Annotated in this window: 51 protein-coding genes (1 of these 51 running past the window's edge); 11 read left to right on the plus strand and 40 right to left on the minus strand. The window is 71.5% G+C overall.

The annotated features are described in order from the left end of the window. Window positions 1-7: 7 nt before the first annotated feature. A complete protein-coding gene (gene rpsB / locus ACWD5D_RS21160; RefSeq protein WP_451374271.1) occupies window positions 8-922 on the minus strand; it encodes a 30S ribosomal protein S2 in 915 nt (304 codons plus the stop codon). 296 nt (window positions 923-1,218) lie between these two features. On the opposite strand from rpsB, the gene ACWD5D_RS21165 reads away from it, so the two are divergent. Further along, complete coding sequence (locus ACWD5D_RS21165) at window positions 1,219-1,812, plus strand: peptidoglycan DD-metalloendopeptidase family protein (protein ID WP_451374345.1); 594 nt, start codon at window positions 1,219-1,221, stop codon at window positions 1,810-1,812. Window positions 1,813-1,834: 22 nt separating this feature from the next. On the opposite strand, the gene ACWD5D_RS21170 is transcribed toward ACWD5D_RS21165, so the two are convergent. The 17 genes from ACWD5D_RS21170 to ACWD5D_RS21250 form a co-directional block, all read right to left on the minus strand. Beyond that, on the minus strand, window positions 1,835-2,392 hold the full coding sequence (locus ACWD5D_RS21170; protein ID WP_451374346.1) for a TetR/AcrR family transcriptional regulator: 558 nt from the start codon (window positions 2,390-2,392) through the stop codon (window positions 1,835-1,837). A gap of 73 nt (window positions 2,393-2,465) precedes the next feature. Further along, complete coding sequence (gene whiG / locus ACWD5D_RS21175; RefSeq protein ID WP_451374272.1) at window positions 2,466-3,308, minus strand: RNA polymerase sigma factor WhiG; 843 nt, start codon at window positions 3,306-3,308, stop codon at window positions 2,466-2,468. Between the two features lie 343 nt (window positions 3,309-3,651). Then, window positions 3,652-4,752, minus strand: a complete 1,101-nt coding sequence (gene dprA / locus ACWD5D_RS21180; protein ID WP_451374347.1) for a DNA-processing protein DprA — start codon at window positions 4,750-4,752, stop codon at window positions 3,652-3,654. 56 nt (window positions 4,753-4,808) lie between these two features. Then, on the minus strand, window positions 4,809-6,434 hold the full coding sequence (locus ACWD5D_RS21185) for a YifB family Mg chelatase-like AAA ATPase (protein ID WP_451374273.1): 1,626 nt from the start codon (window positions 6,432-6,434) through the stop codon (window positions 4,809-4,811). Between the two features lies 1 nt (window position 6,435). Continuing rightward, window positions 6,436-6,801: a YraN family protein gene (locus tag ACWD5D_RS21190; RefSeq protein ID WP_451374274.1), complete on the minus strand. Its 366-nt coding sequence runs from the start codon at window positions 6,799-6,801 to the stop codon at window positions 6,436-6,438. A gap of 88 nt (window positions 6,802-6,889) precedes the next feature. Then, on the minus strand, window positions 6,890-7,198 hold the full coding sequence (locus tag ACWD5D_RS21195; protein WP_003965949.1) for a DUF2469 domain-containing protein: 309 nt from the start codon (window positions 7,196-7,198) through the stop codon (window positions 6,890-6,892). Window positions 7,199-7,254: 56 nt separating this feature from the next. Next, the gene (locus ACWD5D_RS21200) at window positions 7,255-7,791 is read right to left on the minus strand and encodes an NUDIX hydrolase (RefSeq protein WP_451374348.1); all 537 of its coding nucleotides are present in this window, start codon (window positions 7,789-7,791) and stop codon (window positions 7,255-7,257) included. Between the two features lies 1 nt (window position 7,792). Beyond that, on the minus strand, window positions 7,793-8,575 hold the full coding sequence (gene lepB / locus ACWD5D_RS21205; protein WP_451374275.1) for a signal peptidase I: 783 nt from the start codon (window positions 8,573-8,575) through the stop codon (window positions 7,793-7,795). A 66-nt stretch (window positions 8,576-8,641) separates the two neighbouring features. After that, complete coding sequence (gene lepB / locus ACWD5D_RS21210; RefSeq protein ID WP_451374276.1) at window positions 8,642-9,583, minus strand: signal peptidase I; 942 nt, start codon at window positions 9,581-9,583, stop codon at window positions 8,642-8,644. Continuing rightward, window positions 9,474-10,625, minus strand: a complete 1,152-nt coding sequence (gene lepB, locus ACWD5D_RS21215) for a signal peptidase I (RefSeq protein ID WP_451374277.1) — start codon at window positions 10,623-10,625, stop codon at window positions 9,474-9,476. The genes lepB (ACWD5D_RS21210) and lepB (ACWD5D_RS21215) overlap by 110 nt, the downstream gene beginning before the upstream one ends. After that, complete coding sequence (lepB, locus tag ACWD5D_RS21220) at window positions 10,618-11,334, minus strand: signal peptidase I (protein WP_451374278.1); 717 nt, start codon at window positions 11,332-11,334, stop codon at window positions 10,618-10,620. Before lepB (ACWD5D_RS21220) ends, lepB (ACWD5D_RS21215) begins: the two co-directional genes overlap by 8 nt. Before the next feature lie 65 nt (window positions 11,335-11,399). After that, window positions 11,400-11,750, minus strand: a complete 351-nt coding sequence (gene rplS / locus ACWD5D_RS21225; RefSeq protein WP_451374279.1) for a 50S ribosomal protein L19 — start codon at window positions 11,748-11,750, stop codon at window positions 11,400-11,402. A gap of 135 nt (window positions 11,751-11,885) precedes the next feature. Then, on the minus strand, window positions 11,886-12,719 hold the full coding sequence (gene trmD / locus ACWD5D_RS21230) for a tRNA (guanosine(37)-N1)-methyltransferase TrmD (RefSeq protein WP_451374280.1): 834 nt from the start codon (window positions 12,717-12,719) through the stop codon (window positions 11,886-11,888). Further along, window positions 12,719-13,273 carry a ribosome maturation factor RimM gene (gene rimM, locus ACWD5D_RS21235; RefSeq protein ID WP_451374281.1) on the minus strand — a complete coding sequence of 185 codons (555 nt, stop codon included), beginning with the start codon at window positions 13,271-13,273 and terminating at the stop codon, window positions 12,719-12,721. Before rimM ends, trmD begins: the two co-directional genes overlap by 1 nt. Before the next feature lie 82 nt (window positions 13,274-13,355). Next, window positions 13,356-13,595, minus strand: a complete 240-nt coding sequence (locus ACWD5D_RS21240) for an RNA-binding protein (protein WP_005479813.1) — start codon at window positions 13,593-13,595, stop codon at window positions 13,356-13,358. Between the two features lie 5 nt (window positions 13,596-13,600). Next, a complete protein-coding gene (rpsP, locus tag ACWD5D_RS21245; protein WP_451374282.1) occupies window positions 13,601-14,029 on the minus strand; it encodes a 30S ribosomal protein S16 in 429 nt (142 codons plus the stop codon). 293 nt (window positions 14,030-14,322) lie between these two features. Continuing rightward, window positions 14,323-14,925, minus strand: coding sequence for a hypothetical protein (locus tag ACWD5D_RS21250; RefSeq protein ID WP_094220509.1), 603 nt, complete (start codon window positions 14,923-14,925; stop codon window positions 14,323-14,325). A 511-nt stretch (window positions 14,926-15,436) separates the two neighbouring features. On the opposite strand from ACWD5D_RS21250, the gene ACWD5D_RS21255 reads away from it, so the two are divergent. Then, complete coding sequence (locus ACWD5D_RS21255; protein ID WP_451374283.1) at window positions 15,437-16,297, plus strand: SAM-dependent methyltransferase; 861 nt, start codon at window positions 15,437-15,439, stop codon at window positions 16,295-16,297. Between the two features lie 268 nt (window positions 16,298-16,565). Here ACWD5D_RS21255 and ftsH read toward each other — a convergent pair whose 3' ends face one another. From ftsH to nsdA, 6 genes are all read right to left on the minus strand, one after another. Next, a complete protein-coding gene (gene ftsH / locus ACWD5D_RS21260; RefSeq protein ID WP_451374284.1) occupies window positions 16,566-18,503 on the minus strand; it encodes an ATP-dependent zinc metalloprotease FtsH in 1,938 nt (645 codons plus the stop codon). A 110-nt stretch (window positions 18,504-18,613) separates the two neighbouring features. Further along, on the minus strand, window positions 18,614-20,164 hold the full coding sequence (ffh, locus tag ACWD5D_RS21265) for a signal recognition particle protein (RefSeq protein WP_451374285.1): 1,551 nt from the start codon (window positions 20,162-20,164) through the stop codon (window positions 18,614-18,616). Window positions 20,165-20,246: 82 nt separating this feature from the next. Next, window positions 20,247-22,703 (minus strand): [protein-PII] uridylyltransferase, encoded by a 2,457-nt coding sequence (locus ACWD5D_RS21270; protein ID WP_451374286.1) that lies wholly within the window; start codon window positions 22,701-22,703, stop codon window positions 20,247-20,249. A gap of 49 nt (window positions 22,704-22,752) precedes the next feature. Continuing rightward, window positions 22,753-23,091, minus strand: a complete 339-nt coding sequence (locus ACWD5D_RS21275) for a P-II family nitrogen regulator (protein WP_451374287.1) — start codon at window positions 23,089-23,091, stop codon at window positions 22,753-22,755. Further along, window positions 23,088-24,431: an ammonium transporter gene (locus ACWD5D_RS21280; protein ID WP_451374288.1), complete on the minus strand. Its 1,344-nt coding sequence runs from the start codon at window positions 24,429-24,431 to the stop codon at window positions 23,088-23,090. The genes ACWD5D_RS21275 and ACWD5D_RS21280 overlap by 4 nt, the downstream gene beginning before the upstream one ends. A gap of 446 nt (window positions 24,432-24,877) precedes the next feature. Further along, window positions 24,878-26,356 (minus strand): transcriptional repressor NsdA, encoded by a 1,479-nt coding sequence (nsdA, locus tag ACWD5D_RS21285; RefSeq protein WP_451374289.1) that lies wholly within the window; start codon window positions 26,354-26,356, stop codon window positions 24,878-24,880. 457 nt (window positions 26,357-26,813) lie between these two features. Here nsdA and ACWD5D_RS21290 point away from each other — a divergent pair, with 457 nt between their 5' ends. Beyond that, window positions 26,814-27,479 carry a bifunctional DNA primase/polymerase gene (locus ACWD5D_RS21290; RefSeq protein ID WP_451374290.1) on the plus strand — a complete coding sequence of 222 codons (666 nt, stop codon included), beginning with the start codon at window positions 26,814-26,816 and terminating at the stop codon, window positions 27,477-27,479. Between the two features lie 290 nt (window positions 27,480-27,769). On the opposite strand, the gene ftsY is transcribed toward ACWD5D_RS21290, so the two are convergent. Next, window positions 27,770-28,981, minus strand: a complete 1,212-nt coding sequence (ftsY, locus tag ACWD5D_RS21295) for a signal recognition particle-docking protein FtsY (RefSeq protein ID WP_451374291.1) — start codon at window positions 28,979-28,981, stop codon at window positions 27,770-27,772. Window positions 28,982-29,370: 389 nt separating this feature from the next. Between ftsY and ACWD5D_RS21300 the strand changes: the two genes are divergently transcribed. Then, window positions 29,371-30,831: a cytosine permease gene (locus ACWD5D_RS21300; RefSeq protein WP_451374292.1), complete on the plus strand. Its 1,461-nt coding sequence runs from the start codon at window positions 29,371-29,373 to the stop codon at window positions 30,829-30,831. A 112-nt stretch (window positions 30,832-30,943) separates the two neighbouring features. Then, on the plus strand, window positions 30,944-31,909 hold the full coding sequence (locus tag ACWD5D_RS21305) for an LLM class flavin-dependent oxidoreductase (RefSeq protein ID WP_451374293.1): 966 nt from the start codon (window positions 30,944-30,946) through the stop codon (window positions 31,907-31,909). A 148-nt stretch (window positions 31,910-32,057) separates the two neighbouring features. On the opposite strand, the gene ACWD5D_RS21310 is transcribed toward ACWD5D_RS21305, so the two are convergent. From ACWD5D_RS21310 to ACWD5D_RS21325, 4 genes are all read right to left on the minus strand, one after another. Continuing rightward, window positions 32,058-33,476: a sugar porter family MFS transporter gene (locus tag ACWD5D_RS21310; RefSeq protein WP_451374294.1), complete on the minus strand. Its 1,419-nt coding sequence runs from the start codon at window positions 33,474-33,476 to the stop codon at window positions 32,058-32,060. 227 nt (window positions 33,477-33,703) lie between these two features. Further along, complete coding sequence (locus ACWD5D_RS21315; protein ID WP_451374295.1) at window positions 33,704-37,444, minus strand: AAA family ATPase; 3,741 nt, start codon at window positions 37,442-37,444, stop codon at window positions 33,704-33,706. Window positions 37,445-37,688: 244 nt separating this feature from the next. Continuing rightward, the gene (locus ACWD5D_RS21320; protein WP_451374296.1) at window positions 37,689-37,892 is read right to left on the minus strand and encodes a hypothetical protein; all 204 of its coding nucleotides are present in this window, start codon (window positions 37,890-37,892) and stop codon (window positions 37,689-37,691) included. 381 nt (window positions 37,893-38,273) lie between these two features. Beyond that, window positions 38,274-38,555 (minus strand): acylphosphatase, encoded by a 282-nt coding sequence (locus ACWD5D_RS21325; protein ID WP_451374297.1) that lies wholly within the window; start codon window positions 38,553-38,555, stop codon window positions 38,274-38,276. A gap of 117 nt (window positions 38,556-38,672) precedes the next feature. Here ACWD5D_RS21325 and ACWD5D_RS21330 point away from each other — a divergent pair, with 117 nt between their 5' ends. Next, window positions 38,673-39,068 carry a winged helix-turn-helix transcriptional regulator gene (locus ACWD5D_RS21330; RefSeq protein ID WP_451374298.1) on the plus strand — a complete coding sequence of 132 codons (396 nt, stop codon included), beginning with the start codon at window positions 38,673-38,675 and terminating at the stop codon, window positions 39,066-39,068. On the opposite strand, the gene mutM is transcribed toward ACWD5D_RS21330, so the two are convergent. The 8 genes from mutM to recG form a co-directional block, all read right to left on the minus strand. Further along, window positions 39,041-39,925, minus strand: a complete 885-nt coding sequence (mutM, locus tag ACWD5D_RS21335; RefSeq protein WP_451374299.1) for a bifunctional DNA-formamidopyrimidine glycosylase/DNA-(apurinic or apyrimidinic site) lyase — start codon at window positions 39,923-39,925, stop codon at window positions 39,041-39,043. The genes ACWD5D_RS21330 and mutM overlap by 28 nt on opposite strands. 124 nt (window positions 39,926-40,049) lie before the next feature. Beyond that, window positions 40,050-40,838 carry a ribonuclease III gene (rnc, locus tag ACWD5D_RS21340; RefSeq protein WP_451374300.1) on the minus strand — a complete coding sequence of 263 codons (789 nt, stop codon included), beginning with the start codon at window positions 40,836-40,838 and terminating at the stop codon, window positions 40,050-40,052. An 8-nt stretch (window positions 40,839-40,846) separates the two neighbouring features. Then, on the minus strand, window positions 40,847-41,020 hold the full coding sequence (rpmF, locus tag ACWD5D_RS21345; RefSeq protein WP_003951102.1) for a 50S ribosomal protein L32: 174 nt from the start codon (window positions 41,018-41,020) through the stop codon (window positions 40,847-40,849). 2 nt (window positions 41,021-41,022) lie between these two features. Continuing rightward, window positions 41,023-41,676, minus strand: a complete 654-nt coding sequence (locus ACWD5D_RS21350) for a YceD family protein (protein WP_451374301.1) — start codon at window positions 41,674-41,676, stop codon at window positions 41,023-41,025. Window positions 41,677-41,808: 132 nt separating this feature from the next. After that, window positions 41,809-42,975, minus strand: a complete 1,167-nt coding sequence (locus ACWD5D_RS21355; RefSeq protein WP_451374302.1) for a cell division initiation protein — start codon at window positions 42,973-42,975, stop codon at window positions 41,809-41,811. 57 nt (window positions 42,976-43,032) lie between these two features. Next, window positions 43,033-43,542, minus strand: coding sequence for a pantetheine-phosphate adenylyltransferase (gene coaD / locus ACWD5D_RS21360; protein ID WP_451374303.1), 510 nt, complete (start codon window positions 43,540-43,542; stop codon window positions 43,033-43,035). Further along, a complete protein-coding gene (gene rsmD / locus ACWD5D_RS21365; RefSeq protein WP_451374304.1) occupies window positions 43,539-44,126 on the minus strand; it encodes a 16S rRNA (guanine(966)-N(2))-methyltransferase RsmD in 588 nt (195 codons plus the stop codon). The genes coaD and rsmD overlap by 4 nt, the downstream gene beginning before the upstream one ends. Before the next feature lie 159 nt (window positions 44,127-44,285). Further along, window positions 44,286-46,508: an ATP-dependent DNA helicase RecG gene (recG, locus tag ACWD5D_RS21370; RefSeq protein ID WP_451374305.1), complete on the minus strand. Its 2,223-nt coding sequence runs from the start codon at window positions 46,506-46,508 to the stop codon at window positions 44,286-44,288. Between the two features lie 268 nt (window positions 46,509-46,776). Between recG and ACWD5D_RS21375 the strand changes: the two genes are divergently transcribed. Together ACWD5D_RS21375 and ACWD5D_RS21380 are read left to right on the plus strand one after the other, a co-directional pair. Beyond that, window positions 46,777-48,612: an HSP90 family protein gene (locus tag ACWD5D_RS21375; RefSeq protein ID WP_451374306.1), complete on the plus strand. Its 1,836-nt coding sequence runs from the start codon at window positions 46,777-46,779 to the stop codon at window positions 48,610-48,612. Next, a complete protein-coding gene (locus ACWD5D_RS21380; RefSeq protein ID WP_451374307.1) occupies window positions 48,609-51,545 on the plus strand; it encodes a tetratricopeptide repeat protein in 2,937 nt (978 codons plus the stop codon). Before ACWD5D_RS21375 ends, ACWD5D_RS21380 begins: the two co-directional genes overlap by 4 nt. Window positions 51,546-51,579: 34 nt before the next feature. Here ACWD5D_RS21380 and ACWD5D_RS21385 read toward each other — a convergent pair whose 3' ends face one another. Beyond that, window positions 51,580-53,307, minus strand: a complete 1,728-nt coding sequence (locus ACWD5D_RS21385) for a DAK2 domain-containing protein (protein WP_451374308.1) — start codon at window positions 53,305-53,307, stop codon at window positions 51,580-51,582. 259 nt (window positions 53,308-53,566) lie between these two features. Here ACWD5D_RS21385 and rpmB point away from each other — a divergent pair, with 259 nt between their 5' ends. Beyond that, complete coding sequence (gene rpmB, locus ACWD5D_RS21390) at window positions 53,567-53,752, plus strand: 50S ribosomal protein L28 (protein ID WP_003993230.1); 186 nt, start codon at window positions 53,567-53,569, stop codon at window positions 53,750-53,752. A 113-nt stretch (window positions 53,753-53,865) separates the two neighbouring features. On the opposite strand, the gene thiD is transcribed toward rpmB, so the two are convergent. Continuing rightward, entirely contained in the window at window positions 53,866-54,651 is a 786-nt protein-coding gene (gene thiD, locus ACWD5D_RS21395) for a bifunctional hydroxymethylpyrimidine kinase/phosphomethylpyrimidine kinase (RefSeq protein ID WP_451374349.1), read from the minus strand. Window positions 54,652-54,662: 11 nt separating this feature from the next. Beyond that, window positions 54,663-55,628 carry a thiamine-phosphate kinase gene (locus ACWD5D_RS21400; RefSeq protein WP_451374309.1) on the minus strand — a complete coding sequence of 322 codons (966 nt, stop codon included), beginning with the start codon at window positions 55,626-55,628 and terminating at the stop codon, window positions 54,663-54,665. Window positions 55,629-55,832: 204 nt separating this feature from the next. Between ACWD5D_RS21400 and ACWD5D_RS21405 the strand changes: the two genes are divergently transcribed. Both ACWD5D_RS21405 and ACWD5D_RS21410 read left to right on the plus strand, forming a co-directional pair. Further along, window positions 55,833-56,066: an Lrp/AsnC family transcriptional regulator gene (locus ACWD5D_RS21405; protein WP_003997603.1), complete on the plus strand. Its 234-nt coding sequence runs from the start codon at window positions 55,833-55,835 to the stop codon at window positions 56,064-56,066. A 20-nt stretch (window positions 56,067-56,086) separates the two neighbouring features. Further along, window positions 56,087-56,598, plus strand: the 5' portion of a protein-coding gene (locus ACWD5D_RS21410) for a DUF3515 domain-containing protein (RefSeq protein ID WP_451374310.1). It continues 7 nt past the right edge of the window; only the first 512 of its 519 coding nucleotides appear in the window; its start codon is at window positions 56,087-56,089; the stop codon falls past the right edge of the window.

Here is a 56,598-nt window from a genome sequence, read left to right on the forward strand (position 1 = left end):
GCTGGCGTCAGGCCTGCTCGCCCTCGGCGGCCGGAGCCTCGGCAGCGGGGGCCTCAGCAGCCGGAACCTCGGCAGCCGGAACCTCGGCGGCCGGAGCCTCGGCGGCGGGGGCCTCGGCAACGGCCTCGGCGGCCGGAGCCTCGTCCTTCTTCTCACCCTCGAGCAGGTCGCGCTCCCACTCGGCGAGCGGCTCGCCCGCGGCCTTCTCGCCCTTGTCGCCGGTGGCGACGCGAGAGCGGGAGATGAGGCCCTCGGCGACGGCGTCGGCGATCACGCGGGTGAGCAGGGTGACGGAGCGGATCGCGTCGTCGTTGCCCGGGATCTTGTAGTCGACCTCGTCGGGGTCACAGTTGGTGTCGAGGATGGCGACGACCGGGATGTTGAGCTTCCGGGCCTCGCCGACCGCGATGTGCTCCTTCTTGGTGTCCACGATCCAGACGGCGCTGGGCACCTTCTGCATCTCGCGGATACCACCGAGGGTCTTCTCCAGCTTGGCCTTCTCGCGCGAGAGCACGAGAAGCTCCTTCTTGGTCAGACCGGACGCGGCGACGTCCTCGAAGTCGATCTGCTCGAGCTCCTTGAGGCGCTGCAGACGCTTGTAGACGGTGGAGAAGTTGGTGAGCATGCCGCCCAGCCAGCGCTGGTTGACGTAGGGCATGCCGACGCGGGTGGCCTGCTCGGCGATGGCCTCCTGCGCCTGCTTCTTCGTGCCGACGAACATGACCGTGCCGCCGTGGGCGACGGTCTCCTTGACGAACTCGTAGGCGCGGTCGATGTACGACAGCGACTGGAGCAGGTCGATGATGTAGATGCCGTTGCGCTCGGTGAAGATGAAGCGCTTCATCTTCGGGTTCCAGCGACGGGTCTGGTGACCGAAGTGGACGCCGCTCTCCAGCAGCTCCCGCATCGTGACGACGGCCATGGCCGTATCTCCTTGAATTTCTCGGTTGTGCCGCGGGTTCCGGACGGATCCCGCGCCTGACGCCCGCGATGCGCCGTGCCACGAAGGACCGAGGGGCGCTGATACGAACCGTCTCCGGATCTCGTATCGGGGCGTGCGAAGTCGACCCGGTGACCCGGATCGCCAGAAGAAGTGTACGGGACCGGCGGGGCACCGGGTGACGCGGCTGTCCACAACCGGTGAGTGGTCCACACTTCCCGGCCATGATCGGCGGGTTGCGGGACGGTTCTCGCATGGGACGAGCGATGCGATCGACGATGCGACGGGTGCCGCGGCGCGTGGGCGTGTGGGCGGGACTGCTTCTGGCCCTGGCCGCGCTCGTACTCATGCCGCCGGCCCGGGCGGACACCGCGCCCGCGTCACCCACACCGGCTCCGGCTCCGCACCCGACCGGGCGAACCCCGGTCCCGGCGGTCGCCCGCGTCTGGCCGGTGGGTGTCCGCCCCGTGGTGCTGCGGGGCTGGGAACCACCGGCGACGGTCTACGGCCCCGGGCACCGCGGCGTGGACCTGGCCGCACCGCCCGGCGCTGCGGTACGGGCGGTGGCGGCCGGCCGGGTGACCTTCGCCGGCCGGGTGGCGGGGCGGGGCGTGGTGTCCGTGGAGCTGGCCGGGACGGACCTCCGGACGACGTACGAACCGGTGAGTCCCTCGGTACGGAAGGGGGATCGGGTGGGGGTGGGCGAGGTGGTGGGCACCGTCGAGGCCACGGGATCGCACTGTCCCCGTACGTGCGTGCACTGGGGCCTGCTCAGAGGCGAGACCTATCTGGACCCGCTGTCCCTGCTCCCACCGTGGCTGCTGTGGAGGGGACCGTCGAGACTGCTGCCGGTGCTGGGAGTGCCCGGGTAGCCGTGGCCGATCCCGCCCGGCCTCAGCCCTTCACACCCCGCAGTGCCATGGCGACGGCCGCGTCCGTGATCGCCGAAGGCTCCTCCGCCGCCCCCAGCTCGATCCGCCGCACCGCCGCGTCCACGACACCCTGGAGAAGCATCGCCGCCAGCCGGGGCTGCCCGTGCCCCATGTCCGCCAGCGCCTCGACGATCATCGCGACGAGTCCTCCGTGCGCGGCCCGGATCTTCTCCCGGGCCCCCGCGTCCAGCTCGCTCGCGGAGATCGCCACGACGGCCCGGTGCCGCCGGTCCCCCACCAGGGCCAGTTGCTGCCGCACGTACGCCTCGATCTTGCCCTCGGCCGAGTCCGCGCCCTCCATCGCCGCCGCGACGTCCGCCGCCCAGAGCGGGAAGTCGACCTCGCACAGTTCCTCGACCACGGCGGCCCGCGACCGGAAGTACTCGTAGACGGAGGACCGCGCGAGCCCCGTGCGTTCGGCCAGCGCGGGGAAGGTCAGCGCCTCCGTCCCGCCCTCGGACAGCAATGACCGGGCCGCGTCCAACAGGGCGGCTCGCTGCATCGACCGGTGCTCGGCCACGGAGGCCGCTCGAATCCTTGGCACGCCGACCACTTTACGGACACCCCACCGCGGAAGGGAGGACTCGGCGCCCTCAGCGGCCGAAGGCGGCCAGCTTGGCCCGGAGCTGGAGCACCGACTTGGTGTGGATCTGGCTGACCCGGCTCTCGGTGACCCCGAGCACGTTGCCGATCTCGGCGAGCGTGAGCCCCTCGTAGTAGTACAGCGTGACCACGGTCTTCTCCCGGTCGGGCAGCGTGTTGATCGCCCGCGCCAGGAAGCGTCGCAGCTCGCGGTCCTCGGCCACCTCCACCGGGTTGTCGGCGGCGGTGTCCTCCAGGGTGTCCATGAGGCTGAGCCGGTCCCCGCCCTCGCCGCCGACGTGCAGCAGTTCCTCGAGGGCGACCACGTTGGCCAGCGACAGCTGGCTGAAGACGGCGTGGAGCTCGTCGACCTCCATGCCCAGTTCGCCGGCGACCTCTCCTTCCGTCGGCGTGCGCCGCAGCCGCGCCTCCAGCGTGGCGTAGGCACGCTCGACGTTGCGCGCCTTCTGCCGCACCGACCGGGGAATCCAGTCCAGCGCCCGCAGCTCGTCGATCATGGCGCCCCGGATCCGGGTGATCGCGTACGTCTCGAACTTGATCTCCCGGTCGATGTCGAACTTCTCGATCGCGTCGATCAGCCCGAACACCCCGGAGGACACGAAGTCGGCCTGCTCCACGTTGGGCGGCAGACCGACGCTCACCCGTCCGGCCACGTATTTGACCAGCGGCGAGTAGTGCAGGATCAGCTGCTCCCGCAGCCGGTCGTCCCCCGTGGCCTTGTACGACCGCCACAGTTCGTCGAGCGTCGAGGGAGCGGGCGGCCGCATGCTGCCACCGTCGCGGGCGGCTGGGGGGATCGCCGCCCGGTCGGACCCGGAGGTGTGCTGGGGCATTCGTCGCCTTGTGCCGTTCTGCCGTGAAGTGCCGTGAAGTGCTCTGAAGTGCTGCGGTGCGGTGCGAAGTGAAAGGAACTGAAAGGTCGTGGGGCGAAGTGGGCCACCTGGGGGAGCTGTCGGTCCGATGTCGAGTTGGAGCGGTCTGCGCCCGAACCTTCGTGAGCGTAGCGTGACTGAGGAGTCGCGGTGTGCGAACAACGAGGCTCCACCCGCGCGCGGGGCGCGTCCGCCGGTCGCGCCATCGCACTCCGCGTCTCGCTCTGTGTGACCGCGAAAGGGTGCCAACTCCGGGAAAACCCAAGGGCGTAGGGCGTTCCCCCGGACGGCCGAACACGCTCGGTCAGCAACGGCCGCGCCCCTGCCGGACCGACGTCAGGGCCTGGCGTGTCAACTTCCAGCCATCGCCGTGTCGTTCGACGTAACCAAGCGCTCGAAGCTCGTACAGCCTCGCGATCGCCTCGTCCCGGGTGGTCCGCGCGTCGGCGGCGATGTCCTCGGCGGGGGCCGCACGGTCGCCGGGCAGGGCGGCGAGGACGGTTCGGGCCGCCGGTTCCAGCAGATCCCGTGGGAGGACGGGGCCGCGCCGGGGCGGGGCCAGCTCACCGATGTCACCCACGAGCTCGACGACCTCCGCGGCGTCGGTGACGAGGACCGCCTCGCCGCGCAGCAGTTCGTGCACGCCGGTGGACAGGCCGCTGGTGACGGGGCCGGGCACGCCCATGGTGAACCTGCCCAGGCGCTGGGCGGCCCGCGCGGTGACCAGGGAACCGCTGCGGCACGCGGCCTCCACGACGACGGTGCCCACGGTGAGCGCCGCGATCACTCTGTTGCGCAGGATGAACCGGCTCGGAGTCGGATGGTCGCCCGGCGGCAACTCGCCCACCACCAGCCCCTGTTCCGCGATCCTGCTGATCAGCGCGGTGTGGCCGCGCGGGTAGGGGCGGTCGACGCCGCAGGCCAGGACGGCGACGGTGGCTCCGCCGACGGCGAGGGCGCCGCGGTGGGCGGCCCCGTCGATCCCGTACGCGCCCCCGGACACGACGACCCAGCCCCGCTCGGCCAGACCCGCGGAGAGGGAGGCGGCGGTATGGGCGCCGTACTCGGTGCAGGCGCGTGCTCCGACGACGGCCACGGACCTGAGCGCCCACATCCGCAGACTGGGCACCCCGCGGACCCACAGCCCGATGGGCCGCCCGTCCCCCAGGTCGTCGAGCTGTCCCGGCCACTCCGCGTCCCCCGGGCACACGAACCTCATCCCCGCGGCGCGCGCCACCTCCAGATCCCGCTCCGGCTCGGCCCGCCCGGCCCGCGCCACCAGCCCTCCCCACCGGGTCCCGCTCACGCCCGGCAGCACATCCCCTCCCTCGCGCAACCGCCGCACCACCTCCCGCACCCCGAACTCCCTCAACCACCGCCCCCCGACCTCGTCCCCGGGCTCCATCACCCGGGCGAGGAACACCCGCCCGAGCAGCTCGCCGTCCGGATCGGCTCCGGCGGTCACGTCATGGCCCCGATGGCCATGGGGACGCCTCGCGGCACTCCGGTGCGCAGTTGCAGAGCGAGGCAGACGTCGGTGGCGTCCGGACGGTCGTGGCCGACGAGGTCCGCCACCGTCCAGGCCACACGGAGCACCCGGTCGATGCCGCGAGCCGTGAGCACACCCCGTTCCAGATTCCGTTCGGCCTCGTCCATCGCGCCCGCGACGGCGTGGAAACGGCTGCGCAGTTCCCGGCCGGGCACCTCGCTGTTGGTACGCCACGGGGTTGTGGCCAGGCGGGCCGCCGACCGTTCCCTTGCTGCTCGCACCCGGTCGGCCACGGTCGCGGTGGACTCGCCCCCGGCGCCGGGGTCGGCGAGCTGGGCGCGGGTGACCGGGTCCACCTCGACGCGCAGGTCGACCCGGTCCAGCAGCGGACCGGACAGCCGGGCCTGGTAGCGGCGGATCGCCGACGGCGGACAGTCGCACAGGGAGTCGCGCAGCGAGAAGCGTCCGCAGGGGCAGGGGTTGGCCGCCAGCACCATCAGGAACCTCGCCGGGAACCTGACCACGCCCGCGCTGCGCGCGATCACGACGTGTCCCGACTCCAGGGGCTGGCGCAGGGCGTCAAGGGTCTGGCTGTGGAACTCGGGAGCCTCGTCGAGGAAGAGCACCCCGCGGTGGGCCAGCGCCACGGCACCGGGCCGGGCGACGCCCGGACCACCGCCCACCAGCGACTGCATGGTCGCCGAGTGGTGCGGGGCGCAGTAGGGCGCGACGTCGATGAGCGGCTTACCCGGGGGCAGCAGCCCCGCCACCGAGTGCACGGCGGTGACTTCCAGCGACTCCTCGCGGGTGAGCCGGGGAAGCACGGCGGGAAGCCGCTCCGCGAGCATGGTCTTGCCGGCACCCGGCGGCCCCTCCAGGAACAGGTGATGTCCACCGGCGGCGGCCACCTCCACCGCCGTGCGCGCCGAGGACTGACCCACCACGTCGGCCAGGTCCTGCCCCTGCTCGTACTGCGCCGCGCCGCCGCTGTACATCCCGGTGGCCGCGCCGGCGCCGGGTACGCGCAGACCGGCCAGGAGGGGGTCCGGGCGTCCGTGGTCGTCCGGTTCCTCCTCGGGCACGGGTTCTTCGGCCAGGATCGCGATCAGCTGCCGCAGGCTGCGGATGCCGAGCACGGACACACCGGGGACCAGCGAGGCCTCGGCAGCGGAGCACTCCGGTACGACCACCTGCTCGTAACCGGCGTCGGCGGCGGCCAGCACGGCGGGCAGGATGCCGCGGACCGGTCGCACCCGGCCGTCCAGGCCGAGTTCGCCGATCATGACGATGTCCGCGAGGTCCCTGGGGTCGATCCGCTCCGCGGCGCCGAGTACCGCGCAGGCCACGGCCAGGTCGAAACCCGAGCCGGCCTTGGGCACGGAGGCCGGGCTGAGTCCGACGGTGAGCTTCTTCTGCGGCCACTCGGCGCCGGAGTTCACCACCGCCGCCCGAACCCTGTCCCTGCTCTCCGTCAGGCTCTTGTCCGGGAGGCCCACCAGGGTGAAGGCGGCCACGCCCGGTTCCAGGTCGGCCTGGACCTCGACGACCACGCCCTCGACGCCGACGAGGGCCACGGAGCATGTGCGGGCGAATGCCATGTCAGGCCACCCCCCGCGCGTGCTCGACGACGGGGGCGCCGCGGCGGGGCAGGAGGACGCCGACGAGGTCGATGCGGACGCCTCCGGGCGGGGCTCCTCCGTGGGTCTGGATCCAGCGTTCGGCCAGGCTCAGCAGGCGCTGGGCCTTCTCCGGGGTGACGGCGGCCATCGGGTGCTGATAGCCGCCGCCCCTGCGCGTCTTCACCTCGCAGACGACCAGCGTGCTGCCGTCCAGGGCCACGATGTCGATCTCGCCGGACCGCCCGCAGCGCCAGTTGCGCCGCAGGATCGTCATGCCCGTCCCGGTCAGCCGCCGGGCTGCCAGATCCTCGCCGTACCTGCCGAGTCCACTGCGTGCCTTGCTCATGTCGGCACCACCTCCGGCGCCAACCGTCACGCATCACACCAAAGGAAGTGGATCTTGGTGAGTTACCCGGAGGTTGTGGAAAAGTCCGTCACCCGCCCGGAAGCTCCAGGTCGCTCTTGTTCAGCTCCTCGATGTTCACGTCCTTGAACGTGAGGACGCGAACCTGCTTGACGAAGCGAGCCGGTCGGTACATGTCCCAGACCCAGGCGTCCGCCATGGACACCTCGAAGAACACCTCACCCTGGACCGAGTGCACCTGCATCTCGTAGTCGTTCGTGAGATAGAAACGCCGCTCGGTCTCGATCACGTACTTGAACAGACCGACGACGTCTCGGTACTCCCGGTAGAGCTTCAGCTCCATCTCGGTCTCGTACTTCTCGAGGTCCTCGGCGCTCATGGCATGTTCCCCTTCAGCCGTGCGATCCCACCATTGTGCGCCAGTCCGACGAGCTCTCAGACGATTTCCGTGTCAAGCGTCATGGGTCTGGCCGGGGGACCTTCGTCGAGCAGCGTGCGCAGCAGCCCGGCGAGTCTGGTCGGATACACCGTCTCATGTGACCGGGTCAGTTCCTCACACGTCCACCAACGTGCTCCGGCGACACTGCGCCGCTCCAGCTCCGTCAGGCCCAGGGCCACGGTGGCCGTCTGGGTCGTACGGGCCAGGTAGTACCACTCGTCCTGGTCCCAGCGTCGCCCCGCGAACGGGAAGGAGCACCGCCGGCGCCACAGCACGGGACCGAGTTCGACGTCGGTGATCCCGGTCTCCTCGGCCAGTTCCCGCAGCGCGGCCTCCTCGTGGGTCTCGGAGCCCTCCAGACCGCCGCCGGGGGTGAACCACCAGTCGTCGGCCCGGTCGTCGGGCTCGTGGCCGTGCAGGAGCAGGATGCGGTCCTCGGGGTCGAGCAGGATCACCCGGGCCACCTTGCGCGGACCGCCCTGAAAGGTGTGCTGCTCGGTGTCCTCGCCCGGCCCCGTGGTCCCGGCGGGAATCTCAGCGGGCACCGGCGGGCTCCGGACGGGCCTTCGCACGGGAGCGGCCCATGCGCGCCGCGATCGGGCCGTACGCGCCTCCGGCGAGGACCAGGACGGCACCGGCGACGATCATCAGCTCGATGGTCCGCACCGGGCCGGGCTGGGAGAGGGCACCCAGGGTCTCGAAGCCGGTGGGGCGCTTGAGCAGGCCCTTCATGGGCCAGACGACGGAGTCGACCCGCGCGGAGACGGCATTGCGGGAGACGGTGCCGCTGGCGGCGTCGGTGAGGTGGGCCGTGGAGTCCAGGGAGCCCTGGCGCTCGTCGCCGAGGAGGAAGAGGCGGCCCTTGGGGACGGTCACGGTCGGAAAGTCCGTGATCTCGGCCAGGGTGCCCTTGGGCAGGTACGGCTCGTCGATCTGCTTGCCGTTGACGGTCAGCTTGCCGTCGGTGCAGCAGGAGACCTTGTCGCCGCCGACCGCGACGACCCGCTTGACCACGTTGGCGTTGCTGATCCAGTTCTTGTCCTTGAAGACGACCACGTCGCCGCGCCGGACCTCGCTGCCGTCGATCTGCTGGGCGAGCACACGGTCGCCGACGTCGATCGTCGGGGTCATCGAGCTGGTGGGCACGGTGTACGGCCGGTAGGCCAGCGCTCCCCAGACGAAACCTCCGAGGAACAGCAGCAGACCCAGTGCGACGGCCACCCCGGACAGCCGCTGTCCGAGCCGGCCGCCGCCCGCCTGTGCCGTGCCTGTGCCCGCGTTGTGCGGGGCCGTACGCGTCGTGCTCTCGCCGCTCATGGACCCGCACCCTACCCGGCGGTACCGAGCGGGTGCAGCCCCCTCTTTCGCGGCCTTGACCGCCGCTTACCGCTTGTTGGTCTCCAGGCCGCCCGCCCGCCTGCGCCGCCACACCGCCACCGGCAGCACCGCGGCCACCACGATGCCCTGCGGTGCCACCGTGAGGGACCGGGCCGCGGACGCCTGCTGGCCGAGACCGGGCTGGTCGAAGGTGTCCGGCACGGGCAGGGTGCCCCAGCGGTTGATCGGCCAGGCCTTGACGATCGCGCGGCCGACGACCTCGTTCACGGGGACCATGCCGTGGTTCTTGTCGGCCTGGTTGTAGCGGGAGTCGCGGGAGTTCTGGCGGTGGTCGCCCATCACCCAGATGAAGCCCTTGGGCACCTTCACCTTGAACTGGCCGCCCTGGTCGTCCTGGCTGCAGGGGGTGTTGCCGGGGTAGACGTACGGCTCGTTCAGCGCGTGACCGTTGACCAGCAGCGGGCCGGTGTTCTTGCACTCGACGGTGTCGCCGCCGACCCCGATGACCCGCTTGATCAGGTCCTTCTCCTCGGCGGACGGCATCAGGCCGATCCAGCTGAGGACCTTCTGCACGGCGTTCGGGTTGGGCGCGGGCTCGCCCGCCAGCCAGTTGTCCGGGTCGTGGAAGACGACGACCTCGCCGCGGTCGGGCTCGGAGCCGAACCACGGGGTGAGCTTGTCGACCAGGACCCGGTCACCCTGCTGGAGGGTGTTCTGCATCGAGTCCGACGGGATCGAGAACGCCTGCACGAGGAAGGTCTTGATCAGCAGCGCCAGGACGAGCGCGATGCCGATCAGGATCGGCAGCTCCTTCCAGAAGGAGCGCGGCTTCCTCGGCTGAGGCGCGGCCGCTCGCGTGCCCACGCCGTCGCCTCCGTCAGTCCCGCCGGTCCCGGGCCGCGGCTCGTCCGGCGTCCCGTCGCCGGCCGCCGCGAAGCCGTTCCCCGAGTTCACGGCGCCGTCCGCAGCGGGGCCGCTCGCGTCCACAGGGTGCCCGCGGTCCTCCTCGCCGTCGTGTCCCGACCGTGCGCCAACCGCCACATCCCCCACGCCAACTCCTCACTCTGTGCCGCCGCCTGCCCCATAGCCGGTGCAGGCTCACCACTCCCATAACGAGCGGGAGTTCCGCAGGGGTCGGGAGCTTGGTCATTGCGTTCGGACCGTCGGGGGCAACCCTATGCGACAGCGCGGGGCCCGCCGTCGCCCCCGACACGGAGTCGGCAACGCTTGCGAAGGTTTTAGGTTCCCCGAGGCGCGTCCAGTGGCCGATGGGCCAGCCGATGACCATGGCCCGGCCCACCACCGAGTCCTCGGACACGGTTCCCCCGTACGGGGTGTTCTGGTGGAAGCGGGAGTCCGCTGAGTCACCCCGGTGATCGCCCATCACCCAAAGGCGCCCCTGGGGGACGGTGATGTCAAAGGGCTGCACGGAGGGCGCGTCCCCCGGGTAGATGTAGTCGCCCTCGGTCAGCGGCACGCCGTTGACCGTGATCCGTCCCTGCGCGTCGCAGCACTTCACATGGTCGCCGCCGACCCCGATGACCCGTTTGATCAGGTCTTTCTCGTTGTCGGAGGGAAGCAGGCCGATGAAGGTGAGGCCTTCCTTGAACTGCTTGACGACGACGGGGTCGTTCTTCTTGGCGGTCTGCTCGTCGGCGAGCCAGCCGCCCGGGTCGTGGAAGACGACGACGTCCCCGCGCTGCGGCTTGGAGCCGAACCACGGGGTGAGCTTGTCGACCAGGACACGGTCGCCGATCCGGATCGTCTGCTCCATGGAGCCGGACGGGATCACGAACGCCTGGACGAGGAAGGTCTTCAGCACGAGCGCTATGAGGACAGCGACACCGACCAGAAGGGGAATCTCCCGAACGGCTGAACGCCTGCGCTTGCGCTTGACCTTGCGCTGGAGTTTGCGCCGCTCGGCGCGCGTGCGGCCGCCGGCCTGCGTGGAGGTGCGCCGGGAGCCGGTGGGCAGCAGGTTGTCCGCGGGCGAGCTGGACACCCCGCGCGGTTTGCCGCGGTTACCCATGCGCACCCGCCCCCGCAGGCCGCTGCGCGTCGGCCGCCGGCACGCGCGCGTAGGCGGCGGGACGCCGCAGGTGCGTCCAGTGGCTGTACGGCCAGGCGATCCAGTCTGCGCGGCCGATGACGCGGCCGACGGGGATCATGCCGCCGCCGGGCGAGCCGAGGTGGTCGCGCGAGTCGCTGGAGTCGCCGCGGTGGTCACCGAGGAGGAAGAGCCGGCCCTCGGGCACGACGACGTCGAAGGGCACGGTGGACGGGGTGTCCCCGGGGTACAGGAACGCCGTCTCGTCGACCGACCGGCCGTTCACCTCGAGCCTCCCGTTCTTGTCGCAGCAGACGACGTGGTCGCCGCCCACTCCGACAACGCGTTTGATGTAGTCGGCGTCCCCGAAATACCCGGATCCGTCGAAGACAACCACGTCACCGCGGCGCGGCCGGCCGCCGAAACCGTATGCCAACTTGTTTACGAGAACGCGGTCCCCGATCCTCAATCCCTGTTCCATCGATCCGCTCGGGATCTGGAACGGCCGCACCACGAACGTGTTGAGGAGCAGCAGGAAGACCAGGCAGGCGAAGACGGTGAGGGTGATCAGGCCGCCCGGCAGCCAGTCGGCGATCCGTGCCACCAACGCGAAACGCGACCGGCCCTCCGGCCCCGGAGTTCCGGGGTGGGAGGAGCGGTCGCGTTCCGTCGGCTGCGCTTCGGTGTCCATCGGGGCCAGATGCTATCCGCCCCCGCTGTGCCACCACGTTTCCCGGGTCACCCCCGGGAAGACGCTCAGTTCTCGCGCTTCTCCTTGATCTTCGCGGCCTTGCCGCGCAGCTCACGGAGGTAGTACAGCTTGGCGCGGCGCACGTCACCACGGGTGACCAGCTCGATCTTCTCGACGATCGGGGTGTGCACCGGGAAGGTGCGCTCGACGCCGACGGAGAACGAGACCTTGCGGACCGTGAAGGTCTCGCGGACACCAGAGCCCTGGCGACGGATCACAACGCCCTTGAACTGCTGCACACGGGAGCGGTTGCCCTCGATGACGCGGACGTGGACGTTGACGGTGTCACCCGGACGGAAGGCCGGGATGTCGCTGCGCAGCGACGCGGCGTCGACGGTGTCGAGCACGTGAGACATTTCGTCTGCTTTCCTCGCTGATGCCACAGGTCATCAACGGAAACTAGGTGTACAAGAGGTCTGCCGTGCGGGTCGGGGCGGGCGTCGTGTCCCCCTGCGGCAGGGGCGCACGCCGGACGGGCGCACAACAGCGGCCTATTCTTCCACGGCCTCGGTTCTGCGCCAAAATCGGCCGTACGGTTCGCCCTCCGGGTCCGGGGACCAGCCCAGGATGGAGAGCATCTCGCGGTCCTTCTTGTCGAAGGCCGTGGGCTCGCAGCGTTCGATCAGGTCGGGCCGGTGGGCCGTGGTACGCCTGAGGGCCTCGTCGCGGCGCCAGCGGGCGATCTTGCCGTGGTGGCCGCTGAGCAGCACCTCGGGGATGTCCCGGCCGCGCCAGACCGGCGGCTTGGTGTAGACGGGGCCTTCCAGGAGGCTCGCCATCGCGCCGGGCGCGAAGGAGTCGTCCCGGTGGGACTCGGCGTTGCCAAGGACGCCGGGCAGCAGCCGGGCGACGGCCTCGGTGATGACGAGGACGGCCGCTTCGCCGCCGGCGAGGACGTAGTCGCCGATGGAGACCTCGTAGACCGGGATCCGGGTGGCGTACTCGTCCATCACCCGGCGGTCGATGCCCTCGTAGCGGGCGGGCGTGAAGATCAGCCAGGGACGCTCGGAGAGTTCGACGGCGAGTTCCTGGGTGAAGGGCCGGCCGCTGGGGGTGGGGACGATCAGAGCGGGCGCGTGGGAGCCCGTCTCGTAGCCGTCGGCGAGGACCGAGTCCAGGGCATCGCCCCAGGGCTCGGTCTTCATGACCATGCCGGGGCCGCCGCCGTAGGGCGTGTCGTCGACCGTGTTGTGCCGGTCGTACGTCCAGGACCGCAGGTCGTGCAGGTGGACGTCGAGCTGCCCACGCGCGCGTGCCTTGCCGACGAGGGAGACGTTCAGCGGCTCGAGGTACTCGGGGAAGATCGTGACGACGTCGAGGCGCATCAGGACTCTTCCTCCTCCGCGTCCCGGGTGGAGACGATCTCGGCGCGGTCGTCGATCAGGCCTGGCGGGGGTGCGATGACCGCCCTCTGCTCCTCCAGGTCGATCTCGGTGACGATCTCCTCCACGAAGGGGATCAGCACCTCGCTGCCGTCGGGGCGCTCGACGATGAACAGGTCCTGGGAGGGCAGGTGCGAGATCTCGGTGATCCGGCCGACCTCCGTCCCGTCCTCGGTGACCACGTCGAGGTCGATCAGCTGGTGGTCGTAGTACTCGTCCTCGCCCTCGGGGAGTTCCTCGGGGTCGATCTCGGCGATCAGCAGGACGTTGCGCAGGGCCTCGGCGCCGCTGCGGTCGCCGACGCCCTCGAAGCGCAGGAGGAGGCGGCCGCTGTGCACGCGGCCGGTGGCGATGGTGAGCGGCCCGGCGGAGGCCGGGTCGGTGGTCAGGACGGCGCCGGGAGCGAGCCGCAGCTCCGGCTCGTCGGTACGTACCTCGACGGTGACCTCGCCCTTGATGCCATGGGCACGGCCGATCCGCGCGACTACCAACTGCACGAGTACAGATCTCCTGTCATACGACTGCGGGCCGGGGACGGCCCAGTGGCCCTCCCCGGCCCGAGCCGGTTGCGATGAAGCGTCAGCGGACGTGGTCCACGTCGACGAGGTCGACACGGACACCGCGGCCGCCGATGGCGCCCACGACGGTGCGCAGGGCGCGTGCGGTGCGGCCGTTGCGGCCGATCACCTTGCCGAGGTCGTCGGGGTGGACCCGGACCTCCAGCACGCGCCCGCGGCGCAGGTCGCGCGAGGCGACCTGCACATCGTCAGGGTTGTCGACGATGCCCTTCACGAGGTGCTCAAGCGCCTCTTCGAGCATGCTGCTCAGGCCTCGGTCGACTCAGCCGCAGAGGACTCAGCGGCCGCCTCGTCCTTCTTCTCAGCCTTCTTCTTCTGGGTGATCGCCTCACCCTTGCCCTCGTCGTCACCGCCGAGAGCCTCGAACGACGGACGCACGGCCTTCGGCTCGGCGACGAGCAGCGGCGCGGGAGCCGGCTCGCCCTTGAACTTCTGCCAGTCGCCCGTCTTCTTCAGGATGGCGAGAACCGGCTCGGTCGGCTGCGCGCCGACACCCAGCCAGTAGGCGACGCGCTCGGCGTCCACCTCCATGACCGACGGGTTGTAGGTCGGGTGGTACTTGCCGATCTCCTCGATGGCCCGGCCGTCACGGCGGGTACGGGAGTCGGCGACGACGATGCGGTAGTGAGGCGAACGGATCTTGCCCAGACGCTTCAGCTTGATCTTGACTGCCACGGGAGTGGAATCTCCTGGTTTTGACGTGGTTGGGCACGGCGAGCTGCCGCGTGGGGTTGCGGTACCCGAGTGCCCGATGGACGCGTCAGCCGGAGGAGAGAGGGGTCCTGTGCGGCTGTCGAGTACAGCTGGCCATTCTGCCACACCCCGCGGGCAGCTTTCGGCCGAGGGGGCGGGATGATCTTGGGCATGCCCGGGCGGTACCCGGCGCGGAGGTGAGGTGCGTCGGGTGCGCCGCCCGGCACGCGGGTCGGCGTCGAGCTGGATCGCGGCTGCCACGAGCAGTCGCGGTCTCAGCTTGCCGCCGCTCCCACGACCTCCGGGATGCGGAACGGCTTGCCGCAGCCGCCGCAGACGATGGGGGCCTGGGCGAGGACCGACGGGACCACGCGGACGTTGCGGCCGCAGTCGCAGACCGCCTTGACGCGGACGCCGCCGCCGGAGGATCCGTGGCGGGCGGCCGGGCCCCGGAAGGTGCGGCTCGTGTCGGCGGAGGTGGCCACCGTGTGGGCCTTCAGCGCGCGCTGGAGACGCTCGATGGTCGGGCGGTAGCGCCGCTTCGCCTCGGGGTTGAGCGTGACCAGGGAGAAGCCGCTGCTCGGGTGCGGTTCCTCGGGGTGGTCCAGGCCCAGTTCCTCGGCGATGGCGAGGAAGCGACGGTTGTGGTAGCGGCCGGCGCGGGAGGTGTCGCGGACCCCTCGGGCGGCGGCGATGCCGTGGACTGCCTCATGGAGCAGTCGCTCGAAGGAGAGTTCGTGACCGCACGCGGACGACGACTCCCCGATCAGGGACTCTGGCGCGGCAAGGTCCGGCAGCTCGGGGTGGTACCGCTGAATGTCGGCCCACGCCTGTGCCAGCTCTGCGGCGAGAACAGGTGGTGTCTGTGTCGTGCTCACGTAAGGACAACGAGCGGGGGTGCCGCTGTGTTCCGATTCCGGGGCAACCCAAATATTTTGCACTTACCCGTCAGTTGCCGCTGATGCGTCCTGACGAGGGCGGGTGCGCTGATCTGCGGAGAAGCCTCACAGCTCGTACCAAGCCGGTGCGTAGTCTGACGTACGACCCCACGCGTAGCCGTCCTCCGCATGGCGGTACGGCTGTGGTCGGGGGATGCGCAAGTGGTGTTTCGGCCGCTCTCGCGACAGGACCCGCCGTCTTCCTCAGCGCCGGAAACGACGGCGACGTTACCGGGTGCCTGCTCGGCGCCCCCCACCGGCCCGTCCCCCAGGTTTCGGGGACGTGAAATCTCGCCAGACCCGGCCGCGGCACGCAAGCGGGGCTCCACGCCCACTGGACGACACCGCGAGCCGGGAGTTACCTGACATACGTGGGAAGTGCGCGCGCACGGCACGGGGGCCACGCAATCGGGCACTGCGACGATCTGTCGGCGGATTGGGGCGCTTACCTATGACACCTACGCTCGTGCGGGAGCACCTGCCCCACCCGGGTTCCGAACCACCGGACGGGGAGCTGTGCGCACGCGCGCGTGACTGGTCCGAGATCCAGGAGCGGATGCTTGTCCCGCTCCACGAGACCGTGTACGACCGGCTCGAGGTGGGCCCGGCCACCCGGCTGCTGGGGCTCCGCTGCGGCACCGGGCTCGCCCTGCTGGCGGCAGCCTCCCGAGGGGCCGCCGCGGTCACCGGTGTCGACACCTCGCCCGAACGGCTCGCCCTCGCGCGCGAGCGCCTGCTGCCGGACGCCCCGCCCGGCACGCTCGCGCGGGGCGGCACGCGCATCGTCGACGGCTCACCCGCGGACGCGGCCGACGCGGAGACGCCCGCGTACACCCTGGTGACCGTCTTCGAGCCGATCGGCTGTCTCGCCGACGACGCCGACGGGCTGGGTGAACTGCTGGCGTCCGCGCTGCCCCTCGCCGGGCGCGGGGCGGCCGTGGTGCTGGCCGGCTGGGGCCCGCCGGAGCGGTGCGCCACCTCCTCGGTGCTGCGGGTGGCCACGAAGCTGGCCGATCCCCTGCGCAGCGCCCGCAGCTGGCGGCCGGCCCGCCGGGACGACCTGGAGGAGGTCGCCCAGCGCGCCGGGCTGAAGCCGGACGGCTCCGGCCGGGTGGCCTGCCCGTTCGGGTACGCGGACATCGACAGTGCGGTACGGGGGCTGGTGTCGACGGGGCTGTTCGACGCGGCGATCGCGGCGACCGACCGTAAGCAGGTGGACAAGGAGCTGGTGGAGGCGCTGCATCCGTACCGGCGTCCCGACGGCACGGTTTGGATGCACAACGTGTTCCGGTACCTGATCGCCCGCGTGTAGCTCCGCCGGGTGTGCCGTTGGTCGGCTGCGGCGCCGTCGTGGCTGGTCGCGCAGTTCCCCGCGCCCCTTGGGGAGTGCGCTCGGGCGGCGGCGAGCAGGAGCCCGTGTCCGTGGGCGCCACCCGTGTGTGCCGCGACGTGTCGTGGGGCGGCTGCGGCGCCGTCGTGGCTCGTCGCGCAGTTCCCCGCGCTCCCTGAGGATGTGAGGTCGTGAGGCGGCTGCGGTGGTGGCGTGGGCGGTCGGGCAGGTCGCCACGTCCCTTGAGGGGTCAGGTGTCAGGGGATTTGATGAGGCGGGGGATTCCGGCGATGCGGTAGGCGTCGGCTTCTTCCAGGGTTTCGTTCTCCAGGAGGGCCTGGGCGAGGGCGTCCAGCTGGTCGCGGTGGTCGCGGAGTTTGCGGCAGGCCTCGTCGTAGCACTCGTCGACGATGCGGCGCATCTCGCTGTCGATCACGTCGAGGGTCTGCGGGGCGGCGGCGAGGCCGTAGGCCTGCTGGGCGTCGTTGGGGAGGGCGGAGAGGCGGCCGACCTCCTCGCTCATGCCCCAGCGGGAGACCATCCCGCGCGCGATGTTGGTGACCTGCTCCAGGTCACTCTCGGAGCCGGTGGTGATCACGTCGTAGACGACGTGCTCGGCCGCCATCCCGCCGAGCGCGCCGATGATCCGGCCGCGCAGGTACTCCTCGGTGTACGCGTACTTGTCCGCGTCCGGGGTGGAGAGCGTGACGCCGAGCGCGCGGCCGCGCGGGACGATGGTGATCTTGCGGACGGGGTCGGCGCCTGGCTGGAGCATGCCGAGCAGGGCGTGGCCGCTCTCGTGGTAGGCGGTGCGCCGGCGTTCCTCCGGCGGCATCACCAGTGGCCGTTCCGCGCCGAGCTGGACCTTCTCCAGGGCGTCGGACATGTCGGACTGGGTCACCGCCTGCTGGTTCCGCTTGACCGCCAGCAGGGCGGCCTCGTTGGCGAGGTTGGCCAGATCCGCGCCGGTCATGCCCGGGGTCGTCCGGGCTACTTGGGCGAGGTCTACGTCCTGGGCGAGGGGAATGTCGCGGGTGTGGATCTCCAGGATGGCCTCGCGGCCGCCGCGGTCCGGGGGCGAGACCTGGACGATGCGGTCGAAGCGCCCGGGGCGGGTGAGCGCCGGGTCGAGGATGTCGGCGCGGTTGGTGGCGGCCAGGACGACGACGCCCTCGGAGCCGGAGAAGCCGTCCATCTCGGTGAGGATCTGGTTCAGGGTCTGCTCGCGCTCGTCGTGACCGCCCACGCCGGAGCCGCCGGCCCGCGCCCGGCCGATGGTGTCGATCTCGTCGATGAAGATGATCGACGGGGCGACCTTGCGGGCCTCGGCGAACAGCTCCCGCACCCGGGATGCGCCGACGCCGACGATCATCTCGATGAACTCCGACGCGGACGCGGAGAAGAACGGCACGCCCGCCTCGCCCGCGACAGCGCGCGCGAGCAGCGTCTTGCCGGTGCCGGGCGGGCCCGCGAGCAGCACACCGCGAGGCATCTTGGCGCCCATGCGGCGGTAGGCGTCGGGGTTCTTCAGGAAGTCGACGACATCGCTCAGCTCCCCCTCGACCTCGTCGATGCCGGCCACGTCCTCGAAAGTCGTCCGCTTCTCCCCCGGCACCAGTTCCACCGGTTTCGGCGGCGCCTTGCGGCCGAGCATGCCGCCCGCCCCGCCGAGCCCCGCGCTCATCCGGCGCGCGATGAACACCCACACGGCGACGAGCAGCAGCATCGGCGCGAGCGAGAGCAGCAGGTTGGAGAGGAAGCTGCGGTGCTGGACGACGGGCTGGGCCGTGACCGTGACGTTGTGCTTGGTCAGGTTCGCCCACAGGTCGTCGTTCGCGAAGGACGGACGCTCCGTGTTGAACTTCGTGTACTTCCCGCCGCCGCCCGGCCGGTTCTGCTCCTTCTTCAGCTGTCCCTGGATCGAGTCGCCCTTGGCGTAGATCTTGGAGATGTTGCCGTCGCCCACCTGCTTGCTGAACTCGGTGTACGAGATCGTCGGCTCGTTGGCCTGGTCGAAGTAGGACAGCACCAGGTTGGCGAGCAGGTACACCACGAGCGCGGTGATGATCAGCCGCCACCAGCCCCCGCGCAGCTTCCCCCCGCCCGGCGGCTTCGGCGGCTCCTCGGGAGCACCCTCGGTACGCCAGGGCTGGTCGGGGGACGAGCGTGGCGGCGCAGGGTTGGTCATATCGGGACGTTACGACACGCCGTGCCCCTCGGCACCTGCAGAAACGATCGAGGGCGCCCCTCGACGGAAGAGACGCCCTCGCGGTCGTACGACACCCGGCCCTGCGGCACTCAGCCCATGAACTTCTTGAACTCGTCCGGCAGCTCGAAGTCCTCGCCGCCCTGCTGCGGCAGACCGAAGGCGTTGCCGCCCTGCGCGGCCGCCTCGCGGCGCTGGGCCTCCTCCAGCTCCTGCTGCCGGCGCTTCATCGGGTTGCCGGAGCGCTGCTTGCCCTTGGCCTTCTTCTGCTGCTTCTTCTGCCGGCCGGGGCCGCCGCCCATGCCCGGCATGCCGGGCATCCCGGGCATGCCGCCGCCCTGCGCCAGGCGGGACATCATCTTGCGGGCCTCGAAGAACCGCTCGACCAGGCTCTTCACGGCGCTGACCTCGACGCCGGAACCCTTGGCGATACGGGCGCGGCGGGAGCCGTTGATGATCGTCGGTTCCTGACGCTCGCCCGGGGTCATCGACTTGATGATCGCGGCGGTGCGGTCGACGTCGCGCTCGTCGATGTTCTGGATCTGGTCCTTGATCTGGCCCATGCCCGGGAGCATGCCGAGCAGCTTGGAGATGGAGCCCATCTTCCTGACCTGCTCCATCTGGGCCAGGAAGTCGTCCAGGGTGAAGTCCTGGCCCTTCTTGGACGCCAGCTTCGAGGCCATCTTGGCGGCCTCTTCCTGGCTGAAGGTCTTCTCCGCCTGCTCGATCAGGGTGAGCAGGTCACCCATGTCGAGGATGCGGGAGGCCATCCGGTCCGGGTGGAAGGCGTCGAAGTCGTCGAGCTTCTCGCCGTTCGACGCGAACATGATCGGCTTGCCGGTGATCTGCCGGATCGACAGGGCAGCACCACCGCGGGCGTCACCGTCGAGCTTGGAGAGAACCACGCCGTCGAAGCCGACGCCGTCACGGAAGGCCTCGGCGGTGTTGACGGCGTCCTGACCGATCATCGCGTCGACGACGAACAGGATCTCGTCCGGGGAGACGGCGTCGCGGATGTCCGCGGCCTGCTGCATCATCTCCTGGTCGATGCCGAGGCGGCCGGCGGTGTCCACGATCACGATGTCGTGGACCTTGGACTTCGCGTGCTCGATGGAGTCCTTGGCGACCTTGACCGGGTCTCCGACGCCGTTGCCCGGCTCGGGCGCGTACACCGCGACACCGGCGCGCTCGGCGACGACGCTCAGCTGGTTGACGGCGTTCGGGCGCTGGAGGTCGGCGGCGACCAGCAGCGGCGAGTGGCCCTGCTCCTTCAGCCACCGGGCCAGCTTGCCCGCGAGGGTGGTCTTACCTGCACCCTGCAGACCCGCCAGCATGATCACGGTGGGGGGCTGCTTGGCGAAGCGCAGCCGGCGGGTCTCGCCGCCCAGGATGGTCACGAGTTCGTCGTTGACGATCTTCAGGACCTGCTGGGCGGGGTTCAGCGCCTTGGAGACCTCGATGCCGAGCGCGCGTTCCTTGACGTTCTTGATGAACGTCCGCACGACCGGCAGCGCCACGTCCGCCTCGAGGAGCGCGATGCGGATCTCGCGTGCGGTGGCGTCGATGTCCGCCTCGGAGAGCCGTCCCTTGCCGCGCAGGTTCTTGAAAGTCGCTGACAGGCGATCGGAGAGAGTGTCGAACACGGCGCTCGCGGTCCTCGGGGTCGGTGATGGCTTGTGGGAATCGCCCTCCAGGGTATCCCGGTGTCGAAGTCACCGGGGAAGCTCATCCCCGCAGGGTCTCCTCCAGGGCCCTGGCCGTCGCGGTCGCGTCCTGTGCCGGCAGGGGCGCGCCGGTGCCGGTGGTGACGTAGAACGCGTCCACCGCGTTGGAGCCGAGCGTGCTGACGTGCATGCTCCGCACGCGTACTCCCGCCTTCTCCAGAGCCATGCCGATGCGGTGCAGCAGGCCGGGTCCGTCCTGGGCGCGGACCTCGATGACCGTGGCGTGGTGCGAGGCCGCCGGTGCCACGGTCACCCGGGGCGGCGGGGCCACCCGGCCGCGTCGGCGCGGGTAGGCCGCGTCGCGTTCGGCGAGGCGGCCCGTGATGTCGAGGGAGCCTTCGAGGGCGCGGACGAGGTCGGCCCGCAGCCTGGTGGCCTGCGGCAGGGAGCCGTACTCGGCCGCGACCCGCCAGTTCAGGAGCAGGACGGAGCCGGAGTCGGAGTCGACGTCGTCGGGCAGGCGCAGGGTGCGCAGCTCGGCCGTGCGGACGGTCAGCCGGTGCACGGCGAGGACACCGGCGACCGCCGGCAGCACGGCGGGCTGGTCGGGCACGGCGATGACCAGCTCGACGCCGAGAGGGGCGGGCTCGCCGGTGTCCTCGCCGTCCGGCGGCGTCTCCGTCCGGGCGCGCAGGGCGAGGACCGGGCCGTCGGTGCGGTGGGCCTCGACGGCGAGGCGCTCGTGCTCGGCGGTGGGCGCGGCGGGCTCGGGTTCGTCGGGGGCGTCCCCGGCGAGGACGGCGGACACCCGTCGTACGAGGTCGTCGACGAGGGAGCCGCGCCAGGTCGACCAGGCGGCCGGGCCGGTGGCGAGGGCGTCGGCCTCGGTGAGGGCGTGCAGGAGTTCCAGAGTGCTCTGGGTGCGGACGGCCTCGGCGACGGAGCGGACGGTGGCGGGGTCGTCCAGGTCTCGGCGGGTGGCCGTCTCGACGAGCAGCAGGTGGTGTCGTACGAGCGTGGAGAGTACGTCCACGTCCGCGTGGTCGAAGCCGATCCGGGCGGCGACGTCCCGGGCGATGGTCTCGCCGGCCACGGAGTGGTCACCGGGCCAGCCCTTGCCGATGTCGTGCAGCAGCGCGGCGACGAGGAGCAGGTCGGGGCGGCTGACGCGGCGGGTCAGTTCGGCGGCGCGGACGGCGGTCTCGATCAGGTGGCGGTCGACCGTCCAGACGTGGACGGCGTTGCGCTGCGGCCGGCAGCGGACCCGCTCCCAGTCGGGGAGGAGGTTGCTGATCAGGCCTTCTGCCTCCAGTGCTTCCCAGACGTCGACGGTCGGGCGGCCGGAGCCGAGCAGGGTCACCAGCTGTTCGCGGGCCTCGGCGGGCCAGGGGGTGGGCAGCGGGCGCCCGGTCGCGGCCATGAGCCGGGCGGCGTGCAGGGAGAGCGGGAGTCCGGCCTGCGCGGCGGCGGCCGCGGCGCGCAGCGGGAGCACGGGGTCGCGTTCGGGGCGTGCGGTGCGGGCGAGCACCACCTCGCCGTCCTGCTCCACCACGCCCTCGGCCAGCGGGGAGCGCTCGGCCGCCTGCCGGCCGCCGCCCAGCATGGCGCGCAGGCGCGGGCGGACGGCACGCGAGCGCAGCACGCGCCCGACTTCGCGCCAGGTGACGTCACTGGCGTACGAGATCACGCGCGCCGCCTCGTACACCTTGCGCAGCAGGGTGTCCGCGTCGAGCAGGCCGAGTTCGGTCGCGACCTGGTCCTGTTCCTGCAGCGCGAGCCGGTCGGTGGCGCGGCCGGTGCTCAGGTGCAGGGCGTCACGGACGTCGAGCAGGCGCCGACGGGCGTCGGCGAGTCCCTCGCGCGGGGCGTCGGCCAGCCAGGAGGCCGCCACGGCGCGCAGGGCGGTGGCGTCCCGGAGGCCGCCGCGGGCCTCCTTGAGGTCGGGTTCCAGGAGGTAGCGCAACTCACCCAGGCGTTCGGCGCGCTCGGCGCACATTTCCTGGAGTTCGGGGAGGCGTTTGGGCGCCTGGTTGCGCCAGTCGGCCAGGACGGCCGTGCGCAGTGCGGCGGTGCGGCCTAGGTCGCCGGCGAGGTGGCGGGCGTCCAGCAGACCCAGCTGGACCTTCAGGTCCTCGCCGGCCGTCCGGCGGGCCTCGGCCGGGGTGCGGACGGAGTGGTCGAGGGCGATACCGAGGTCCCAGACGGGGTACCAGAGGCGGTCGGCCAGGGCGGCGACCGCGCCGGGGTCGCTTCCGTCGTGCAGCAGCAGGAGGTCGAGGTCGCTGCGCGGGGACAGTTCGCCGCGGCCGTAGCCGCCGACGGCGACGAGCGAGACGCCTCTGAGCCCGTCGGCCGCGGCCGTGAACAGCGAGGAGAGCCAGTCGTCCGTCAGCTCGGCGAGGGCGGCACGGCGCGGCGGCCCGGACCGCGCCCCTTCGGTGAGGAGGCGCAGCCGGGCCGCCGCGTAGCCGCCGGGCTCCGAGTGATCCGCTTCGTTTCGTACGTCCGTACCCGTCACCCAGCGACTCCTGTCCCTCTGCCGTGCTGCCGTACTGCGTTGTGCCGGGTCAGAGCGCGTCCGGGCCGCGCTCGCCGGTGCGGACCCGTACGGCCGTCTCGACCGGCAGGGACCAGACCTTGCCGTCGCCGATCTTGCCGGTGCGGGCGGCCTTGACGATGACCTCGACCAGCTGGTCGGCGTCGCCGTCCTCGGCCAGGACCTCGATGCGGATCTTGGGGACCAGGTCGACGGTGTACTCGGCACCGCGGTAGACCTCGGTGTGGCCCCGCTGCCGCCCGTAACCGCTGGCCTCGGTGACCGTCAGCCCCTGGACGCCGAAGGCCTGGAGGGCCTCCTTGATCTCGTCGAGCCGGTGCGGCTTCACGACGGCGGTGATGAGCTTCATGCGTCCACCTTCTTGGTCTGCGTGGCGGCCAGGGCCGAAGAGCCCGCGAGGGAGCCGATGACTCCGCCGCCCGCACCACTGAAGTCGTATGCGGTCTCGGCGTGCTCCGCCTGGTCGATGCCGGAGATCTCCTCGTCCTCGGAGACCCGCATCCCGATGGTCTTGTCGAGCAGGAAGGCGAGGACCGCGGAGACGACCAGGGAGTAGGCGAGGACCGCGCCGACACCGGCGCACTGCTTCCACAGCTGGGTCCAGCTGTGGTCGCCGTAGAAGACGCCCGTCGCGGCGGACTGGCCCTTGCCGGTGGCGAAGAAGCCGATGAGCAGCGAGCCGATGATGCCGCCGACCATGTGGACGCCGACGACGTCGAGCGAGTCGTCGTAGCCGAACCGGAACTTGAGGCCGACGGCCGCGGCGCAGGCGACACCGGCGATGGCGCCGACGGCGATCGCGCCGAGCGGGGAGATCGCACCGCCGGACGGGGTGATCGCGACCAGACCGGCGACCGCGCCGGAGGCGGCGCCCAGCGTGGTGAACGCGCCGTGCCGGATCTTCTCGTAGGCGAGCCAGGCCAGCATGGCGGCGGCCGTCGCGACCTGCGTGTTGACGAACATCAGCGCGCCGACGCCGTCGTCGTTGCCGAGCCACGAGCCGGCGTTGAAGCCGAACCAGCCGAACCACAGCAGACTGGCACCGAGCATGACCAGCGGAAGGCTGTGCGGGCGCATCGGGTCCTTCTTGAAGCCGACGCGCTTGCCGATGACGAGGATCACGCCGAGCGCCGCCGCACCCGCGTTGATGTGGACCGCCGTACCGCCCGCGAAGTCGATGACTCCGAGCTTGAAGGCCCAGCCGTCGGCGCCCCAGACCCAGTGGGCGACCGGGACGTAGACGATCGTGGCCCACAGGGCGACGAAGAGCGCCCACGCCGAGAACTTCACGCGGTCCGCGAGGGCGCCGCTTATCAGGGCCGGCGTGATGATGGCGAACATCATCTGGAAGACCATGAACACGAAGATCGGGATGGTGTAGCCGGGCCACAGCTGGGTCAGCCCGATGTTGCTCAGGCCGAACCAGTGGGAGTTCCAGCCGATGAGGCTGTTGTTCTCACCGAAGGCGAGGGAGAAGCCGTAGAGCACCCACAGAATGGTGACGATGCCGATGCTGATGAAGCTCATCATCAGCATGTTGAGGGTGCTCTTGACGCGGACCATGCCTCCGTAGAAGAAGGCCAGGCCCGGGGTCATGATCAGCACCAGGGCGGAACAGATGAGCATGAAGCCTGTGTTCGCGGAGGACAGCTTGGGTGCCTCCGCGGCAAGCGTGATGGCTGGTGCCATCGGCGTCTCCTCGTCGGTTGGTACGGCCCCGTGCGGGCGGTGCCTGGGCGATCCGGTCGGTGGCGGGGGGTCCGGTTATGCGCCAGAGACTGACGCAGCGCCGTTTCGATGGATGCCCCCCGTTGTTTCGCCGGGGTGACGAAGGCGCCCTGCGTGTTACGCGTGCATGAACTGCCGGATGTCCGGCACACCAGTCGTTATCGTGACGCAACCATCGCGAACGACAGAGCGCCCACGACTGAACGACACGGCAACCACTCTTCGAACGACACAGCAACCACCGATTGAGGAACCACGACGGCGAGCAACCACCTACGCGAGAGCGGCGCCGGTTCAGGCGCACAAAGAGGTGCCGGCCGCGGCGGCCTCTCGACGACCTGGCATGGGGGAGCCGAGTCGGGCAGTTCGGGAGGACCGGCCGCGGCCGGGGTTCACGGGTCCCGCGGTCAGACGGCCTCGGCGGCCTCCGGCAGTTCCACGGCGAGCTGGTCGGTGAGGTCGACGACGGCGCCGAGGTCGCCGAAGTCGCGGGCGGCGGTGTCGACCGTCTTGCGGATACGGGTGTTCACCCGCTCGGAACGGACCTTCTTGGCGATCTCCATGGCCCGCGAGGCGTAGTCCGCGCTCTGATCGGGTTCACGCTGGAGCAGGTGCACGGTGGCCATCCCGATCAGGTTCAGCCCGTACGACCGCTGGTGCTCGGCGTCCTTGGCGAACAGTTCCACCGCCCGCCGCATCAGCGGCTCGGCCAGGGACGCGTAGGCGGGGCTGCGTCCGGCGACGTAGGCGAGGTCGCGGAAGGAGTGGGAGTTCTCGCCGTACAGCTCCGCCTCGGAGAAGAAGCGGATCCAGTCGGGGTCCGGCTCGTCCCACTCGTCGACCTCGGCGAAGGTGTCCTCGGCCATGCGGACCGCGCGTTTGGTCTTGCCGGGCTGGCCCATGTTGGCGTAGGCGCGGGCCTCCATCGCATACAGCATGGCCTGGGTGCGCGGGCCCGCGCAGTCACGGCTGCCGTACTGGGCGAGGTGGATCAGCTCCAGGGCGTCGTCGGGCCGGCCGAGGTGGATCATCTGGCGGCTCATGCTGGACAGGACGTACGAGCCGAGCGGCTTGTCACCGGCTTCCTTGGCCGCGTGCAGGGCGAGGACGAAGTACTTCTGCGCGGTGGGCTGGAGACCCACGTCGTACGACATCCAGCCCGCGAGTTCGGCGAGTTCGGCGGCGACCTTGAAGAGCTTGCGGGCGGTGGACTCGGGCTGGGGTTCCTGGAGGAGGTCGGTGACCTCGTGCAGCTGGCCGACGACCGCCTTGCGGCGCAGGCCGCCGCCGCACTGGGCGTCCCATTGGCGGAACATCCGGGTGGTGGACTCCAGGAGGTCGAGCTCGGGCTTGGAGAGACGGCCCGGCCTGCTGGAATCCCGCTGCGGCTCGGGCTCGGGCAGGACCGGCGCGGCGGGGGTCGGCACCAGCCAGCGCTGCATGGGCTCGATGAGGGACGGGCCCGCGGACAGCGCCAGCGAGGTCCCGAGGAAGCCGCGCCGCGCCAGCATGAGGTCGCTGCGCGAGAACTCGCTGAGCAGGGCGACTGTCTGCGGACCCGTCCAGGGCAGGTCGACTCCGGTCGCGGAGGGTGACTGGCGGGCGGCGCGCAGTCCGAGGTCCTCGATGGAGACGACACAGCCGAAGCGCTCGGAGAACAGCTCGGACAGGATCCGCGGTATCGGCTCGCGCGGGTTCTCCCCGTCCAGCCAACGGCGCACCCGTGAGGTGTCGGTGGAGATGTGGTTGGCACCCAACTGGCGTGCCCTGCGGTTCACTTGACGCGCCAGCTCGCCCTTGGACCAGCCACTGCGCACGAACCACGAACCGAGCAGCTCATTGGGGCGCTTGTCAGCGTTCGTCCCGCTACCGCCGTTGCCGCCCACTGGAACGCCCCCATCCCTGAGACCACTTGTCACCGAGTGCGCCAAGCCCTATCAGAATGCCGGTGGACAAGGCCTCCCGTCCGACGGTTCTCACCCTTCGAACGAGTCGACGACTTGCCTGGGGCATACCCACGTGTGCATGTGCCCCCAAGCTTTGCGCACTCACAGTAATCCTACGATCACCGGTCCAGCCATGGCGATCCCTGAAACGCCACCATTCGCCACCCCATCGAATGAACTCACCGTGGCCTCCACGCGATTCACTTGACATAGGACGGCCGGAAGTGGGCGGAGTGACGCACACGGGGGCGCACAGCCTTCGGTGCACCACCCGTAGTGCCGCAAGGCGCCGCCGTGACCTCACGTGAATGAGGGAAGTCGGAGCCGTAGCGTCACGTTCCGCTTTCGTCTCGCTCCGTGTCGTAACCACCGGCGCGCTGGACCCGTTGGAGGGGGCATGGACTTCACGATCGGCGGCATTCGGGAGATCCGCTCCGGCACGCGCCGACGCGGCCGTTCGTCGGAGTGCACCGCCGTCGCCGAGTTCACCGGACTGTGGGGCTGGGACGTGGTGCCGGGCACGCGGGCCGCGGCGGGTGTCTGCTCCTGTGGTCACGCCGACTGCCGGGCGCCGGGCGCGCACCCGCTCGACTTCGCACCCCAGGTGCCCGCGGGCGCCACGCTCGACGAGGTGACCAAGGCCTGGTCCGAGTGCCCGGGTGCCGCCGTGATGCTGCCCGTCGGCCGCGCGTTCGACGTCATCGAGGTCGCCGAGCCGGCCGGGCGCCGCGCCCTGGTCCGGCTGGAGCGCATGGGCCTCCCCCTCGGCCCGGTCGCCGCCACCCCGGACGGCCGCGCCCACTTCTTCGTCGCCCCCGGCGCCGCCGCGGAGCTGCCCCGGCTGCTGTACCGCATGGGCTGGGACGACCCGTCCGCCCTGGACCTGCGCGGTCTCGGCCCCGGTACGTACATCACCGCCCCGCCCTCCGACCGGGGCGGCCTCGGCCCGGTGCGCTGGCTGCGCCCGCCGGCCCTGGACTCGGCGACCCGGCCACCGGCCGCCCGGCTGCTGCTGGGCACGCTGGCGTACGTGGCACACCGCTCGCGCGCGCCGCGCGTATGATCCGCCGCCCCACACCGTCGACCACGAGACCCAACGACCACAGCCGACGTCAGCCCCGCACCACCTCAGCGATCGTCGATTGAGACGCCACGACGGCGAGCCGCCCCTTGGACGGGAGCGGCGCCGGTTTCGGCGCGAAAGAGCGCGCCCGTCCCCGACTGCACCTCGGGGGCGGGCGCTTCTCGTTTTTTGCGCCTGAGCCGGCGCCGCTCTCGCGGAAGGGGTTGATCTCCGTCGTGGTTCCTCAATCAGTTGTCGCGGTCCGTAGGCGGAGGCCGAGCCACAGGGAGTCAGTCACCGATGAGCGCGTCCACGAACGCCTCGGGGTCGAACGGCGCCAGGTCGTCCGCGCCCTCGCCGAGACCGATCAGCTTGACCGGAACGCCCAGCTCACGCTGGACCGCGACCACGATGCCGCCCTTCGCCGTGCCGTCCAGCTTGGTCAGCACGATGCCGGTGATGTCCACGACCTCGGCGAACACGCGGGCCTGCACCAGGCCGTTCTGACCGGTGGTGGCGTCCAGGACGAGCAGCACCTCGTCAAGCGGGGCGTGCTTCTCCACGACCCGCTTGACCTTGCCCAGCTCGTCCATGAGGCCGGTCTTGGTGTGGAGCCGGCCTGCGGTGTCGATGAGCACCACGTCGACGCCGATCTCCTTGCCCTCCTTCACCGCGTCGAAGGCGACGGAGGCGGGGTCGCCGGCCTCCGGCCCGCGCACGGTGTGGGCGCCGACGCGCTCGCCCCAGGTCTGGAGCTGGTCGGCGGCGGCGGCACGGAAGGTGTCGGCGGCGCCGAGGACGACGGTGCGGCCGTCGGCGACCAGGACGCGGGCGAGCTTGCCGGTGGTGGTGGTCTTGCCGGTGCCGTTGACGCCGACGACCATCACGATGCCGGGCTTGCGGTCCTCGGGCTCGGTCTTCACCGTGCGGTCGACCTCGGTGCCGACCAGCTTGAGCAGCTCCTCGCGCAGCAGGCCGCGCAGCTCGTCGGGGGTGCGGGTGCCGAGCACCTTGACGCGCTCGCGCAGCCGCTCGACCAGCTCCTGGGTGGGCTGCACGCCGACGTCGGCGGTGAGCAGTGTGTCCTCGATCTCCTCCCAGGTCTCGTCGTCCAGGTGCTCGCGCGAGAGCAGCGTGAGCAGCCCCTTGCCGAGGGCGGTCTGGGAGCGGGACAGCCGGGCGCGCAGGCGGACGAGCCGGCCCTCGGTGGGCTCCGGGATCTCGAGTTCGGGAACCTCGAGGGCGGGGCCCGTGGGGGGCTCCTCCACGGCGACCGCTGCGGGGCCGCCGGGGAGATCCACCTCCTCGATCGTCCGGCGCGGTTCGTCGCGCGGCGTCTCGGCCTCGTCGCCGACGTGCGGCTCGGCCGGGGGCGCGGTGATGTCGGGCGCGGCGGGCGGCGGCGGGGGCAGCGGCTTCCGGCGCCGGCTGCCGACGATGAGCCCGCCGAGCGCACCGAGCACGACTACGGCGATGACTACAGCAAGGATGATGGTTTCCATAACGGGTCCAGTATGCGTGACCCCCCTGCCCGGCTCGTCGTTCTGCAACGGGGGCCGCGTGCCCTCCGGGCCGGGCTGGCCCGCCGCGTGGCGGCAAGCGTGCGGGAAGCCCTCCAGGGCGGAGTCACAACCCGTCCGGTATCGGCAACGGGTGGGGTCCGCGACCCAGGGCGTGTCACGTCCCATGCGGTGGGCCGTGACACGCCCTCGCCGCAGCATCAACGTCCCGTTTGGGCCATGCGTTGCGTCGGGACCGCTTGTGGTTTCCCCCAAAAGACAAAGGCCTCCAGCGCGCCCAAGTCGGACTAAAGTACGATGGAGGAGGTCGCGTCGACGCGCGTAGAGTCCCATTGTCATCCTCCCCCACATTCCTTAGGGCACCCTCCTTCATGAGCAAGACAGCCGAGACCGAAGGCGCTCTCGAGACCCGCGGCATCGAGCAGGTACCCGACCACGAGCGCACCGCGCGGCCCCGCGAACTCTTCCCCACCTGGGTGGGCGCCAACATCAGCGTGCTGCTGCTGACTATGGGCGCGAGCCTGGTCGTGGCGTACCACCTGAACATCTGGCAGGCGCTCGTCGTCGCCGGCGTGGCGCCCGTCGTGTCGTACGGCCTGGTCGGCCTGGTCGGCATCGCGGGCAAGCGCGGCGGAGCGCCCGGCATGGCGCTGTCGCGCGCGGTCTTCGGGCAGCGCGGCAACCTGCTGCCCGGAGCGCTGATCTGGGTCGCGCGCTGGGGCTGGGAGACGATCAACGCCGTCACCGGCGCCTACGCGATGCTCACCATCCTGGACATCCTGTTCGGCATCAAGGCCAACAGCGTGCTGGACATGGTCATGCTGCTGCTCTTCGTCGTCGCGACCTTCGCGATCTCCGGGCTCGGCATCGGTGCCGTGCAGAAGTGCAACAAGTACGCGACCTATTTCTTCGGCGTCTTCTCGGTACTGGTCCTGGTGTACCTGGCCGTGAACACCGACTGGTCCAAGGTGACGGGCCACAGCGCCGGCCCCACGGCAGCGGTGATCACCGGCATCGGCATGATCGCGGCGGGCGGCGTGAGCTGGATCCCGTCCGCGCCCGACTTCACCCGCTACCTGCCGCGCACCGCCTCCTCGAAGGCGATCGTGGGCACCTCGGTGGGCGGCGCGGGCATCGTCGTGCTGCCCATGGTGCTGATGGGCGCGGTGATGGCGGTCGGCACGCCGGACCTGGCCTCGGCCGGCGACCCGGTCTCCTTCCTGGGCGAGATCCTGCCGACCTGGATCGCGGTCCCGTACCTGCTGATCGCCCTGATCGGCATGCTCCTGATCAACTCGATGTCGATGTACTCGGCCGGCTTCACCGCGCAGACCCTCGGCTTCAAGGTGCCGCGCCACTGGGCGGTCTCGGTCAACGCCGTGATCTCGCTGGTCCTCGGCGGTGTGCTGATGCTGGCGGCGACCAGCTTCCTGGGCTCCTTCATCGCCTTCCTGTCGCTGCTCGCGGTGGCGTTCTCCGCCTGGGTCGGCGTCTTCGTCGCCGACATGCTGCGCCGCACCGAGTACGACGGCCGGGCCATGATCGACACCACGCGCACCAGCGCCTACTGGTACCGGGGCGGCTTCTCCCCCGCCGCGGTGGCCTCCTGGGCGATCGGCCTGGCCGCGGGCCTGATGTTCACCGCCTCGGACTGGTTCACGGGCCCGCTGGCGAAGAACAACGTCATCGGCGAGTACGGCCTCGGCTGGGTCGCCACGATCGTCGTCTCGGGCCTGCTGTACATGGTGCTGCCGAAGCCGGCGGTCGCGACCCCGGCCGCGCCCGCCGAGACCGCCGAGACCGCCGAGGCGCAGGCGCCCGCCACTGCCTGACCGGCCCCGCGCCGAGAGCCCGATCGGCCTTCGCGGCGCCGTGTCCATGGCCATCTGACACAGCGTCAGCTAACGTCCCCCTCCACCGAGCCGCACCGGAGGGGGACCTTCCATGCCCGTCACGGTCGTACGTTTCAACCTGGTCGAACCCGGCGCCACCCGCACCTCCCTCGCCGCCCGCTACCGGGCCGCCGTGGAGATGGCCGCGTACGCCGACGCGCACGGCGTCACCACCGTGCAGACCGAGGAGCACCACGGCGTCGGGAACAACTGGCTGCCCTCGCCGTTCGCCTTCGCGGGCGCGGTGTTCGGGGCGACCCGGGACATCGCGGTAACGGTGTCCGCGGTGATCGGCCCGCTGCACGATCCGCTGCGGCTGGCCGAGGAGATCGCCGTGCTGGACCTGCTCAGCGGCGGGCGGCTGGTGACGGTGGCCGGGATCGGCTACCGGCCCGAGGAGTACGCCCTGTTCGACGTGGACTGGAAGCGGCGCGGCCGGCTCCAGGACGAGATGCTCGCGACCCTGCTGGCGGCGTGGACCGGCGAGGAGTTCACCTACCGGGGCCGTACCGTACGCGTCACCCCGCGCCCGTACACCGATCCGCACCCCCTACTGCTGGTCGGCGGTTCCTCGAAGGCCGCCGCCCGCCGGGCCGCCCGGCTCGGGCTGCCGTTCTTCCCGAGCGCGCATCTGCCGGAGCTGGAGGCGTACTACAAGGAGCAGCTCACGGCGCACGGCACCGAGGGCTGGGTGATGATGCCCGCGGCCGAGACTCCCCTGCTGCACATCGCCGAGGACCCGGACCGGACGTGGGCGCGGTACGGCGAGCACTTCCTGCACGAGGCGCGGATGTACGCCTCCTGGCAGTCGGAGCAGATCCGCTCGGCCGTGAAGTCGGCGGCCACGACGGTGGAGGAGCTGCGCGCGGAGGGCGTGTACCGGATTCTCACGCCGCAGGAGTGCGTGGCGCAGGGGCTGGACAACCTGGTGCTGCATCCACTGGCGGGCGGGATGCCGCTGGAGGAGGGGTGGCGCAGCCTGCGGCTGTTCGCGGAGCGGGTGCTTCCGGAGTTGTAGCAGCCGACCGGACGGGCGTGCGCGGCGTCCGGTCGGGCGGAGCACACCGCCGCCCCCGGTCCGGGGGGTGGTGGGACCGGGGGCGGTGGAAGGGGCGAGGAGAGGGGCAGCGGGGACTTGGCCCTTCTCCTCGGGCTCGGGGGGCGGATCAGCCCATCTCCTCCAGCGACTTGCCCTTCGTCTCCTTGACGAACTTGAGGACGAACGGGATGGAGAGCGCGGCGAAGACCGTGTAGATCACGTAGGTGCCGGACAGGTTCCAGTCGGCCAGCGACGGGAAGCTCGCGGTGATCGCCCAGTTGGCGATCCACTGCGCGGCGGCGGCCACGCCCAGGGCGGCGGCGCGGATCTTGTTCGGGAACATCTCGCCGAGCATGACCCAGACGACCACACCCCAGGAGAGGGCGAAGAAGAGGACGAACACGTGGGCCGCGATCAGGGCGACCAGACCCTGGGTGTGCGGCAGCTTGCCGTCGACCAGCGGGTGGCTGAACGCCCAGGCCTCCAGCGCGAGGCCGACGGCCATGCCGACCGAGCCGATGAGGGCGAGCGGCCTTCGGCCGATGCGGTCCACGAAGATCATCGCGATCACGGTGCCGACGATGTTGATGATCGACGTCGTGAAGGAGTAGAAGAACGACTGCGTCGGGTCGACGCCGACCGACTGCCACAGCGTCGAGGAGTAGTAGAACGCGACGTTGATGCCGACGAACTGCTGGAAGACCGACAGGCCGATACCGACCCAGACGATCGGCTTGAAGAAGAAGCCGCCGCCGAGCAGGTCCTTGAAGGTGGACCTGTGCTCGCTCTTCATGGCGTGCTCGATCTCGGCGACGCGTGCGTCCAGGTCGGCTCCCGTGCCCTCGACCTCGGCGAGGATCTCCTTGGCCCGCTCGCGCTTGCCGACGGAGAGCAGGAAGCGCGGGGACTCGGGGATCGCCAGGGAGAGCAGGCCGTAGAGGACGGCCGGGACGACCATCACGCCGAGCATGACCTGCCAGGCCTCCACGCCCAGCAGCTTGCCGCGCTGGTCGCCGCCGGCGGCGTTGAGCAGACCCCAGTTGACCAGCTGGGAGATGGCGATGCCGACGACGATCGCGGCCTGCTGGAAGGAGCCGAGGCGGCCGCGGTAGGCGGGCGGGGCGACCTCGGCGATGTAGGCCGGGCCGATGACGGAGGCCATGCCGATGGCGAAGCCGCCGATGATGCGCCAGAAGGCGAGGTCCCACAGCGCGAAGGGCAGCGCTGAGCCGACGGCGCTGATGGTGAACAGCACGGCGGCGATCTGCATGCAGCGGATACGGCCGATCCGGTCGGCTATGCGGCCGGCGGTCGCGGCGCCCACGGCACAGCCGATCAGGGCGATGGCGATGACCTGGGCCAGGGCCGCGGAGCCGATGTCGTAGCGGCCGCGGATGGCCTCGACGGCTCCGTTGATGACCGAGCTGTCGTAGCCGAAGAGGAAACCGCCCATGGCGGCGGCCGCCGCGATGAAGATGACGTGCCCGAGATGTTCGGGGTGAGCCGTCCCGGCTCCTGACTGCGGTGCCTGCGCTGTGCTGGTCACGTGTAACTCCTCGGGCCGCGGCAACGCTGCCGGGGTGGGGGGCGAGCCCTTAGGTCTCCAGTGGCGCACGAGCGAGCACCACTCACACCTGAAGGTAAAAGCAACGTTGCCGAGACTATGCCTTCAAGTTTCGAAGTCAATAGTTCAACGACTATGAACTTTCAGACATGAAGGGAGTCCTCGTGTTCAAGAAGCGAACATGAGGACTCTTTGATCTCGCGGGTGAACTAGCGCAGCCGCTGGGAGATGACCTTCGACACACCGTCACCCTGCATGGAGACGCCGTAGAGCGCGTCGGCCACCTCCATGGTGCGCTTCTGGTGCGTGATCACGATGAGCTGGGAGGACTCCTGCAGCTCCTGCATGATCCGGATCAGCCGCTGGAGGTTGGTGTCGTCGAGTGCGGCCTCGACCTCGTCCATGACGTAGAAGGGGCTCGGCCGCGCCTTGAAGATCGACACCAGCATGGCGACGGCGGTCAGCGACCGCTCGCCGCCGGAGAGAAGGGAGAGCCGCTTGACCTTCTTGCCCGGCGGCCGGGCCTCGACGTCCACACCCGTGGTGAGCATGTTGTCGGGGTCGGTCAGGATCAGCCGCCCGTCGCCGCCCGGGAACAGCCGGCTGAAGACGCCCTCGAACTCTCGGGCCGTGTCCCGGTACGCCTCGGTGAAGACCTGCTCGACACGCTCGTCGACCTCCTTCACCACCTGAAGCAGGTCGGCGCGGGTCTTCTTCAGGTCCTCCAGCTGCTCGCTGAGGAACTTGTGCCGCTCCTCCAGCGCCGCGAACTCCTCCAGCGCGAGCGGGTTGACCTTGCCCAGCTGCTGGTACGCCCGCTCGGCGGCCTTGAGCCGCTTCTCCTGTTCGGCCCGGTGGAACGGCCTCGGCTGGTTGCGTGGGTGCTCGGGGTCCTCCGGCAGGACCTCGCCCTCGGCGGGCGGTGAGGGCGGAACGAGCTGGTGCGGGCCGTACTCGTCGACGAGCCCCGTCGGCTCGACGCCCAGCTCCTCCAGCGCCCTGGTCTCCAGCTGCTCTATCCGCAGCCGCTTCTCGGCGCCGAGCACCTCGCCCCGGTGCACCGAGTCCGTCAGCTTGTCGAGTTCCGCCTTGAGATCGCGTCCGGCGGTGCGCGCGGCGGTCAGTTCCCGCTCGCGCCGTGCCTTGGCGGACTCGGCGGCGGACCGCTCCCGCTCGGCACGGCCGAGGGACACCTCGATGTGCGCGAGCAGCTGCCGGGCGCCGAAGGCCACGGCCTCGGCGACGGCGGCCTCGTGGCGCAGCCGGGCGCGCCGCTGCTCGGCACGCGCGCGTGCCTCGCGTTCCGCACGGGCGGCCCGGTCCAGCGAGTCGGCGCGTCCGGCGAGCCCCTTGACGCGTTCCTCGTGCGTACGGACCTGGAGCCGGGCCTCCATCTCGGTCTGGCGGGCGTTGGCACCGTCGGCGGCCAGCCGGTCGCGCACCGAGGTGTCCGGCTCCTCCTCGACGGGCATCTCCTCGGCGACCGCCAGCCGCTCGGCCAGCTCCTCGGCCTCCATGACGGCCTTCTCCAGCGCGTCCTGCGCGCGTGCCGCCGCCGTGGCCGACCGCTCGGCCTCCCCGGCGGCGCCGCGTGCCTGTCCGGCGAGCCGACCGAGCTGCTGCGCCACGGCCGACTTCTCCCGGTCGGCCGCCCGCCGCCGCTCTCCCAGCTCCTCGACCAGCGCGGCGGCCTCCCCTCGCCGCTCGGCCGCCGCGTGCTGCGCCTCGGTGAGCTCCTCGCACCGCACGACCAGCTCGTCCAGCTCCGCCGCGGCCTCGTCCACGGAGGCCTGCACCTCCAGGAGACTGGGCGCACCGGCCGACCCGCCGTGCGCGAAGTGCGCCCCGAGCAGGTCGCCTTCGGCGGTGACCGCGGTCAGTTCGGGGCGCGCGAGGACCAGGTCCTCGGCGTCCTCCAGGGTTCCTACGACGACGATCGCGCGCAGCAGCCGGCGTACGGCGGGCATGAGTTCGGCGGGACCGCGGACCAGGTCGGCGGCGAAGATGTGCTCCGCGGGGAGGGCGGTGCGCTCCACGGGGTGAGTGGTGGCGGGAGGGCGGGCGTCCGCGGGTTCGTGGTGGCTGGTCGCCCAGTTCCCGGCGCCCCTCAGGGGTGTCTCCGCCGCCGCCGAACGATCAGCCAGAGGTGTTGAGGTGGGCCGTTGGTCGTCCGCGGGTGCGTCGTGGCCGGGCGCGCCGTTCCCCGTGCCCCCTTGAGGCGCCGGCTCCGGGGTGTCGGCGAGGAGAAGGGAAGCGCGGCCGCCGTCCTGTTTGCGCAGGAGGCGGAGGGCTTCGGCCGCCTGGGCCGGGGTGGTCACGGCGATGGCGTCGGCTGCCGCGCCGAAGGCGGCGGCGAGCGGGACTTCGTGACCCGGGGTGACGGTGAGCAGTTCGGCCGCCGGGCCCAGGATTCCGGTGAGCCGGTCCCGGGCCCCGAGCAGTATTCCCGTGCCGTCCTTGCGGCGCAGGCCCAGTGCCAGCGCCTCGTGGCGGGCCTGGGTCGCGGCACGCCGGCGTTCGGCCGCGGTGGTCGCCTCGCGGGCGGCGCTCAGGGTGGACTCGGCCTCGGTGAGCTGTCGTCTGGCGGCGTCGTGCTGTTCGGCGAGGTCGGCGTCGTCCGCGTCGAGGCCGTCGACCTCGGCCTGCAGGGTCTCGTACTCCTCCTGGGCGGAGGCGGCGCGCTCCTGGGCCTCGTCGCGGGCGACGGCCAGCCGGTCGATCTCGGCCTGGGCGGAGGCGGCGCGCGAGCGGGCCGCGTTGACCTGTCCAAAGAGACGGGCCAGTCCTTCGCGCCGATCGGCGATGGCGCGGGCGACGTCCTTGAGGCGACGCTCCTCGACGGCCAGCTCCCGCTCCAGTTCGGCGCGGTGGGCGACGGTGTCGTCCAAGGCGTGCTGGGCCGCGTCCAGGGCGGCCTCCAGTTCGGCCTCCTGCTCGCGGATGCGGGCGGCCTCGCGTTCCATGTCCTCGGGGTCGCGGCCGCGCCGCTCCTCGGGCGGTGCGGAGGTGGCGCTCTTGACCCGGGCGTCGGCCAGCGAGACGGTGCCGCGTACGCGTTCGGCCAGCTGGGACAGCTCGTACCAGGTCTGCTGGGCGCGCTGGAGGCGTGGCGTGAGCTGTCGTACCTCGTCCTCCAGCAGGGCCTCCCGCTGGAGTGCCTTCTTCAGCTCCTGCTCGGCCGCCTCCTTGCGCTCCTTCAGGGCCGCCTCGTCCGCGATCTCGTTGCTGAGGGCCGCCCGGAGTCGTACGAGGTCGTCGGCGAGCAGCCGGAGGCGGGCGTCGCGCAGGTCGGCCTGGATGACGGCGGCCCTGCGCGCGACCGCGGCCTGGCGGCCGAGCGGCTTGAGCTGGCGGCGCAGTTCGTCGGTGAGGTCCTGCACGCGCGCGAGGTTGGCCTGCATCGCGTCGAGCTTCCGCAGCGCCTTCTCCTTGCGCTTGCGGTGCTTGAGCACGCCCGCGGCCTCTTCGATGAAGGCGCGGCGGCCCATGGGGTCGGCGTGCAGGACGGAGTCGAGCTGGCCCTGGCCGACGATGACGTGCATCTCGCGGCCGATGCCGGAGTCGGACAGGAGGTCCTGGATGTCGAGCAGCCGGCAGGTGTCGCCGTTGATCTGGTACTCGCTGCCGCCGTTGCGGAACATGATCCGCGTGATGGTGACCTCGGCGTACTCGATGGGCAGCGCACCGTCGGAGTTGTCGATGGTCAGGGACACCTCGGCGCGGCCCAGCGGGGGACGGCCCGTGGTGCCGGCGAAGATGACGTCCTCCATCTTGCCGCCGCGCAGCGACTTGGCGCCCTGCTCGCCCATGACCCAGCTGAGCGCGTCCACGACGTTGGACTTGCCCGAGCCGTTCGGGCCGACCACACACGTGATCCCCGGTTCGAACCGGAGCGTGGTCGCCGAGGCGAACGACTTGAACCCACGGAGGGTCAGGGCCTTGAGGTGCACGCCGCTGGACTCTACCCGCCGCCGCTATCTCACTCCACGAACACTCGCAACCCCGCGGTTTCGCCCATGAACATGCAGGGCACACCAGACGTTAAAGAGAGTGAAAGGATGCGCGGGGGAAAGAAAGAAGGGACGCCGAAGCGTCCCTTGCGAGACTCTGACAACTGGATTGCGTTGTCTGATCAACTGAGCGGTTGACGGGCAGCCCAACCGCTGCGACTGCTGTCGTGGAGCGATGCAGCGATCAGGTGAGCGCAGGCTCCGCCTGGTGTGCGTCGATGCTCTCCATGATCCTGTCCTGAGAGGCGGCAGCCGTCAGCGCGTCGTTCTCTTCCTGGATCCGTACGAGCTCGGACTCCAGGTCCTGGACGCGCTGCTGCAGCCGTCGCATCTCGGCGAGGAGTCGAGGGTCGGAGCCGCCGACGTAACCGAGAAGCGCCTTTGCCATGATGGATGGTCCTCCACACTGAGTGACCGACCGATGCGGTGTGGGTCGTGAGGGATTCGCACCCGGGGTGCTTGACACACTCGAGTGTTTCTCTGCCGTTCTACATGCCAAACAGCTAAGGTGCGCGGGGCTTTCAGCGTCTCACCAAAAAGTTTGACGGTCAACACGATCACGCCCCGTATTGGCGGGCGGACCCGGGGCGCGCTGCCGGCGGGCGGCGGTGCTGCGGCTCCTGCGGGGCCCTCGGGGCGTGCGGACCAGCTGTATCTGCGGAGCCTGCCACGCCGAGCCGTTCTTGGCAACCACCAGGTCATTTCTGCTCCGGGCACGTGCGTCTGGCATGTCGCCGCGCATCCACCTGCGGGGCTTTACGGAATGGGCTCAGCGGATGGCGAAGCCGTCGTACCCGCCGCGCGGTGTGTCCCAGATCTCCGTGACGCCGTCAACGCGCCCGGGCGTGTCGTCGCCCTGGAGCCAGTCGAGGAGCCCCTCGCAGCCCTGGCGTGAGCCCTCCGCGACCACCTGGACCCTCCCGTCGCCCAGATTGAGAGCGAAACCACTCAGGCCGCCGATCTCCAGCGCCTTGGCACGCGTGAACCAGCGGAAACCCACGCCCTGCACACGTCCGCGGACCCAGGCGACCAGTCGTACATCCTCACTCATGGGTGCAACCTAACCGGCCGGTGAATCTTGGGACACTTCGCCCTTCGCACGTACCGAGCGCTAACCCCCGGAGAGCGCGACCCGTGCTGCAACGCTGTGCTCGCGTACCCTTGCTCCATGACCGGTATCGACCAGGATCAGGACGACCTCGCGTACGACGTCTTCCTCAAGGCCTGCCCCTCGCGCGGCACCCTGGAGCACGTCACCGGACGCTGGGGCGGCCTGACCCTCGGCGCGCTGTACGAGGGGTCGCTGCGCTTCAACGAGCTGCGTCGCCGTGTCGACGGCGTGAGCGAGAAGATGCTGTCCCAGACGCTGCACGCGCTGGAGCGTGACGGCCTGGTCCACCGCGAGGCCCAGCCCACCAACCCGCCCCGCGTCGACTACGAACTGACGCACCTGGGACGGGAGATCACCGAGCGCCTGCTCACCCTCATCCACTGCGTGGAGGGCGCGATGGACGACGTCCTCGCCTCCCGCGCGCGTTACGACGAGGCGCGCGGCGCCCTCTGACACTTCGGGCAGAAGTAGCTGGACCGGTTCATCCAGGGGCGGCGTCGCATCGGCGTGCCGCACCGCTTGCAGGGCAGGCCCTCGCGGCCGTACGCGTCCAGGGACCGGTCGAAGTAGCCGGACTCGCCGTTGACGTTGACGTACAGGCTGTCGAAGCTGGTGCCGCCCACGGCGAGGGCCGCGTTCATCACGTCCCGCACATGGCCGAGAAGCGCCGTCGTGAGCGGGCGGGTGAAGTTGGCGGTGGGACGTTCGTAGTGGACGCGGGTGCGCCAGAGGGCCTCGTCCGCGTAGATGTTGCCGACCCCGCTGATCAGCGACTGGTCCAGCAGGGCCCGCTTGATGGTGGTCCGCTTGCGGCGCAGGGCCTGGTGGAAGGCCTCGTCGTCGAACAGCGGGTCGAGAGGGTCGCGGGCGATGTGGGCGATGACGTCGGGCAGCCCGTCGGGGGTGTTGTCGTGCAGCGAGAGGCCGCCGAAGGTGCGCTGGTCCACAAAGCGCAGCTCGGTGCCCGCCGCCGCGGCATCCGGTGACGGCGGTGTGTCGGCGAACCGGACACGGACGCGCAGGTGCTTCTCGTCCGGCACCGTCTGCGGCTGGACCAGCAGCTGACCGCTCATGCCGAGGTGGGCGAGGACGGACTGGTCGGTGTCCTCCAGCGGCAGCCACAGATACTTGCCGCGCCGGCTCGGGGTGCCGATGCGGTGGCCCTTGAGGCGGTGCGTGAAGTCGTCGGGTCCCGCCGTGTGGCGGCGCACCGCGCGCGCGTGCAGCACCTCGACGTCGGCAACGGTGCGATGGGCGACCCACCGCTCCAGGCCGCGCCGTACGACCTCGACCTCGGGCAACTCGGGCATCGGGACCCCTGTCAGGACCGTAGTGACCGGTGGATGGGGCGACCGGTCGAGGAGACCGGCCGGGGGACGAAGCGAGCGCCCGCCCCCGCGTGAACGGCGGGGCGGGCGCTCGGCGGTGCCTTCGTCAGGGGGCGGCGGACGACGGGTCGCCGTCCTTGACGGCTCCTCCCGCCGTCCCGGCACGCTCGTCCGCGGCGGCCCGGATGGACCGCCAGGCGGACTCGGCGGCCTGCTGCTCCGCCTCCTTCTTGCTGCGGCCGGTGCCGGTGCCGTACGAGACGCCTCCGACGCGGGCGGCAGCAGTGAAGGTCTTCTCGTGGTCGGGGCCGGTCTCCGTGACCAGGTACTCGGGCACGCCGAGTCCCTCGATCGCGGTCAGCTCCTGGAGACTGGTCTTCCAGTCCAGGCCGGCACCGAGGTTGGAGGACTTCTCGATCAGCGGGTCGAAGAGCCGGTGCACCAGCTCGGACGCCGCGTCGAGGCCCCGGTCGAGATAGACCGCGCCGATCACCGCTTCGAGGGTGTCGGCGAGGATGGACGCCTTGTCCCGGCCGCCCGTGCCTTCTTCACCGCGGCCGAGCCGGATGAAGGCGCCGAGGTCGAGGCCGCGGCCCACTTCCGCCAGCGCACGCGAGTTGACCACCGCGGCCCGCAACTTGGCCAGCTGGCCCTCGGGCAGGTCGGGGTGGATGCGGTACAGCGTGTCCGTGACGACGAGACCGAGCACGGAGTCCCCGAGGAACTCCAGCCGCTCGTTCGTCGGCAGACCGCCGTTCTCGTACGCGTAGGAACGGTGGGTCAGCGCACGCACCAGAAGGGCGGACTCGACGTGATAGCCGAGCCGCCCTTCCAGAAGCGTGTGGGACGAGGCCTGGTTTTCCGCCTTCTTGGGACTGGACACAGTGCCTCTCACCAGCCCGCTCAGACTTCGAGGACCTGGCGCTTGTTGTAGGTGCCGCAAGACGGGCACGCGATGTGCTGCTGCTTGGGCTCGTGGCAGCGCTCGCACGCAACCAGGGTGGGGACCGCAGCCTTCCACTGCGACCGGCGGTGGCGCGTGTTGCTGCGCGACATCTTCCGCTTCGGAACAGCCACGGCTACTTCTCCTGCTTCTCGTCGGCGCGTGCTGACTGAGGCGCGCCGCCGCTCATCTCGTCCTTCTCGCCGGGTTCGAGCGAACCGGCGAGTCCCTGCAAAGCCGCCCAACGGATGTCGACGGCGTCGTGGTGGTGGTCCGGGTCGTCCGCGAGCCGTGCTCCGCACTCGGAGCACAGGCCTGGGCAGTCGTCCTGGCACACCGGCTGCATCGGCAGTGCGAGCACCACCGCATCGCGCAGCAGAGGTTCGAGGTCGATCAGACCGTCCTCGATGAAGAACCTGTCCTCGTCGTCCTCGGCGTCGTCGCCCGGTTCCGCGATCACGCGGCCCCGGTCGTCGGCGTCAGGGTACGAGAACAGCTCCTGGAAGTCCGCATCGAGCTCCAGCCCGACCGGCTCCAGACACCTTACGCACTCCCCCTCGGCCTGTGCACGGGCGGTGCCTGTGACGAGCACCCCTTCCATGACCGACTCGAGCCGGAGTTCGAGCTCCAGCGGGGCGCCTTCCGGCACTCCGATGACACCCGCGACACCGAGGTCCCGGGGAGCGTCGATCGTGCGGGTCAGGCGCTGCAGCGCACCAGGACGCCGACCCAGCTCGTGGGTGTCGAACACGAGGGGGTTGCGGTGGTCGAGGCGGGCGTTGGAAGCCATTCCTGCTTTCGATCTTCTGAACTCGAGGGGACGCCACCCGTCGGTGTTCCGGGCAGCGTTGATCGCGGACGTACACGCGACCGAAGAGCCAGGATACTGGACCTTTCGCTCAGGGCCCAATCCGGTGGTCGGCTACAGGCCGCGGCCCTGTTCGTACGCCCGCAGCTGCTCCGCGCTGATCATGCTCGTGTCGAAGAGGCTGGTCTCGTCGAGGGCGTAGCCCTGCTGGCCCTGGTGCTGCTGCGCCTGCTGGGGCTGCTGGCCCTGCTGGGGCTCGTAGCCGCCGTGCTGCGGGTCGTAGCCCTGGAAGGGGGCGCCTCCCGCCTGGGCGTAGCCGGCGGCGGGGGCGTAGGGGTCGGGCTGCTGGTAGCCGTACGGGTCCTGCTGGGCGTAGCCGCCCTGCTGCGGGAAGCTGGGGGCACCTCCCGCCGGCGCGTAGCCGGAGGTGGGGGCGTACGGGTCCTGCTGGACGGGGGCACCTCCCGCGGGAGCGTAGCCCGAGGTGGGGGCGTAGGCCGGCTGCGGCTCGTACGACGGCTCCGGCTGCTGGGGCTGCGCGGCGGCGCGCTCGCCCGGGGCGTCGGTGAGGGCCGCGAGGTCGGCGAGGTAGTCGGCGTCGCTGGTGTGCTGGAAGGTCGTGGTGTCGTCGGCGAGGGCGCCGAGGTCGTCCGTGGCGATCCGGCCGTGCAGCGTCTGCCGGCCGCGGCCGACGGCCTCCAGGGTCTTGGCGAGAACCGCCTCGAAGGCGCCCAGCTTCACGTCGACGTACGCGTCGGCGTTGTGGCGCAGGGTCTCCGGGTCCTGGCTGCGCTCGGGGGCGTCCTCGTCCTCGTAGCCGTTCTCGTCCAGGCCGGGGCCGGTGCCGAGCAGCTTCTCGCGGCCGCGGCCGACCGAGCCGAGGGTCTTGGTGAGGACGACCTCGAAGTTGGCGAGCTTGGAGTCGACGTAGTCGTCGGCGTCGGCGCGGACCTCCTCGGCCTCCTTGCGGGCCTCGGCGAGGATCCGGTCGGCCTCGGCCTGGGAGCGGCGGGCGATCTCGGTGTCGGAGATCAGCGAGCCGCGCTCGGCGTGCGCGCTCTCGATGATCCGGCCGGCCTCCACGCGGGCCTGCTCGACCATCTGCTCGCGCCCGCCGATCAGCTCCTGGGCCTGCGCGAGGGAGCCGGGCAGGGCCTGGCGCACCTCCTCGAGCATCGCGAGCAGATCGGCGCGGTTGACCACGCAGGAGGCCGACATGGGCATGGACCGGGCGCCGGACACCGCGGAGACGATCTCGTCGAGCTTCTTCTGGACGTCCACCTGTGCTCGCCACTCTCTACATCTGTGTTGGAGACGGACGGGACGACTGTAGTCCCATCAGTCCTTGTGAAGACGCTCGTTGAGGGCGTCCAGGACCGCCGGCGGCACCAGGTGGGAGACGTCGCCGCCCCAAGCCGCCACCTCCTTGACCAGCGAGGAGGACAGGAAGCTGTACGTGGGGTTGGTGGGCACGAACAACGTTTCGACTCCGGTGAGGCCGTTGTTCATCTGGGCCATCTGGAGTTCGTAGTCGAAGTCGCTGACAGCGCGCAGGCCCTTGACGATCGCGGGGATGTCGCGCTGCTTGCAGAAGTCGACGAGGAGGCCGTGGAAGGCCTCGACGCGGACGTTGCCGAAGTCGGCGGTGACCTCGCGGATCAGCTCGATCCGCTCCTCGATCCCGAACAGGCCCTTCTTGGACTTGTTGATCATCACCGCGACGTAGACCTCGTCGTACAGACGGGAGGCGCGGGCAATGATGTCGAGATGTCCGTTGGTGATCGGGTCGAACGACCCGGGACAGACGGCGCGGCGCACTTGAGATCCCTCGCTCTCCGGTCCGGTCATCGTGCGTCTTCGCACGTAGAGGCGGCGCGACCGTACCAAAACGTTCCCTCGCCGTAGCGGCGGGACCGGAGGGCCTCGAACCCGTCCGGCCAGCGGAATTCGCCGCCTCTTGTGCTGCGCTCCACGGTGACGAGGGCTTGTTCGGCGAGCCAGCCCTCAGAACGTAGTGTGAGCAGAATCTCGCGAAGATCGCCGTCTTCGACCGCATATGGGGGATCGAGGAAGACGAGGTCGTACGGCTCGGTGGGGGGTGCGGTCCTGATGACCTGTTCCGCCTTGCCCGCTCGCACCTCGGCGCCGGGGAGGTCCAGGCTCCTCACGTTCTCCCGGACGGTTCTCGCCGCGCGGGCGTCCGCCTCGACCAGGAGGGTGTGGCTCGCCCCCCGGGACAGGGCCTCCAGGCCCACGGCGCCCGATCCGGCGTAGAGGTCGAGGACCCGCTCGCCGTCGAGGGGGCCACCGAGGAGCGACTGCCAGGTGGAGAAGAGGGCCTCGCGTGCGCGGTCGGAGGTTGGCCGGGTGCCGGTCCCTGGCGGGACGGCCAGGCGGCGTCCGCCGGCCGCGCCGGCGATCACGCGGGTCATTGGGGGTCCTTCTTCGTGGGCTTGTTCACGGTTCAGTCTGGCAGGCGCCAGGGGCGGGTGCGTCTGCGCCGTCGGCCCGTGCGGGCTCGTAGCGGCCGGTCGCGCCCACGGCGGAGCCGTCATTCGGTGCGGCCCCGCGCCCTTTGCGCGTGCTTCGCCTCAGCCCTTTTCCAGGTACTGCTCCCTCTCCTCGTCCACAAGGGCGTCCAGGGCCGTGCGCAGGCCGGGAAGACCGGTCAGCTCGGGATCGGCCGTCACGACCGTCATCGCCTCCTCCCTGGCCTCCGCGATGACCTCCTCGTCCTCGATGACCTCCAGGACCCGCAGGCTGGAACGGGTGCCGGACTGGGCCTGGCCGAGGACGTCGCCCTCGCGGCGCTGTTCGAGGTCGATGCGGGAGAGTTCGAAGCCGTCCAGGGTGGAGGCGACGGCGTTGAGGCGCTGACGGGCGGCGCTGGCCTCGGGCATCTCGGTGACGAGGAGACACAGGCCGGGGGCGGAGCCCCGGCCGACGCGGCCGCGGAGCTGGTGGAGCTGGGAGACACCGAAGCGGTCGGCGTCCATGATCACCATGGCGGTGGCGTTGGGGACGTTGACACCGACCTCGATGACCGTGGTGGCGACCAGGACGTCCGTCTCACCCGCCGCGTAGCGCCGCATGACGGCGTCCTTGTCGTCGGGGTTCATCCGGCCGTGCAGAACCTCGACCTTCAGGCCCTGCAGGGGGCCCTTGGCGAGCTGGTCGGCCACGTCGAGGACGGCGAGGGGAGGACGCTTCTCGGCCTCGTCCTCGGGGGACTTCTTCGCCTTCTTCGGGTCGGCCGCCTCGTCCATGTCGTCGCCGATGCGGGGGCAGACGACGTACGCCTGATGGCCGTTCGCCACCTCCTCGCGCACCCGCTCCCAGGCTCTGGCCAGGAAGTGCGGCTTGTCGGCGGCGGGGACCACATGGGTGGCGATCGGGGAGCGGCCGGCCGGGAGTTGGTCCAGGACGGAGGTCTCCAGGTCGCCGAAGACGGTCATGGCGACCGTGCGCGGGATGGGGGTCGCCGTCATGACCAGCAGGTGCGGGGGCTGTTTGCCCTTGCCGCGCAGGGCGTCGCGCTGCTCCACACCGAAGCGGTGCTGTTCGTCCACGACGACCAGGCCGAGGTCGTGGAACTGGACCTTGTCCTCGATCAGCGCGTGGGTGCCGATGACGATGCCGGCCTCGCCGGTGACGAGGTCCAGCAGGGCCTGGCGGCGGGCGGCCGCACCCATGGAGCCGGTGAGCAGCACCACCTTGGTGGCCTGCTCGGCCCCGCCCAGCATGCCTCCCTCGGCCAGCTCGCCCATCATCTCGACGACGGACCGGTGATGCTGCTGGGCCAGCACCTCGGTGGGCGCGAGCATGGCGGCCTGACCACCGGCGTCGACGACGGCGAGCATGGCGCGGAGGGCCACCAGAGTCTTTCCGGAGCCCACCTCTCCCTGCAGCAGGCGGTGCATCGGGTGTTCGGTGGCGAGGTCGTCGAAGATCTCTCTGGAGACCTTCTGCTGGCCGTCGGTGAGGGTGAAGGGGAGGCGGTCGTCGAAGGCGGTCAGAAGGCCGTCGGGCTCGGGGCGGCGCGGGACGGCCGGGAGTTGGCCCTCGGCGTGGCGGCGGCGGGCCAGGGCGACCTGGAGGACGAAGGCCTCGTCCCACTTGAGCCGGGCGCGGGCGTCGGCGATGTCGGCCTTGGTGTGCGGGCGGTGGATCTTGAGCAGGGCCTCGGGGAGGGTGACCAGGCCCCGGCCCTCGCGGAGGGCGGGCGGCAGCGGGTCGAGGGCCTCCTGGGCGCTGGGCAGCACCGTCTGGACGGCCTTGCCGATCTTCCAGGACTCCAGCTTGGCGGTGGCGGGGTAGATCGGGATGAGGGCGCCGGCCCAGGTCTCGACGGTCTCGTCACCGTCGCCGTGCAGCAACTCATAGGCGGGGTGAGCGAGTTGGAGACGACGGTTGAAGACGGAGACCTTGCCGGCGAACATCGCGCGCGTGCCCGGCAGCAGTTCCTTGTGCGGCTTGTGCACGCCGTTGCCGAAGAAGACCAGCTGGAGCCGGCCGCTGCCGTCCGTGATGGTGACCTCCAGCCGCTGGCCCTTGCCGCGCGGGGCCTTGGCGGAGGCGAAGGTGTGCAGGCGGGCGTCGGCGACCTGGGCGACCACGGTGACGTGCTCGTCCATCGGGAGGTCGGCGAGGTGGGTGAGCTGGCCGCGCTCCTCGTAACGGCGCGGGTAGTGGTGCAGGAGGTCGCCGACGGTGTTCAGGCCCAGGTGCTCGGCCATCACCTTCGCGGTGGCGGGGCCGAGCACTGACTTCAGCGGTTGGTTCAGGGGTTCTTTCAGCGCGGGCACGAGATCCATTGCACACCACGGCACTGACAATGCTGTAGACGCGGCCCCGCCGACGAGTGGCCGTTACCACGCGATGACCACGCGCATCCCACGCGAATGCGCCTGCCGCTGCCCCGCGGTTCGTCCGGGCATGCCGTTTTCGTCTGGGAAACCCCTGGTCAGGTGCGCTGTTCCGGGCCTAGGATGGCGCGCTCCGGCCATCCCCCGCGGTCACCGCCCCACCTGGGACCGCCCGACCCCGCGCCGAACGCCTCCTCCCCCCGCCGGCGCTGCGACGATGGACTCCCAGACCTCACAGCCGTCACAGGCATCCCAGCCGCCTCACACGTTCCAGGTCGACCTGCGCGGTCTGGTCGACCTGCTCTCCCATCACCTCTACTCCAGCCCCAAGGTCTATCTGCGCGAACTGCTGCAGAACGCGGTGGACGCCATCACCGCCCGGCGCGCCGAGGAGCCCGGGGCGCCGGCCCGGGTGCGGCTGTACGCGGACGCCCGCGAGGGTGCGCTGCGAGTGGAGGACAGCGGCGTCGGGCTCACCGAGTCGGACGTGCACAGCCTGCTGGCGACCATCGGCCGCAGTTCCAAGCGTGCGGAGGGGCTGCAGGAGGCGCGGTCCGACTTCCTGGGCCAGTTCGGCATCGGGCTGCTGGCCTGTTTCGTCGTCGCCGAGCGGATCCGGGTGGTCAGCCGCAGCGCCCGTACGCCCGAGGCCCCGCCGGTGGAGTGGACGGCCCGCGACGACGGCTCGTACACCGTGCGGACGCTGCCCGACGCCGAGCGGCCCGAGCCCGGCACCACCGTGTTCCTGACGGCGCGGGCGGGGGCGGGCGAGTGGCTGGCGCCCGAGCGGGTCCGGGCGCTGGCCCGGGACTTCGGCTCGCTGCTGCCGTACGACGTCCGGGTGGGCGACGAGGCGGTCACCGACCTCCCGGCGCCCTGGGACCGCCGCTTTCCGAGCCCGGCGACGCGCCGGGTGGCGCTGGCCCGGCACTGCCACGACCTGTTCGGTTTCACCCCGCTGGACTCGATCGACCTCGCCGTGCCGCTGGCCGGGATCCGCGGGGTGGCGTACGTGCTGCCGGCGGCGGTCAGCCCGGCGCAGCGGGCCTCGCACCGGGTGCATCTGAAGGGCATGCTGCTGACGGAGCGGGCCGAACAGCTGCTGCCCGACTGGGCGTTCTTCGTGCGCTGCGTGCTGGACACCGACAGCCTGCGACCCACGGCCTCGCGCGAGTCGCTGTACGAGGACGAGACCCTCGCGGCCGTGCGGGAGGCGCTCGGCGAGCGGATCCGGTCCTGGCTGACCGGGCTCGCCGCCGGTGATCCGGAGCGGCTGGCCGCGTTCCTGGCCGTGCACCACCTGGGCGTGAAGTCGCTGGCCCGGCACGACCGGGAGATGCTGCGCACGATGCTGCCGTGGCTGCCGTTCGAGACGACCGACGGGCAGCTGTCCCTGGAGGAGTTCGCGCAGCGGCACCCGGTGGTGCACTTCACGCGCACGGTCGAGGAGTACCGGCAGGTCGCGCCGATCGCCTCCGCGCAGGGCGTCGGGGTGGTCAACGGCGGTTACACGTACGACAGCGAGCTGATCGAGGCGCTGCCGGCGGTGCGGCCGGGGACAGTGGTCGCCGAGCTGGACGCGGACACCGTGACCGCCCACCTGGACGCGGTCGACGCGGCGGAGGAGCTGGCGCTGTCCGGCTTCCTGGCGGCCGCGCGCGCGAAGCTCGACCCGCTGGGCTGTGACGTCGTCCTGCGTGCGTTCCATCCGCTGTCCGTGCCCGCGCTGCACCTGGACGACCGGGCCGCGCGGCACGAGCAGGCGCGGGCGGCGGCCGAGGAGCAGGCCGACGACCTGTGGGCGGGCATCCTCGGTTCGCTGCGCGGCAGCGCCCCGCGCGCGCGTCTGGTGCTGAACCATCTCAACCCGCTGATCCGCAGGATCAGTTCACTGAGGGACCCGGAGCTGATCGGCACCGCGACGGAGTCGCTGTACGGGCAGGCGCTGCTGATGGCGCAGCGTCCGCTGCGGCCGGCCGACACCGTGCTGCTGAACCGGGCGTTCATCGGGCTGCTGGAATGGGCGACCCACGGGGAGGGCGACGGACGATGAGCGAGATCGCGGACTTCGAGGCACTGCGCCGGGCGATGGCGGAGAACTCCGAGGAGCCGGAGGGGCCGGCCCGCAACGCCCGCGCGGAGGAGCTGCTCGTGGCGGCGGAGCGGCTCGACGTCCCGCTCGCCGTGATCGAGGCGCTCGGGCACCAGTTGAAGGTCTACAACTACAGCTCCGAGAAGGACCGCATGTTCGTGCCGTTCGCGCGGCTGCTGCGCATGTGGGACGAACGGCCCGAGGACTTCGACGAGTACGAGGCGCACTCGCTGCACTGGGTCTTCAAGTGGGTGTCGGCGGGCATGCTGGACCAGCCGCACATCCCGCTCGCCTCGATCGAGAAGTGGCTCGGCGAGATGGAGCACCGCTACCGGCTCGCCGGGTACTCCGAACGGGCCGTGCGCAGCGCCGAGTTGAGTGTGGCCGGGCACACAGGGGACCGGGCGCGGGCCGAGCGGGCGTACAGCGCGTGGCTGGCCGCGGACCGGGACCCGATGGCCGACTGCCACGCCTGCGAGTTGCACGGGCAAGGTGCCTGGCAGGTCAAGTGCGACGACGACGCGCAGGCGCTGGAGCTGTGGCGTCCGGTGCTGGAGGGCGAGTACGGCTGCGCGCACGAGCCGCACACGGTGCTCGCCTCGTCGCTGGCTCCCCTGCTGCGCCTGGGCCGCGTGGACGAGGCCCGTGCCCACCACCTGCGGGGCTTCAGGCTGGTGCGCCCCATGGAGAGCATGCGGGGCGCGTACGCGGACCACGTGGAGTTCTGCGCGCTGACCGGCAACGAGGCGCGCGGACTCGAGCTGCTCGCCGAGCGGCCCGCGTACTTCACGGACACCGGGCATCCGCGCAGCCGGCTGGACTTCATGGCCGTGGTGGCGCTCCTGATGGACCGGCTGACCGCACTGGGGCTGGGCGAGCGGCAGGTGCCGGGGCCCGCCGGGCGGGCGTGGACGGCACGGGAACTCGCCGCCCACGCGCGCGCGGAGGCGCTGGAACTGGCCGGACGGTTCGACCGGCGCAACGGCACCTCGTACGTCGGTGACCGTGCCCGCGCGCGGATGGCGCAGGACCCGCTGGTGGAGCGGCTGCCGCTGGGTGTGCGGACGGTACGGCCGACCGCGGCGCCGGTCGTCGCGCCGACGCCGGCGCCGACGCCCGAAGCACCGGAGGAGCGCGACCTGGCCGCCCTGCTCGCCGAGGCCCGCCGGTTCTCGGACACGCTGCGGCCGCAGGCCCTGGAGGCCTGGGCCGCGGTCGCGCGCGCCGCCGGGGACGCCGACCTGGGCACCCGCGACCGCGCGGAGATCGCCGAGCACGAGGCGATGGCCCGCGGCCCCGAGGGCGCCGCCCTCTTCGAGCGGGCCGCCGAGCTGTACGCCGAGGCCGGCGACCCCGGAGAGGCACGGGCGGCACGCGCGCGTGGGGCGTACGTCCGCGCGCTGACGGGCGAGGTGGACGCCGCGCTGGCGGCGATCGACGGCCTGTACGACGAGACGCTCGCGCTGTACGCCGAGGAGGCCACCGGCGTACGGCAGACGGCGTCGGTGGTGATGAGCCGGGCGCGCGTTCTCATGCTCCTGGTGCAGGCGCAGGCGCCGGACGCGGCGGGCCCCGAGACGCTCGCGGAGGCCGAACGGGCCGTGCGGGAGGTGCTCGCGCTCGTCGACGGGCGGGCCGGGGACGACGTGCGGCTGGCGGCGCGGGCGGCCGAGGGGCGGGCCATGCTCGCCGAACTGGCAGAGCGGGCCGGGAACGCCGAGCGGGCCGCCCACCTGCTTCGGCGGGCCGCCGGGGAGTACGTCGCCGCGGGGCTGCCCTGGTTCGCGGTCGAGCACGAGGTACAGGCGGCGGCGCTGGCGTACGGGCTCGGCGACGTGGCCGGGGCGGAGGGCGCGCTGCGGTCCGCCCTGGAGCACGGCGGACCGTACGTGGAGCCGGCCGGGCGGGCCCAGTTGCATCTCCAGCTCGCCGAGGTGACCGGCGGCCGGGGTGCGGTCGGCGAGGCGGCGGAGCACGCGCTGGAGGCCGCGCACTGGGCCGACGAGGCCGGTGAGAGTGCCACGCTGGGCGCATGGGCGCGGCACCAGCTGGGCGGCTTCCTGCTGCGCCAGGAGCGGTGGGCGGAGGCCGCCGAGGTGCTGGAGTCGGCGCTGCCCGAGCTGTCCGCCGGGACGCACGGCGACGGGGCCGTCGTCCAGGCGCGGTGGTGGCTCGGGGATTGTCTGAGCGAGCTGGGCGAACACCGGGCCGCCGCCGAACACCGGCTGCAGGCGGCCGAGATCGCCCGGCGCTGGCCGGAGCAGCAGGACCACGCCACGCTCGCCCACCTCGCCGCCGAGTCCCTGAGCAACGCGGGGCTCCTGGGGGAGGCGGACCGGGCCTACGCGCGGGCGGGCGAGCTGTGGCGTTCGCTCGGCAACCCGCACTTCCTCGTCCGCTCCCTGCGCGCCCGCGCCTGGCTGGCCCTGCGCGCGGAGGCCGGAGCGGAGAGGGCTCGGGAGTTGATGACGGACGCGGTGCGCCGTTGCGAGGACGCGCGGGAGGCCGCCGCCGACCCGGTGGCCCGGGACCAGCTCACCTCCGAACTCGCCCACACCCACCGCCAGTTCGGCGACCTGCTGGCCCGCTCGGCGCAGGAGGAGGCCGAGGACGAGGCCATCCGGGCCACCTTCGAGGCGGCACTGGCCCAGACCGAGCGCGCGGCCACCCTGTTCGCCGCCCTGGGCCCGGACGGACTGCACGCCCGCACCGGCGCCGAACTCGCCGCCGCCTGGCTGGAGACCGACCTCGGCCGCCCGGCCGAGGCGACGGCACGCGCGCGTGCCGTACGCGCCGCCTACGAAGACTGCGACGACAACGACGAGACCGCCCGCGCCCGCCGAGCGGAGGCCGACCAGCTGCTCGACCTTCCGGAAGCCGAGCGGGGACGGTGAGGCGCGACCCGCGCATCGCGCCGGTCCGTATGCCTCACTCCACCCCGATGAGTATCAGCGCGCCCTGTCGGCCGCCGCGGTACACCACCGTGTCGACGGCGAGGTAGGCCTCTCGTACGCGGGCTTCCAGGTGGTCGGCGACCGCGTCGGGGGTCTGGTCGCCGATGACGAGGGTGACCAGTTCGCCGCCCGCCTGGAGCATGCGGTCCAGGACGGTCTCGGCCGTGGCGGTGACGTCGGGGCCGATGACCGCGACGTCGCCGTCGATGAGGCCCAGGACGTCGCCGGCCTGGCAGATGCCGGCCGTCGTCCAGGACTGGCGTTCGGCGACGAGGATCTCGGCGTAGCGGGTGGCGCCCGCCGCCGAGGTCATCTGGACGACGTCCTCGTCGAACCGGCGTTCCGGCTCGTGCACGGCGAGCGCGGCGATGCCCTGGACGGCCGAGCGGGTCGGGATCAGGGCGACGCGGATGCCCTCGGTGCGGGCCTGCTCGGCCGCCACGGCCGCCGTGTGGCGCAGGTCGGCGTCGTTGGGCAGCAGCACCACCTCGCGCGCGTGGGCCCGCCGCAGTGCCTGCACCAGCTCGCCGCTGGCGGGCGGCTCGCCGGGGCGGCCCAGGACGGTGGTCGCGCCGGCCTCGGCGTACAGCCCGGCCAGGCCCTCGCCGGGCACGACGGCGACGACGGCCCGCTGGACGCGCTCGCGCGGTGGCCGCTCGCCGCCTGTGTGCACGTCACCGGCCCCGAAGTGGGTGATCCGGATCCGGTACGGCCGCCCGGCCTCGACCCCCGCCTCCACGGCGGCGCCGGCGTCGTCGACGTGCACGTGGACGTTCCACAGCCCGTCACCGCCGACCACCACGAGGGAGTCCCCGAGGACGTCCAGCCGGTCCCGCAGCCGGGCCACCGCCTCGTCACCGGCCTCCAGGAGATAGATCACCTCGTAGGCGGGGGCCCCGGTCTCCGCTCCGGCGGCGCACAGGTCCGTCTCGGAGGCGGCGTCCACGTGCGCGTGCGCGTGGGAAGCGGCTGCCGACACGTCCGCGTGCGCGGCGGAAGCGACTGCCGACACGGTCGGGGCCTCGCGCACCGCCTCCCCGGTGAACGCCTCCACCAGCGCCCCCAGCACCGCCACCAGCCCTCTGCCGCCCGCGTCGACCACCCCGGCCCGCTCCAGCACGGCCAGCTGTCCCGGAGTCGCCGCCAGGGCCTCCCTCGCCCCCTCGTAGGCGGCCCGCGCGACCGTCCCGCAGTCGCCCTCGGCCCCCTCGGCGGCGGCCGCGGCGGCCGCGGCGACCGTCAGCACCGTGCCCTCGACGGGGTGGGCCACGGCCTCGCGGGCGGAGTCGGCGGCCTGCCGCAGCGCCAGCCGCAGCCGGGCACCGTCGCCCTGGGTCACCTCTCCCGTCCTGGTCTCGGCCTCGGTCCCGGCGAGGACCTGCGCCATGCCCCGCAGCAGCTGCGCCAGGATCGTCCCGGAGTTCCCGCGGGCCCCGATGAGCGCCCCGTGGGACATCGCGCGCACGGCGTCCGCGAGCGAGGGCTCCTCCGAGCCCGTCTCGTACCCTGCGAACACGGCCTCCACCGCGGTCGCCGCCGACTCGAGGGTCAGATAGAGGTTCGTGCCGGTGTCCCCGTCGGCGACGGGGTAGACGTTGATCGCGTCGATCTCCTCGCGCGCCCGCCCCAGGGCCCGGAGCGCCAGACCGCACCAGCTGCGCACCGCGAGAGCATCGAAGAATGTCTGCGGCACCTGCGCCACCTGCGCCTCCCTGAGCTGGCTGGACGGTGGACGCAGCGTAGACCCCGAGGCGGTGTCCACCGGAAGAGGGCCGGGAGCGAGCCCTCGAGGTGCCATGGTAGTTTCGTTGCACGGGCGCAGTCGTTGTATGCTGCTCCGGTTGCCCGATCCTGATCGGGCCGTTCCCCTGGCAGCGCCACTCAAGATCTCAGGCTTTAGGATCTCGATCCCGGCATGCCGGGATTATCCGTAAGTGCATCTGAAGTCTTTGGAGTGACCCGTGGCTGCCAACTGCGACGTCTGCGGCAAGGGGCCGGGCTTCGGCAACAACATCTCGCACTCGCACCGCCGTACGTCCCGTCGCTGGAACCCGAACATCCAGCGTGTGCGTACCGTGGTCGGCGGGACGCCGAAGCGCGTGAACGCCTGCACCTCGTGCATCAAGGCCGGCAAGGTCTCGCGCTGACGCACAGCGCGGCCACTGCTGGTTCGCTGCACTGAGCCGGTCCACCTCTGGGTGGGCCGGCTTTTTGCCGTACCCGGACCCCGGGGGCGTATCGAGGCCCCCGGTCGCCCCGCTCAGACCCTGAACCGCCACCCGTGATCCACCGGCCCGATCCCCGCACCCAGCGCGAACCCGGCGGCGATCGCCCCGGTGACGTACTCCTTGGCCGCCATGGCGGCCTCCGGCACGGACAACCCCTTCGCCAGGCCCGACGCGATCGCGGAGGCGAGCGTGCAGCCCGTGCCGTGGGTGTGCCGGTTGTCGTGGCGGGGTGCCCGCAGCCAGTGCTCCTCGGTGCCGTCCGTGAGCAGATCCAGGGCGTCTCCTGCCAGGTGCCCGCCCTTGATCAGCACCCAGCGCGGCCCGTAGGCCAGCACGGCTTCGGCGGCCCGTCGCAGATCGTCCTCGGACGAGACGAGCACGCCCGTGAGTTGGGCCACCTCGTCGAGGTTCGGGGTGGCCACGGTCGCGGCCGGCAGCAGCTTCGTGCGGACCGAGTCGAGCGCGGAGGCGGCCAGCAGCGGGTCACCGTGCTTGGAGACTCCCACCGGGTCCACGACGGCCGGCGCGTCCGTGCCGGAGATCAACTCGGCGACCGTCTCGACCAGTTCGGCCGAGGCGAGCATCCCGGTCTTCACGGCCTGGACGCCGATGTCGTCGACCACGCTGCGGTACTGAGCCCGTACGGCCTCCGCGGGCAGTTCCCAGGCACCCTGCACGCCCAGGGAGTTCTGCGCGGTCACGGCCGTGAGCACGCTCATCCCGTGGACGCCGAGCGCCAGCATCGTCTTCAGGTCGGCCTGGATCCCCGCGCCCCCGCCGGAGTCCGAGCCGGCCACCGTGAGGACCCGCGGCGGCACGCGTGACGCACTCACGTTTCTATGTCCCCGAAGTGGTCCCAGCCGCCCTTGCTGGTCCAGGGCGCCCCGTCGACGGTCACCTGGGGCAGCGCCGAGGGGTTGAGGACCTCGCCTATGACCTTCCAGCGGGCCGGCAGCTTGGCGTCCGGCGGGAAGGTCGCCACGATCGCGTGGTCCTCTCCCCCGGTCAGCACCCACTGGAGCGGGTCCACACCGACGGCCTGCCCGATGTCGTTCATCTGCGAGGGGATGTCGATCGCGCCCGAGCGGATGTCGATGCGGACCTTGCTGGCCTCGGCGATGTGCCCGAGGTCGGCGATCAGCCCGTCGCTGACGTCGCACATCGCGGTCGCGCCGAGCGCGGCGGCCGCCGGGCCCGCGTGGTACGGCGGCTCGGGGCGCCGGTGCGCCTCCACGAAGGCGCGCGGCGAGCGGAAACCGCGGGAGAGCACCGCGTAACCGGCCGCGGACCAGCCCAGCCAGCCCGTGACGGCCACGAGATCGCCGGGCTGGGCACCACCGCGGGTCACCGGCTCCTGGTTGCGCAGATCACCGAGCGCGGTGATCGACACCATGATCGTGTCCCCACGTACGACGTCCCCGCCGACCACGGAGGCGCCCGCGACCTGGCACTCGTCACGCAGCCCGTCCATCAGCTCGCTGGGCCAGGTGACCGGGAGTTCGGCCGGCACCACCAGGCCGAGCAGCAGCGCGGTCGGCACGGCACCCATGGCGGCGATGTCCGCGAGGTTCTGGGCCGCCGCCTTGCGCCCGACGTCGTACGCCGTGGACCAGTCGCGGCGGAAGTGCCGTCCCTCCAGCAGGATGTCGGTGCTCGCCACCACCCGGCGGTCGGGGGCGGCGACGACCGCGGCGTCGTCCCCGGGGCCGACCCGGACCGCCGGGGTGGTGGTGAGACGGGAGGTCAACTCCCGGATGAGCCCGAACTCACCCAGCTCACCCACTGTGCCCTTCATCGCCTCAAGCCCCTTCTGTGCCCGGCCGTGCCCACTCGCGCGTCCTCAGTGTCCCCGATACGGTCGAGGTGGCCGTCAACTTCCGTCGTGCCTGCACCCTGGCGCGCAAGCCGGCTCCCCACGGGTCTCCCCGCGGGGAGCGGCGACGCGATACCGTGGCGTTCCTTTTCCCCACATGATCCTCGTGGCCGCCTTGGAGGTTTCGTGGTACAGGCTTACATCCTGATCCAGACGGAGGTCGGCAAGGCCTCGACCGTCGCCGAGACCATCAGCAAGATCCCGGGAGTGATCCAGGCCGAGGACGTGACGGGTCCCTATGACGTCATCGTGCGCGCCCAGGCCGACACAGTCGACGACCTCGGTCGCATGGTGGTCGCGAAGGTCCAGCAAGTGGACGGCATCACGCGCACCCTGACCTGCCCGGTCGTGCATCTGTAGCCCCCGTCTACCCTTGGCCGGTGAACTTCTTCCGTCACCGGCCCCTCGGCCTGCTCGCGGCCGCCCTGCTGATCGCCGTCGCGGGCTGTTCATCAGCAGACGACGGCCCCACCGTGGCGGTTCCCAGCCCCGACGCGAAGACGGCGCGGGTCTGCCGGGATCTGCACCGGTTGCTGCCCGGGAAACTCGACGGAAGAAACCGAACCGACCCCGCGCCCCGGTCCGCCTACACGGCGGGCTGGGGAAGCCCGGCGATCATACTGCGCTGCGGCGTGGTCCGACCCCCGAAGATGGTCGATCCCGAAGTGGCCGAGGGCGGCGACCGGGACGCGGTGGCGGGCGGTGTGAACGGCGTCGACTGGCTGATGGAGCGGCAGGGCGACGGCACCTGGCGGTTCACCACGGCCAACCGCATCGCCTATGTACAGGTCAGCCTGCCGGGGGGCCTGTCGGGAACGGACGCCGGCGGCCCCGTCCTCACCGCCCTCGCCCCCTCCGTCAAGAAGGCGATCCCCAAGGGGATCGCCTCCAT

The organism is Streptomyces sp. NPDC002520 (assembly GCF_053595235.1).

What these genes read in the sequence shown, in the direction of transcription:
- rpsB (WP_451374271.1), bottom strand. Translation starts at nt 922, where the DNA reads ATGGCCGTCGTCACGATGCGGGAGCTGCTGGAGAGCGGCGTCCACTTC.
- ACWD5D_RS21165 (WP_451374345.1), top strand. Translation starts at nt 1,219, where the DNA reads ATGCGACGGGTGCCGCGGCGCGTGGGCGTGTGGGCGGGACTGCTTCTG.
- whiG (WP_451374272.1), bottom strand. Translation starts at nt 3,308, where the DNA reads ATGCCCCAGCACACCTCCGGGTCCGACCGGGCGGCGATCCCCCCAGCC.
- dprA (WP_451374347.1), bottom strand. Translation starts at nt 4,752, where the DNA reads ATGGAGCCCGGGGACGAGGTCGGGGGGCGGTGGTTGAGGGAGTTCGGG.
- ACWD5D_RS21185 (WP_451374273.1), bottom strand. Translation starts at nt 6,434, where the DNA reads ATGGCATTCGCCCGCACATGCTCCGTGGCCCTCGTCGGCGTCGAGGGC.
- ACWD5D_RS21190 (WP_451374274.1), bottom strand. Translation starts at nt 6,801, where the DNA reads ATGAGCAAGGCACGCAGTGGACTCGGCAGGTACGGCGAGGATCTGGCA.
- ACWD5D_RS21195 (WP_003965949.1), bottom strand. Translation starts at nt 7,198, where the DNA reads ATGAGCGCCGAGGACCTCGAGAAGTACGAGACCGAGATGGAGCTGAAG.
- lepB (WP_451374275.1), bottom strand. Translation starts at nt 8,575, where the DNA reads ATGAGCGGCGAGAGCACGACGCGTACGGCCCCGCACAACGCGGGCACA.
- lepB (WP_451374277.1), bottom strand. Translation starts at nt 10,625, where the DNA reads ATGGGTAACCGCGGCAAACCGCGCGGGGTGTCCAGCTCGCCCGCGGAC.
- lepB (WP_451374278.1), bottom strand. Translation starts at nt 11,334, where the DNA reads ATGGACACCGAAGCGCAGCCGACGGAACGCGACCGCTCCTCCCACCCC.
- rplS (WP_451374279.1), bottom strand. Translation starts at nt 11,750, where the DNA reads ATGTCTCACGTGCTCGACACCGTCGACGCCGCGTCGCTGCGCAGCGAC.
- trmD (WP_451374280.1), bottom strand. Translation starts at nt 12,719, where the DNA reads ATGCGCCTCGACGTCGTCACGATCTTCCCCGAGTACCTCGAGCCGCTG.
- ACWD5D_RS21240 (WP_005479813.1), bottom strand. Translation starts at nt 13,595, where the DNA reads ATGCTCGAAGAGGCGCTTGAGCACCTCGTGAAGGGCATCGTCGACAAC.
- ACWD5D_RS21255 (WP_451374283.1), top strand. Translation starts at nt 15,437, where the DNA reads ATGACACCTACGCTCGTGCGGGAGCACCTGCCCCACCCGGGTTCCGAA.
- ftsH (WP_451374284.1), bottom strand. Translation starts at nt 18,503, where the DNA reads ATGACCAACCCTGCGCCGCCACGCTCGTCCCCCGACCAGCCCTGGCGT.
- ACWD5D_RS21275 (WP_451374287.1), bottom strand. Translation starts at nt 23,091, where the DNA reads ATGAAGCTCATCACCGCCGTCGTGAAGCCGCACCGGCTCGACGAGATC.
- ACWD5D_RS21280 (WP_451374288.1), bottom strand. Translation starts at nt 24,431, where the DNA reads ATGGCACCAGCCATCACGCTTGCCGCGGAGGCACCCAAGCTGTCCTCC.
- ACWD5D_RS21290 (WP_451374290.1), top strand. Translation starts at nt 26,814, where the DNA reads ATGGACTTCACGATCGGCGGCATTCGGGAGATCCGCTCCGGCACGCGC.
- ftsY (WP_451374291.1), bottom strand. Translation starts at nt 28,981, where the DNA reads ATGGAAACCATCATCCTTGCTGTAGTCATCGCCGTAGTCGTGCTCGGT.
- ACWD5D_RS21300 (WP_451374292.1), top strand. Translation starts at nt 29,371, where the DNA reads ATGAGCAAGACAGCCGAGACCGAAGGCGCTCTCGAGACCCGCGGCATC.
- ACWD5D_RS21305 (WP_451374293.1), top strand. Translation starts at nt 30,944, where the DNA reads ATGCCCGTCACGGTCGTACGTTTCAACCTGGTCGAACCCGGCGCCACC.
- ACWD5D_RS21320 (WP_451374296.1), bottom strand. Translation starts at nt 37,892, where the DNA reads ATGGCAAAGGCGCTTCTCGGTTACGTCGGCGGCTCCGACCCTCGACTC.
- ACWD5D_RS21325 (WP_451374297.1), bottom strand. Translation starts at nt 38,555, where the DNA reads ATGAGTGAGGATGTACGACTGGTCGCCTGGGTCCGCGGACGTGTGCAG.
- ACWD5D_RS21330 (WP_451374298.1), top strand. Translation starts at nt 38,673, where the DNA reads ATGACCGGTATCGACCAGGATCAGGACGACCTCGCGTACGACGTCTTC.
- mutM (WP_451374299.1), bottom strand. Translation starts at nt 39,925, where the DNA reads ATGCCCGAGTTGCCCGAGGTCGAGGTCGTACGGCGCGGCCTGGAGCGG.
- ACWD5D_RS21350 (WP_451374301.1), bottom strand. Translation starts at nt 41,676, where the DNA reads ATGGCTTCCAACGCCCGCCTCGACCACCGCAACCCCCTCGTGTTCGAC.
- coaD (WP_451374303.1), bottom strand. Translation starts at nt 43,542, where the DNA reads ATGACCGGACCGGAGAGCGAGGGATCTCAAGTGCGCCGCGCCGTCTGT.
- rsmD (WP_451374304.1), bottom strand. Translation starts at nt 44,126, where the DNA reads ATGACCCGCGTGATCGCCGGCGCGGCCGGCGGACGCCGCCTGGCCGTC.
- recG (WP_451374305.1), bottom strand. Translation starts at nt 46,508, where the DNA reads ATGGATCTCGTGCCCGCGCTGAAAGAACCCCTGAACCAACCGCTGAAG.
- ACWD5D_RS21375 (WP_451374306.1), top strand. Translation starts at nt 46,777, where the DNA reads ATGGACTCCCAGACCTCACAGCCGTCACAGGCATCCCAGCCGCCTCAC.
- ACWD5D_RS21380 (WP_451374307.1), top strand. Translation starts at nt 48,609, where the DNA reads ATGAGCGAGATCGCGGACTTCGAGGCACTGCGCCGGGCGATGGCGGAG.
- ACWD5D_RS21400 (WP_451374309.1), bottom strand. Translation starts at nt 55,628, where the DNA reads ATGAAGGGCACAGTGGGTGAGCTGGGTGAGTTCGGGCTCATCCGGGAG.